Source organism: Paracoccus mangrovi, from assembly GCF_042648425.1.
GTDB lineage: Bacteria > Pseudomonadota > Alphaproteobacteria > Rhodobacterales > Rhodobacteraceae > Paracoccus > Paracoccus mangrovi.
The window spans coordinates 391,995-439,160 of the sequence record NZ_JBHRXJ010000003.1 but is presented as its reverse complement, the minus strand read 5'-3'; the positions used below and the strand labels follow the sequence as shown (position 1 = coordinate 439,160).

The 47,166-nt window shown below is 65.1% G+C and carries 49 protein-coding genes (1 of these 49 cut by a window edge); 20 read left to right on the top strand and 29 right to left on the bottom strand.

Going from position 1 to position 47,166, the window contains the following annotated elements; all coding sequences use genetic code 11:
• Positions 1 to 171 precede the first annotated feature (171 nt).
• The 5 genes from ACFOMH_RS06745 to pyk all read right to left on the bottom strand — a co-directional run bounded on the left by ACFOMH_RS06745 (position 172) and on the right by pyk (position 4,207).
• The gene (locus tag ACFOMH_RS06745; RefSeq protein ID WP_377743443.1) at positions 172 to 1,533 is read right to left on the bottom strand and encodes a cytochrome P450; all 1,362 of its coding nucleotides are present in this window, start codon (positions 1,531 to 1,533) and stop codon (positions 172 to 174) included.
• 188 nt (positions 1,534 to 1,721) lie between these two features.
• Positions 1,722 to 2,081: a 50S ribosomal protein L20 gene (gene rplT / locus ACFOMH_RS06740; RefSeq protein WP_114349996.1), complete on the bottom strand. Its 360-nt coding sequence runs from the start codon at positions 2,079 to 2,081 to the stop codon at positions 1,722 to 1,724.
• Positions 2,082 to 2,093: 12 nt separating this feature from the next.
• Positions 2,094 to 2,294, bottom strand: a complete 201-nt coding sequence (gene rpmI, locus ACFOMH_RS06735) for a 50S ribosomal protein L35 (protein ID WP_024843601.1) — start codon at positions 2,292 to 2,294, stop codon at positions 2,094 to 2,096.
• A gap of 121 nt (positions 2,295 to 2,415) precedes the next feature.
• Positions 2,416 to 2,727: a hypothetical protein gene (locus tag ACFOMH_RS06730; protein ID WP_377743412.1), complete on the bottom strand. Its 312-nt coding sequence runs from the start codon at positions 2,725 to 2,727 to the stop codon at positions 2,416 to 2,418.
• A gap of 34 nt (positions 2,728 to 2,761) precedes the next feature.
• Positions 2,762 to 4,207 (bottom strand): pyruvate kinase, encoded by a 1,446-nt coding sequence (gene pyk, locus ACFOMH_RS06725; RefSeq protein ID WP_374425170.1) that lies wholly within the window; start codon positions 4,205 to 4,207, stop codon positions 2,762 to 2,764.
• Between the two features lie 132 nt (positions 4,208 to 4,339).
• Here pyk and ACFOMH_RS06720 point away from each other — a divergent pair, with 132 nt between their 5' ends.
• Positions 4,340 to 5,080 carry an N-formylglutamate amidohydrolase gene (locus ACFOMH_RS06720; protein WP_377743410.1) on the top strand — a complete coding sequence of 247 codons (741 nt, stop codon included), beginning with the start codon at positions 4,340 to 4,342 and terminating at the stop codon, positions 5,078 to 5,080.
• On the opposite strand, the gene ACFOMH_RS06715 is transcribed toward ACFOMH_RS06720, so the two are convergent.
• Together ACFOMH_RS06715 and ACFOMH_RS06710 are read right to left on the bottom strand one after the other, a co-directional pair.
• Entirely contained in the window at positions 5,077 to 5,406 is a 330-nt protein-coding gene (locus ACFOMH_RS06715) for a hypothetical protein (protein WP_377743408.1), read from the bottom strand. The genes ACFOMH_RS06720 and ACFOMH_RS06715 overlap by 4 nt on opposite strands.
• A gap of 66 nt (positions 5,407 to 5,472) precedes the next feature.
• Entirely contained in the window at positions 5,473 to 7,674 is a 2,202-nt protein-coding gene (locus tag ACFOMH_RS06710; protein ID WP_377743407.1) for a primosomal protein N', read from the bottom strand.
• Positions 7,675 to 7,912: 238 nt separating this feature from the next.
• Between ACFOMH_RS06710 and fsa the strand changes: the two genes are divergently transcribed.
• The 4 genes from fsa to ACFOMH_RS06690 all read left to right on the top strand — a co-directional run bounded on the left by fsa (position 7,913) and on the right by ACFOMH_RS06690 (position 11,111).
• Positions 7,913 to 8,566 (top strand): fructose-6-phosphate aldolase, encoded by a 654-nt coding sequence (fsa, locus tag ACFOMH_RS06705; RefSeq protein ID WP_374425166.1) that lies wholly within the window; start codon positions 7,913 to 7,915, stop codon positions 8,564 to 8,566.
• The gene (locus tag ACFOMH_RS06700; RefSeq protein ID WP_377743405.1) at positions 8,566 to 9,309 is read left to right on the top strand and encodes a DUF484 family protein; all 744 of its coding nucleotides are present in this window, start codon (positions 8,566 to 8,568) and stop codon (positions 9,307 to 9,309) included. The genes fsa and ACFOMH_RS06700 overlap by 1 nt, the downstream gene beginning before the upstream one ends.
• Positions 9,306 to 10,244: a tyrosine recombinase XerC gene (locus ACFOMH_RS06695; protein ID WP_374425164.1), complete on the top strand. Its 939-nt coding sequence runs from the start codon at positions 9,306 to 9,308 to the stop codon at positions 10,242 to 10,244. The genes ACFOMH_RS06700 and ACFOMH_RS06695 overlap by 4 nt, the downstream gene beginning before the upstream one ends.
• A gap of 99 nt (positions 10,245 to 10,343) precedes the next feature.
• Positions 10,344 to 11,111 (top strand): TSUP family transporter, encoded by a 768-nt coding sequence (locus ACFOMH_RS06690; RefSeq protein WP_377743402.1) that lies wholly within the window; start codon positions 10,344 to 10,346, stop codon positions 11,109 to 11,111.
• Positions 11,112 to 11,175: 64 nt separating this feature from the next.
• On the opposite strand, the gene ACFOMH_RS06685 is transcribed toward ACFOMH_RS06690, so the two are convergent.
• A complete protein-coding gene (locus ACFOMH_RS06685) occupies positions 11,176 to 11,994 on the bottom strand; it encodes a calcium-binding protein (RefSeq protein WP_377743399.1) in 819 nt (272 codons plus the stop codon).
• Between the two features lie 171 nt (positions 11,995 to 12,165).
• A complete protein-coding gene (locus ACFOMH_RS06680; RefSeq protein ID WP_377743398.1) occupies positions 12,166 to 13,152 on the bottom strand; it encodes an asparaginase in 987 nt (328 codons plus the stop codon).
• A 151-nt stretch (positions 13,153 to 13,303) separates the two neighbouring features.
• Here ACFOMH_RS06680 and ACFOMH_RS06675 point away from each other — a divergent pair, with 151 nt between their 5' ends.
• Positions 13,304 to 13,831: an invasion associated locus B family protein gene (locus ACFOMH_RS06675; protein ID WP_374425269.1), complete on the top strand. Its 528-nt coding sequence runs from the start codon at positions 13,304 to 13,306 to the stop codon at positions 13,829 to 13,831.
• Positions 13,832 to 13,935: 104 nt separating this feature from the next.
• The gene (rlmN, locus tag ACFOMH_RS06670) at positions 13,936 to 15,117 is read left to right on the top strand and encodes a 23S rRNA (adenine(2503)-C(2))-methyltransferase RlmN (protein WP_377743397.1); all 1,182 of its coding nucleotides are present in this window, start codon (positions 13,936 to 13,938) and stop codon (positions 15,115 to 15,117) included.
• A gap of 18 nt (positions 15,118 to 15,135) precedes the next feature.
• Here rlmN and ACFOMH_RS06665 read toward each other — a convergent pair whose 3' ends face one another.
• A complete protein-coding gene (locus tag ACFOMH_RS06665; RefSeq protein ID WP_377743396.1) occupies positions 15,136 to 16,068 on the bottom strand; it encodes a TerB family tellurite resistance protein in 933 nt (310 codons plus the stop codon).
• A 2-nt stretch (positions 16,069 to 16,070) separates the two neighbouring features.
• A complete protein-coding gene (locus ACFOMH_RS06660) occupies positions 16,071 to 16,496 on the bottom strand; it encodes a hypothetical protein (protein ID WP_377743394.1) in 426 nt (141 codons plus the stop codon).
• A gap of 216 nt (positions 16,497 to 16,712) precedes the next feature.
• Between ACFOMH_RS06660 and gpmI the strand changes: the two genes are divergently transcribed.
• The 4 genes from gpmI to ACFOMH_RS06640 are packed head-to-tail and all read left to right on the top strand — an operon-like array spanning position 16,713 to position 21,395.
• Complete coding sequence (gpmI, locus tag ACFOMH_RS06655; RefSeq protein ID WP_377743392.1) at positions 16,713 to 18,236, top strand: 2,3-bisphosphoglycerate-independent phosphoglycerate mutase; 1,524 nt, start codon at positions 16,713 to 16,715, stop codon at positions 18,234 to 18,236.
• The gene (locus ACFOMH_RS06650) at positions 18,233 to 19,486 is read left to right on the top strand and encodes a murein hydrolase activator EnvC family protein (protein ID WP_374425157.1); all 1,254 of its coding nucleotides are present in this window, start codon (positions 18,233 to 18,235) and stop codon (positions 19,484 to 19,486) included. Before gpmI ends, ACFOMH_RS06650 begins: the two co-directional genes overlap by 4 nt.
• Positions 19,483 to 20,898 (top strand): S41 family peptidase, encoded by a 1,416-nt coding sequence (locus ACFOMH_RS06645; protein WP_374425156.1) that lies wholly within the window; start codon positions 19,483 to 19,485, stop codon positions 20,896 to 20,898. The genes ACFOMH_RS06650 and ACFOMH_RS06645 overlap by 4 nt, the downstream gene beginning before the upstream one ends.
• Complete coding sequence (locus ACFOMH_RS06640) at positions 20,895 to 21,395, top strand: RNA pyrophosphohydrolase (RefSeq protein WP_377743389.1); 501 nt, start codon at positions 20,895 to 20,897, stop codon at positions 21,393 to 21,395. The genes ACFOMH_RS06645 and ACFOMH_RS06640 overlap by 4 nt, the downstream gene beginning before the upstream one ends.
• A gap of 98 nt (positions 21,396 to 21,493) precedes the next feature.
• Here the strand turns inward: ACFOMH_RS06640 and ACFOMH_RS06635 are convergent, their stop codons facing one another.
• The gene (locus ACFOMH_RS06635; protein ID WP_377743388.1) at positions 21,494 to 22,750 is read right to left on the bottom strand and encodes a lytic murein transglycosylase; all 1,257 of its coding nucleotides are present in this window, start codon (positions 22,748 to 22,750) and stop codon (positions 21,494 to 21,496) included.
• A 78-nt stretch (positions 22,751 to 22,828) separates the two neighbouring features.
• Positions 22,829 to 23,149: a hypothetical protein gene (locus ACFOMH_RS06630; RefSeq protein WP_377743387.1), complete on the bottom strand. Its 321-nt coding sequence runs from the start codon at positions 23,147 to 23,149 to the stop codon at positions 22,829 to 22,831.
• 56 nt (positions 23,150 to 23,205) lie between these two features.
• Between ACFOMH_RS06630 and ACFOMH_RS06625 the strand changes: the two genes are divergently transcribed.
• Complete coding sequence (locus ACFOMH_RS06625) at positions 23,206 to 23,676, top strand: YbaK/EbsC family protein (RefSeq protein WP_374425152.1); 471 nt, start codon at positions 23,206 to 23,208, stop codon at positions 23,674 to 23,676.
• 55 nt (positions 23,677 to 23,731) lie between these two features.
• Here the strand turns inward: ACFOMH_RS06625 and ACFOMH_RS06620 are convergent, their stop codons facing one another.
• Together ACFOMH_RS06620 and dapD are read right to left on the bottom strand one after the other, a co-directional pair.
• Positions 23,732 to 23,980, bottom strand: a complete 249-nt coding sequence (locus ACFOMH_RS06620; protein WP_374425151.1) for a GlsB/YeaQ/YmgE family stress response membrane protein — start codon at positions 23,978 to 23,980, stop codon at positions 23,732 to 23,734.
• 88 nt (positions 23,981 to 24,068) lie between these two features.
• Positions 24,069 to 24,893, bottom strand: coding sequence for a 2,3,4,5-tetrahydropyridine-2,6-dicarboxylate N-succinyltransferase (gene dapD, locus ACFOMH_RS06615; protein WP_377743386.1), 825 nt, complete (start codon positions 24,891 to 24,893; stop codon positions 24,069 to 24,071).
• A 92-nt stretch (positions 24,894 to 24,985) separates the two neighbouring features.
• Between dapD and ACFOMH_RS06610 the strand changes: the two genes are divergently transcribed.
• Positions 24,986 to 25,813, top strand: coding sequence for an LOG family protein (locus tag ACFOMH_RS06610; RefSeq protein ID WP_374425268.1), 828 nt, complete (start codon positions 24,986 to 24,988; stop codon positions 25,811 to 25,813).
• Positions 25,814 to 25,870: 57 nt separating this feature from the next.
• Here the strand turns inward: ACFOMH_RS06610 and ACFOMH_RS06605 are convergent, their stop codons facing one another.
• The 4 genes from ACFOMH_RS06605 to ACFOMH_RS06590 form a co-directional block, all read right to left on the bottom strand.
• The gene (locus tag ACFOMH_RS06605) at positions 25,871 to 26,332 is read right to left on the bottom strand and encodes a hypothetical protein (protein WP_377743384.1); all 462 of its coding nucleotides are present in this window, start codon (positions 26,330 to 26,332) and stop codon (positions 25,871 to 25,873) included.
• Between the two features lie 185 nt (positions 26,333 to 26,517).
• On the bottom strand, positions 26,518 to 26,985 hold the full coding sequence (gene rlmH, locus ACFOMH_RS06600) for a 23S rRNA (pseudouridine(1915)-N(3))-methyltransferase RlmH (protein ID WP_374425148.1): 468 nt from the start codon (positions 26,983 to 26,985) through the stop codon (positions 26,518 to 26,520).
• Between the two features lie 3 nt (positions 26,986 to 26,988).
• Complete coding sequence (gene rsfS, locus ACFOMH_RS06595) at positions 26,989 to 27,444, bottom strand: ribosome silencing factor (protein ID WP_374425267.1); 456 nt, start codon at positions 27,442 to 27,444, stop codon at positions 26,989 to 26,991.
• 77 nt (positions 27,445 to 27,521) lie between these two features.
• Positions 27,522 to 28,889 (bottom strand): mechanosensitive ion channel family protein, encoded by a 1,368-nt coding sequence (locus ACFOMH_RS06590; RefSeq protein WP_374425147.1) that lies wholly within the window; start codon positions 28,887 to 28,889, stop codon positions 27,522 to 27,524.
• A 285-nt stretch (positions 28,890 to 29,174) separates the two neighbouring features.
• Between ACFOMH_RS06590 and leuC the strand changes: the two genes are divergently transcribed.
• Positions 29,175 to 30,617: a 3-isopropylmalate dehydratase large subunit gene (gene leuC, locus ACFOMH_RS06585; RefSeq protein WP_374425146.1), complete on the top strand. Its 1,443-nt coding sequence runs from the start codon at positions 29,175 to 29,177 to the stop codon at positions 30,615 to 30,617.
• Positions 30,618 to 30,635: 18 nt separating this feature from the next.
• On the opposite strand, the gene ACFOMH_RS06580 is transcribed toward leuC, so the two are convergent.
• The gene (locus ACFOMH_RS06580; protein WP_377743440.1) at positions 30,636 to 31,217 is read right to left on the bottom strand and encodes a hypothetical protein; all 582 of its coding nucleotides are present in this window, start codon (positions 31,215 to 31,217) and stop codon (positions 30,636 to 30,638) included.
• Between the two features lie 92 nt (positions 31,218 to 31,309).
• Between ACFOMH_RS06580 and leuD the strand changes: the two genes are divergently transcribed.
• The 4 genes from leuD (at position 31,310) to ade (ending at position 35,106) form a co-directional block, all read left to right on the top strand.
• The gene (gene leuD, locus ACFOMH_RS06575) at positions 31,310 to 31,915 is read left to right on the top strand and encodes a 3-isopropylmalate dehydratase small subunit (RefSeq protein WP_377743383.1); all 606 of its coding nucleotides are present in this window, start codon (positions 31,310 to 31,312) and stop codon (positions 31,913 to 31,915) included.
• Positions 31,906 to 32,961 carry an endonuclease/exonuclease/phosphatase family protein gene (locus tag ACFOMH_RS06570; protein ID WP_377743381.1) on the top strand — a complete coding sequence of 352 codons (1,056 nt, stop codon included), beginning with the start codon at positions 31,906 to 31,908 and terminating at the stop codon, positions 32,959 to 32,961. Before leuD ends, ACFOMH_RS06570 begins: the two co-directional genes overlap by 10 nt.
• Positions 32,958 to 33,344 (top strand): ester cyclase, encoded by a 387-nt coding sequence (locus tag ACFOMH_RS06565; RefSeq protein ID WP_377743379.1) that lies wholly within the window; start codon positions 32,958 to 32,960, stop codon positions 33,342 to 33,344. The genes ACFOMH_RS06570 and ACFOMH_RS06565 overlap by 4 nt, the downstream gene beginning before the upstream one ends.
• Positions 33,345 to 33,408: 64 nt before the next feature.
• Positions 33,409 to 35,106, top strand: coding sequence for an adenine deaminase (gene ade / locus ACFOMH_RS06560; RefSeq protein WP_377743378.1), 1,698 nt, complete (start codon positions 33,409 to 33,411; stop codon positions 35,104 to 35,106).
• Here the strand turns inward: ade and ACFOMH_RS06555 are convergent.
• The 8 genes from ACFOMH_RS06555 to ACFOMH_RS06520 all read right to left on the bottom strand — a co-directional run bounded on the left by ACFOMH_RS06555 (position 35,103) and on the right by ACFOMH_RS06520 (position 45,274).
• On the bottom strand, positions 35,103 to 35,918 hold the full coding sequence (locus ACFOMH_RS06555; RefSeq protein ID WP_377743376.1) for a hypothetical protein: 816 nt from the start codon (positions 35,916 to 35,918) through the stop codon (positions 35,103 to 35,105). The genes ade and ACFOMH_RS06555 overlap by 4 nt on opposite strands.
• On the bottom strand, positions 35,915 to 37,225 hold the full coding sequence (locus ACFOMH_RS06550; protein WP_377743374.1) for a hypothetical protein: 1,311 nt from the start codon (positions 37,223 to 37,225) through the stop codon (positions 35,915 to 35,917). Before ACFOMH_RS06550 ends, ACFOMH_RS06555 begins: the two co-directional genes overlap by 4 nt.
• A complete protein-coding gene (locus ACFOMH_RS06545) occupies positions 37,215 to 38,558 on the bottom strand; it encodes a DUF4123 domain-containing protein (protein WP_377743372.1) in 1,344 nt (447 codons plus the stop codon). The genes ACFOMH_RS06550 and ACFOMH_RS06545 overlap by 11 nt, the downstream gene beginning before the upstream one ends.
• A gap of 143 nt (positions 38,559 to 38,701) precedes the next feature.
• Positions 38,702 to 39,634 (bottom strand): BKACE family enzyme, encoded by a 933-nt coding sequence (locus tag ACFOMH_RS06540; protein WP_377743438.1) that lies wholly within the window; start codon positions 39,632 to 39,634, stop codon positions 38,702 to 38,704.
• Positions 39,634 to 40,542, bottom strand: a complete 909-nt coding sequence (locus ACFOMH_RS06535) for a 3-hydroxyacyl-CoA dehydrogenase (protein WP_377743370.1) — start codon at positions 40,540 to 40,542, stop codon at positions 39,634 to 39,636. Before ACFOMH_RS06535 ends, ACFOMH_RS06540 begins: the two co-directional genes overlap by 1 nt.
• A 10-nt stretch (positions 40,543 to 40,552) precedes the next feature.
• Entirely contained in the window at positions 40,553 to 43,072 is a 2,520-nt protein-coding gene (locus ACFOMH_RS06530; RefSeq protein ID WP_377743368.1) for a branched-chain amino acid ABC transporter ATP-binding protein/permease, read from the bottom strand.
• 4 nt (positions 43,073 to 43,076) lie between these two features.
• Positions 43,077 to 43,955: a branched-chain amino acid ABC transporter permease gene (locus ACFOMH_RS06525; protein ID WP_377743367.1), complete on the bottom strand. Its 879-nt coding sequence runs from the start codon at positions 43,953 to 43,955 to the stop codon at positions 43,077 to 43,079.
• A 65-nt stretch (positions 43,956 to 44,020) separates the two neighbouring features.
• The gene (locus ACFOMH_RS06520; protein ID WP_374425134.1) at positions 44,021 to 45,274 is read right to left on the bottom strand and encodes an ABC transporter substrate-binding protein; all 1,254 of its coding nucleotides are present in this window, start codon (positions 45,272 to 45,274) and stop codon (positions 44,021 to 44,023) included.
• Positions 45,275 to 45,443: 169 nt separating this feature from the next.
• Between ACFOMH_RS06520 and ACFOMH_RS06515 the strand changes: the two genes are divergently transcribed.
• Both ACFOMH_RS06515 and ACFOMH_RS06510 read left to right on the top strand, forming a co-directional pair.
• Complete coding sequence (locus tag ACFOMH_RS06515; protein WP_374425133.1) at positions 45,444 to 46,133, top strand: GntR family transcriptional regulator; 690 nt, start codon at positions 45,444 to 45,446, stop codon at positions 46,131 to 46,133.
• A 21-nt stretch (positions 46,134 to 46,154) separates the two neighbouring features.
• The gene (locus tag ACFOMH_RS06510) at positions 46,155 to 46,922 is read left to right on the top strand and encodes an SDR family oxidoreductase (RefSeq protein ID WP_377743365.1); all 768 of its coding nucleotides are present in this window, start codon (positions 46,155 to 46,157) and stop codon (positions 46,920 to 46,922) included.
• Positions 46,923 to 46,957: 35 nt separating this feature from the next.
• On the opposite strand, the gene ACFOMH_RS06505 is transcribed toward ACFOMH_RS06510, so the two are convergent.
• Positions 46,958 to 47,166: the 3' portion of a NapC/NirT family cytochrome c gene (locus ACFOMH_RS06505; protein ID WP_377743363.1), read on the bottom strand. Its footprint extends 484 nt past the window's final position; the window shows 209 of its 693 coding nt (coding positions 485-693); its start codon lies beyond the right edge, outside the window — the gene reads right to left on this strand; its stop codon occupies positions 46,958 to 46,960.

The window sequence follows — 47,166 nt, the reverse complement described above, 5'->3', positions numbered from 1 at the left end:
TGAAACGCGCCCCTCGCAGCCGTCAACGCCATGATTTATATGCGAAATATCACGATTACGACAGCGAAATCAGCGACTTACTTGGAGAATGTGGGTTGATGATGGTTGACATGTCACGCGCTCCCGTTGACTGGCCCGAGTGTGTAACCGTTCCGTGACGGCCGCAACCAGCTAGTGCGCGGCAACCCGCAGCCAGACCCCGCCATGTGGCCGTAATGTCAGGATAAGCCGTGGATCGGGCCGCTGTCCGCTCAGCGAAAAGCGGAAACGGTCCAGCAACGTGGCCAGAACGATCACCGCCTCTTGCAGGGCAAAGCTGGCCCCGATGCAGATGCGCGGCCCGGCCCCAAAGGGCAGAAAGGCAAAGCGGTCGCGCGGGGGCGCATCGGGGGCGAACCGGCCGGGGTCAAAGCGGTCGGGATCGTCCCACAGCATGTGATGGCGGTGCAGCGCATAGATCGGCAGCATGATCGTATCGCCGGGCCGCACCTCGCGCCCGCCCAGCACATCCGACGCAAGGGCGGTGCGCGACAGAAAGGCAGCCGGGGGATACAGGCGCAGCGTCTCGTCGACGATCTGGCGGATATAGGGCAGCTGCGGCAGGTCGGCGGCAGTTGCGGGCCGGCCGCCACCCAGCACGGCACGGGCCTCAGCAGCAGCGCGGCACTGCACATCTGGGTCAAAGGCCAGCAAATACAGCGCCCAGGCCAGCGTCAGCGCCGTCGTCTCATGCCCCGCGACGATAAAGGCCAGAAGGTTGTCGCGCAGTTCGCCATCGCGCATCCGGCGACCCGTCTCGGGGTCGGCGCCCGCCCGCAAAAGGTCCAGAAGATCCGGCACCGGGCGCGGCCCCGAACGCGCGCGGGCGCGGATGGCGGCATCGGCGACCCGCTTCATGCGCCGCATCTCGCCACCGGTGCTGAACAGCCGGCCGGGGCGCGGGATCCAGCCGGGCAGGCCCAGAATATCCATGATCGACATGCGCGCCGCGCCGGCCATATAGGCGTCGATGGCGGAATGAACCGCATCGCGGTCGAACCCCTCGCCCCCCGACAGGGTGACATCGGCGATCACCTCGAAGGTGGCGCTGACGGTTTCCTCGAACAGATCGACCGGGCCATCGGTGGCGGCGGCCAGCCTACGGGCGCTGGCCTCGGCGGCGGCGGTCATCACCGGACCCAGCGCCTCGACATGGCGTTGAGCAAAGGCGGGCGCGGCGGCCAGACGCTGCCAGCGCCAATGCGCGCCCTCGGCGATGAACAGCGACTGGCCGATCGCCGGCTCAAGCAACAGCCGCGTGACAAGCGACTTGGGATAATCCTCGACCCGGTCCTTGAGCACCCGGCGCAGGGCATCGGGGTCCATGACCATATGCCAGCGCTTGCCCGTCCGCCCCGACACCATGGGCTGGCGCGTCGCCAGATCGGGGATCAGCTCCAAAAGGTTGCGGCGCGCGATCATGGCGCTGGCGATCACGCCGATGGGCCGCCGGTTCAGGCGGACACGGGCGGGATAGCCGCTGACATCGGTCATCATCGCCTCCGGTTCCGGGCCGTTCCGGGATGGGACGGCCGGCACGGCATTGTCGGCGCCGGGACCCCGGTCGTCAATGACGGGCCTCCGGCGCCCCGCACCCGGACGCGCACCCGGACGCGCATCCTGAAACGCAAAAACCCGCGCAGATCGCGCGGGTTTCATTAATTTCGCGATGTCGCCTGAAATCAGGCGGCGGCTTTCGCCTGTGCGACCACGGCGGCAAAGGCCTCGGGCTCGTTGACGGCCAGATCGGCCAGAACCTTGCGGTCCACCTCGATCCCGGCTTTCGCCAGCGCGGCGATAAAGCGCGAATAGGTCATCTCCGCATCGACCAGACGCACGGCGGCGTTGATCCGCTGGATCCACAGGGCGCGGAAGTTGCGCTTGCGCGTCTTGCGGTCGCGGGTGGCGTATTGGTTCGCCTTGTCCACGGCCTGGGTCGCGGTGCGGAAGTTGCGCGAACGGTTGCCGTAATAGCCTTTTGCCGCGTCAAGAACCTTCTTGTGGCGGGCGTGGGTGACTTTACCCGATTTGACTCGTGCCATGTCCGGTTCTCCTTAGCGGTTATAGGGCATGTATTTCTTGACGATTTTCGCGTCCGCATCGGACAGGATCATGGTCCCGGTCACATCGCGGATGAATTTCGTCGAGCGCTTGATCATGCCGTGGCGCTTGCCAGCCGGGCCAGCTTTCACTTTGCCCGAGGCCGTCATCGAGAACCGCTTTTTCGCGGCCGATTTGGTCTTCATCTTCGGCATTTTACTCTCCTTGCGGTCAGAGTGAACGCACGACTCGGCAATGCCATATCGGCCGGCCGCGCGGGTGGAAGCGTGCCCTATACGGGGGCACGCGCGGATTGGCAAGCCCTATCGAGCGGCTCTATTGGCCCGGCTGGGCCGTGGGCGCCGGATCGGATGCGGGTTCGGCTGCGCTTTCGGTCGGGGCGGGCGCGGTCACCGGATCGGTACCCAGCCCGATATCGCCATTGACCAGCCGCGCACCGGATTCGCGGATCGCCTCGATCCCGAAAGGACGGTCATCCAGCCAGGCGCCCCCGATCAGACAGATTATCCCAAGCACCAGCGCAATCGCCGCGCCGCGCGGCGGTTCGGTCCGGGCCAGCGCGAAAACCGCGGCCAGAACCGAAAGCAGGCAAAGCGCCACGCCGGCCAGAAGAAGGATATCGGACATGTGGATCACCCTATCAGTATGTATCCACGCGGCTTTATTCCGGGTCGGTACGATAGATCAAGCGTTCGTCGCAAGGTGCGATGCGCAGGATATTGGTGGTGCCGGGCACGTTGAAGGGCACACCGGCCATGACCACGATCTGGTTCGTCTCATCGGCAAAGCCGAAATCGCGCGCGGCCTTGGCGGCATTGACCACCGCCTGCTTGAAGCGTTCCAGCGCCGGGGTCAGCACGCAATGCGCCCCCCAGGTCAGGCACAGACGACGCAGCGTTCGGGTTTCCGAGGACATGGCGATGATCGGCACGCGCGGCCGTTCGCGGGCCACCAGACTGACCGTGGTCCCCGACGAGGTAAAGGCGCAGATCGTGGCGATATCGGTGGTTTCGGCAATCTCGCGGGCAGCGGCGACGATGCCATCGGCCACGGTCTGGCGGCGCGCGCTGCGCGAGCTTTCGATGATCTCGCGATAGGTGGGATCGGATTCGACCGAACGCGCCACCGCGTCCATGGTGCTGACCGCCTCGATCGGGTACTGGCCGGCGGCGCTTTCGGCCGAGAGCATGATCGCGTCCGAGCCTTCATAGATGGCGGTGGCGACATCGCTGACCTCGGCGCGGGTCGGCATCGGGCTTTCGATCATGGATTCCAGCATCTGCGTGGCGACAATCACCGGCTTTGCCGCCGCGCGGCAGGCGCGGACCAGACGTTTCTGGATCGGCGGCACCGAATGCACCGGCAATTCCACCCCAAGATCGCCCCGCGCCACCATGATCCCGTCCGAGACCTTGAGGATTTCCGGGAATGCCCGCACTGCGGCCGGCTTTTCGATCTTGGACAGCACCGCGGCCCGGCCATTGGCCAGCTCGCGCGCCTCGATCACATCCTCGGGACGCTGGACAAAGCTCAGCGCAAGCCAGTCCACGCCCAGCTGACAGGCGAATTCCAGGTCGTCGCGGTCCTTGTCCGACAGCGCCGCCAGCGGCAGCACGACATCGGGCACGTTCACGCCCTTGCGGTTCGAAATCTCGCCGCCCACGGTCACCGTGCAATCGGCGAAATCGGGGCCGCAGCTTTCCACCCGCAGGCGGATCTTGCCGTCATTGACCAGAAGCTCGGCCCCCGGCTCAAGCGCGGCAAAGATTTCCTTATGCGGCAGCTGCACCCGGGTCGCATCGCCCGGCGCACTGTCCAGATCGAACCGGAAGGCCTGTCCGATCTGCAGGTCATGCGGGCCGTTGGCAAAGGCGCCGACGCGCAGCTTCGGCCCCTGAAGGTCGGCCAGCACGGCGATGGGGCGGCCCGACTCGGCCTCGATGCGGCGGATGATGTCATAGCGCGCGCGCTGTTCATCATGGGTGCCGTGGCTCATGTTCAGGCGGAACACGTCTGCGCCGGCCTCGAACAGGGCGCGAATGGTGGAAAAATCGCTCGAGGACGGCCCCAGCGTTGCCACGATCTTGACCTTGCGATGCCGTCTCATTCTTTCATTCCTCCTGCCTGCGTCGCTTGTTTGCGCTACCGCTGACCACTCTATGGCGCAAAGCTTGCGTCACGGCAACTGGCGCATCGCCTCAACTGTGCCTAATGCTACCGGGGGCAACACGGCGAAATCATGACGGACCCAGCATTTCACATCGAAGGCGCGGCGCGCGGGTCGCGCTGGCTTCTGACCTGCGACCATGCCACCAACCGGGTGCCCGACTGGGTGAATGGCGGCGATCTGGGCATCGCGCCCGAGGACATGGCCCGCCACATCGCCTATGACGTGGGCGCGGCGGGACTGACCCGGGCATTGGCGGAACGGCTGGACGCGCCGGCGATCCTGTCAGATTTTTCGCGCCTCGTCATCGATCCCAACCGGGGCGAGGACGACCCCACATTATTGATGCGCATCTATGACGGCACGGTGATCCCGGCCAATCGCGATGCCGGCCCCGATGCGCGCGCCCGGCGGCTGGACCGGCTTTACCGCCCCTATCACGACGCCTATGCGGCGCTGGCGGCGGCCCGCCCCGACCGCGCGATCTGTGCCATCCACAGCTTTACCCCCCAATTGCGCGGCCGCGCCCGGCGACCATGGTCGGTGGGCGTGCTTTATTCGCATCGCGACGAAAGGCTGGGGCCGGCGCTGATCCGCGAATGCCGCGACCGGGGCTGGGTGACCGGCGACAATGAACCCTATTCCGGCCATCTGGAGGGCGATTCCATCGACCGCCACGCGCTGGCCCATGGCCGCCCGAATGTGTTGATCGAGATCAGGAACGACCTGATCGCCGACCCGGCCGGTCAGACGGAATGGGCCGACCGGCTGGCCGGGGTGCTCGAGGGATTTCTGGAACGCTGGGGGGTTTAGTACTGGAAGGTTCGCGGTGCGTCGCTGGCTTCCGTTTCCATGTCCATACAGCCCTTCAAGATACTGTACGAGCCCCCTGAAACCTGGGCGACATCATCGCAATAGCTGCGTGACCGGGCCGGAAGACCGCCCCAATCGGGCTTTAATATATTGTAAGCCTCTTGCTCCATATCCATGCAGCCATTCAAAATGGCCGCCGAGCCGCCGCTGACCCCGGCAACCTCCTGACAGTATTTTTCAACGTCATATCGCGGCATGCCTTGGGCAAGCGCAGGCAAAACAAGGCATGGCAGAAACAGGCCCGCACAGACGGTCGACTTGAGCAACTGACACCCCCTCTCCGCACCAAAACACACGCGATGGTAGAATTTTTATCGGTCAGAATGCAACCGTCACAAGAAACTCATCGGATCGATATCCACCGCCAGCCGCAAATTCGCCGGCGCCTTGGGCGCGCGGGCCAGCCATTGCGAGATTGCCGCCTGCACCGGCGCCTGACGCGGTGCATGGATCAGCATGCGGACGCGGTAACGCGCGCGGATGCGGGCGATGGGCGCGGGCGCGGGGCCGAAAACCTCGGCGCCGATGGTGCGCAGGGGTTCGGCGCGACGGGCCAGTTCGCGGGCGTAATCCTCGACCACGGGCTGGTCGGGATGGGACAGGATGATCCCCGCCAGCCGGCCGAATGGCGGCATTCCGGCGGCCTGTCGGCCCGCCGCCTCGGCGTCCCAGAATTCCTCGTCCTGCCCCGACAGGATGGCGCGGATCACCGGGTGATCGGGCTGATAGGTCTGTAAAAGCGCCAGCCCCCGCGCCTCGCCGCCCTCGCGCCCGGCGCGGCCGGCGACCTGACGCATCAATTGAAACGAGCGTTCGGCCGCGCGCATATCGGCGCCTTGCAGGCCCAGATCGGCGTCGATCACCCCGACCAGCGTCAGGCGGGGGAAATTGTGCCCCTTGGCCACCAGCTGGGTGCCGATGATGATGTCGGTCTGACCCGCGCCGATTTCGGCGATCGCATCTTTCAACGCGCGCGCGGAATGAAACAGGTCGGAACTCAGCACGCTGGCGCGCATGTTCGGGAACCGCTCGGCCACCTCTTCGGCCAGCCGCTCGACGCCGGGGCCGACGGCGGTCATCTTGCCCTCGGTCCCGCAGCTGGGACAGGCGACCGGGATCGGTTTCGTCGCGCCGCATTGGTGACAGACAAGGCGGTTCTGAAAGCGGTGCTCGACCATGCGGGCATCGCAATCGTCACAGCCGATCTGTTGCCCGCAGGCGCGACAGGCGGTGACCGGCGCATAGCCGCGCCGGTTCAGAAACAAGAGCGACTGTTCGCCGCGTTCCTTGCGGGCGCGGATTTCGGCGGCAAGACGCGGGCTGATCCAGCGGCCCTTTTCGGTCTCCTCATGGCGCAGATCGATGGTGCCCATTTCCGGCAGCTCGGCACTGCCGTAACGCGCGCGCAGATCCAGCCGCCGATATTTCCCCAGCCCCGCGTTCACCCAGCTTTCGACCGACGGTGTGGCCGAGGCCAGAACCACCTGCGCCCCCCCGATGCTGGCCCGCAGCACGGCCATGTCGCGGGCGCTGTAATAGACGCCATCCTCTTGTTTATAGGATGAATCGTGCTCTTCATCGACGACGATAAGCCCCAGATCGGCAAAGGGCAGGAACAGCGCCGAGCGCGCCCCCACGACCAGCCCGACATGATGCTGCGCGGCCATGGTCCACAGCCGGCGGCGTTCGCCCCGCGTGACGCCGGAATGCCACTCGCCGGGGCGGGCGCCGAACCGCGCCTCGACCCGGTCCAGAAATTCGGCCGAAAGCGCGATTTCCGGCAAAAGCACCAGCGCCTGACGGTTCTGGCGCAGACATTCGGCGACGGCCTCAAGGTAAACCTCGGTCTTGCCCGACCCGGTAACACCCCGCAACAGCGTGGTGCCATAGGCGCGGGTCCGCATCGCGTCGCCCAGATCCGCCGCCGCCGCCGCCTGATCAGGGGCCAGCGGCTTGCCCGGCAGATCGGGATCGAGCCGGGGATAGGGCGTGTCGCGCGGCGCGAGCGTTTCGGCCAGCGTGCCGGCCTTGACCAGCCCCTGGACCACGCCCGCGCTGACCCCGGCCAGCTGCGCCAGTTCCGCGGGCGCGAACCCCGCCCCGCCATGATCGGCGATCACCCGCATGACGGCGGCCCGCGCATCGGTCATGCGTTCCGGTTCCGGGCCTGCGCGATGGATGATGCGCCGCGCCGAGGGCGGCTGATCCAGATCCGGCGCCCGCGTCGCCATGCGCAGCATCATGGGCAGCGGCGTCAGCGTATATTCCCCCATCCGGGTCAGGAACTCGATCATCTCGGGGGTCAGCGGCGGCGCATCGATCAGCCGCGCCACCGGGCGCAACCGCGCCAGATCGAAATCGCCCGCACCCTCTCCCCAGACCGCGCCCATCACCCGGCGCGGCCCAAGCGGCACCACCACAAGCTGGCCCAGCCGCACCCCCCCTTCGGGCGCCAGATAATCCAGAATGCCCACGACCTCCTGGGTCAGCACCGCAATGCGGGCGCCATGGGGGAAAAACAGCGGCCGGTCCATGCGTCAGGCGGCGCCCCCGGCGGGCGTCACGGGCGCGCGCCGGACGGCGGCAGGATCGGGGGGCAAGGCATTCTGTGGCATGGCGGCGGGATAGTGACACGGCCCCGCGCCCGACCGCAAGCGGCCCGGCCCACTTCGCCCGGCCCACCTCGCCCGGTCGCACCTCGCCCGGCTGCACTTCACGCGCGGGCCGGAATGCGTTAGACCTGCGGCAAAACCGCAAACAAGGATCACGCGCATGAAATTCTTTGTCGATACCGCCGATGTCGCCGCCATCCGCGAGCTGAACGATCTGGGCATGGTGGACGGCGTCACCACCAACCCGTCGCTGATCCTGAAATCGGGCCGCGACATCATCGAAGTGACCAAGGAAATCTGCGACATCGTCGACGGCCCGGTCAGCGCCGAAGTCGTCGCCAGCGACGCCGAGGGCATGATCCGCGAGGGCCGCCACCTCGTCACCATCGCCCCCAATATCACCGTCAAGGTGCCGCTGACCTGGGACGGGCTCAAGGCCTGCAAGGTGCTCTCGTCGGACGGGCACATGGTCAACGTGACGCTCTGCTTCTCGCCTGCACAGGCGATTCTGGCGGCCAAGGCCGGCGCGACCTTCATCAGCCCCTTTATCGGCCGGGTCGACGACATCAACCTTGACGGGATGGAGCTGATCGCCCAAATCCGTGAAATCTATGACAATTACGATTTCGGCACCCAGATCCTGGCCGCCTCGATCCGCTCGGTGAACCACATCACCGACGCCGCGCGCATCGGTGCCGACGTGATCACCGCCCCCCCGGCCGTGATCAAGGGCATGGTCAAGCATGTGCTGACCGATCGCGGTCTGGAACAGTTCGAGGCCGACTGGGCCAAGACCGGCCAAAAGATCGTCTGATGAGCCCCGAGGCCCCCGAAAACAGCGAAGCCGCATCCGAAGCCGCGCCCGCCGCGCTTTCGGATGCGGAACGTGCCCGCCTTCTGGCCCGCCCCGAGCTGATTCTGGGGGATCGCGACCTCATGCGCGCGCTGATCGGCGCGCGCGATTCCGAGGCGGGCGAGAATGTCATCGACATCCGCGGCCGCGCCATGCAGGCGCTGGAATCGCGTCTTGCCCGGCTGGAATCGGCGCATGAATCGGTGATCTCGGCCGCCTATGACAATCAGACCGGCATGGCGACCGTGCATCGCGCCGTGCTGTCGCTGTTGGAACCCACCGATTTCGAAGGGTTTCTTGAAAATCTGGACAGCGCGGTCGCGCCGATCCTGCGGGTCGAAACGCTGCGGCTGGTGATGGAATCGGGCGAACGCATCCCCGAACCCGAAGAGAACGGCCCGCTGGTCATCCTGCCCGCCGGCAGCATCGCGCGCCTGATCGCGGCCGGGCGGCAAACGCCGCGCGCCGACGATATCGTGCTGCGCCGTGCCCAGCGCGAGACCCTGCCCATCCACGGCCTGACCCGCGCCCCGATCCAGTCCGAGGCGCTTTTGCCCATCGACCTCGGCCCCGGCCGGCTGCCGGCGGCGCTGGTCATGGGTTCGGCCGATATCGGCCGCTTCAACCCGGCACAGGCCACCGATCTCTTGCGCTTTTTCGGGCAAAGCTTCCGGCTGGTGCTGCTGTCCTGGCTGCGCAAATGACCGACGGGGCCACGCAGCTCGCGCTGGCCCCGGTGATGGCGGATGCCCTGGCGCGCTGGCTCGACAGCGAACGCGCCACCCGCGACCGTTCGGACCACACCATCCGCGCCTATCAGGGCGATCTTCTGGCCTTTCTGGCCTTTCTGGGCGAATATCTGGGCAGTCCCGCCCTGCCCGGAACGCTGGCCGGGCTGACGCAATCGGAAATGCGGGCCTTTGCCGCCTCGGAACGCGCGCGCGGGTTTTCGGCGCGCTCGCTGGCGCGGCGGCTTTCGGCGACACGCAGCTTCATCCGCTGGATGGCGGATCGCAACGGCTTCGACGCCTCCAAGGCGCTAGCCTCGCGTGGACCGAAATACACCCGATCACTGCCGCGCCCGCTGGCCCCCGCCCAGGCGCAAGAGCTGCTCGAACTGGCCGCCGAAACCCACCCCCAGCCCTGGATCGCCGCCCGCGACACGGCGGTGCTGACCCTGCTTTACGGCTGCGGGCTGCGCATCTCCGAGGCGCTCGGCCTGAACGGCGCCGACTGGCCCCTGCGCGAGGCGCTGACCATTCGCGGCAAGGGCGGCAAGGAACGTCAGGTCCCGGTCCTGCCCGTCGCCCGCGACGCGATCGAAACCTATCTGAACCGCAGCCCGTGGCCGCTGGAACGGGACGGCCCGCTGTTTCGCGGCGCCCGCGGCGGCCGGCTCAGCCAGCCGGTGGTCTCGGCGGCGATGCGGCTCTTGCGACAGGGGCTGGGCCTGCCGCCGACCGCCACCCCGCATGCGCTGCGCCATTCCTTCGCCACCCATCTGCTGGCGGCGGGCGGCGATCTGCGCACGATTCAGGAATTGCTGGGCCATGCCAGCCTGTCGACGACCCAGGTCTATACCGGCGTCGACGACGCCCATCTGCTGGCCATCTATCGCGCCGCCCACCCCCGCGCCTGACGGCCGCACAGGCGATTTCTTCTTCATCCAAATATCCATCCACAACGGCGCCGCCCGCGCCCCCTTTACATTCCTCGCACCACCCTGCATCAGCGCGAGATGCTCGATCTTTCGCTTGATCTCGTGCTGATGCTGATCGCGGCGGCCTTCGCGGCCGGCTTCGTCGATTCCATCGCCGGGGGTGGCGGGCTGATCACCGTCCCGGCGCTGATGCTGGCGGGCCTGCCGCCGGCACAGGCGCTGGCCACGAACAAGGTCCAGGGCGTCTTTGGCGCAGGTGCGGCGGCGCTCTCCTATGCCCGGCGCGGGCTTGTCGATCTCAGGGCCCAGACCGTTCCGGCGCTCATCGCATTTGGGGCGGCGATCTGCGGGGCGCTGATGGTGTCATGGATCCCGACCCAGGTGCTGCGCTATGGCCTGCCGGTGCTGCTGATCGGGATCGCGCTCTTCTTTGCGCTGAAGCCGGGGCTGAACGACATGGACCGGATCCGCCGCGTCTCGCCGGCGGTCTTTGCCGCGACGGTGGTGCCGCTGGTCGGGTTCTATGACGGGCTGCTGGGGCCGGGGGCCGGCGCCTTTTACATGCTCGGTTTCGTCATGCTGGCCGGTTATGGCATTCTCAAGGCGACGGCGCATACGAAACTGTTGAATTTCGCCTCGAATCTCGGCGGCCTGCTGGCATTCGCGCTGGTGGGACAGCCGCTTTGGCTTTTGGGCGCGGCCATGGCGGTGGCACAGATCGCGGGGGCGATGCTGGGCGCGCGGCTGGCGATGCGGATCGGGGCGCGGATCATCAAGCCGCTGCTCGTCGTCACCTCGACGGCATTGGCGCTGCGGCTGATCTGGCAGTTGCTGGCCAGCACCTGATCCAACAACTGATCCAGCCAAAGGGCGGCGCCGGAACGGTCCCGCCCCCTGACAGGGATCGCAATCAGATAAAGGCGAACATCGAGCTGTCCAGCGAAGCCAGCGCCACACCTTCAAGCACCAGCGAATTGCCCTGGCCCAGATCAAAGACCGTGTTGCCGTCAACCTCGTTGGCCGCCGCGATCAGCTGCGCATAGCTGTCCACGCCGTCGATATCGACCTGAATCAGCTCGGCCGGATTACCCGAACCACAGCCACAGCCGCCATTGCCGGTTTCAAAGTCGATGATCGTGTCCTGGCCGCCGTTAAAGACAAAGACGTCGCGCCCATAGCCGCCCGACAGCACGTCGCAACCGGCACCGCCATCCACCAGATCGTCGCCGAAACACCCGTTCAGCGTGTCGTTGCCGGCACCGCCCGACACATCGTCATTGCCGAAACCGGCATGGATGAAATCGTTGCCCGCCTCGCCCCGCAGGGTGTCGTTGCCGAAACAGCCATGGATGGAATCGTTGCCGGTCCCGCCCCAGATCAGGTCATTGCCCAGCCCGCCATGCATGAAATCGTCACCGGCCTGACCGAACATCTCGTCATTGCCGAAACCGCCGAACATCGCGTCGTCGCCGGTACCGCCCCACATCTTGTCATTGCCGGCCTCGCCATAAAGGAAATCGTTGCCAGCACCGCCGCGCAGCGTGTCATTGCCCGCCCCGCCCAAAAGACCGTCATCGCAATTGCTGCCTTCGAGCCGGTCGGGACCGTCATCACCGAGAATGCGGTTGATATATGGCAGGCGGGCCTGCTGGGTCGCGAACTCGGCCGCGACATCGGCCAACGTGCCCGAATAGACCGACCAGTAATATTCGTAAGAGAGCGTCGCCATGGGATACCTCATAAAATAAAGCACTATATGCCCAATATGTCTGGGCACGCCGCATATCGCACATCCCTAGGGACAAGGCGATGCATGCCGCCTCAACCGGCGAAAATTTATTAACCAAGACTGGGGCATCATCCGGGTTTTCAGGTGAAAACCGGCCTCTATCCGCCTAGATCATCTGGGAAAGCCACTGGCCCGGCGCAGCTCGCCGGTGGCAAGACCGCGCCAGTTCCGCAACGGTCCGCTCAGATATTTCTGCACGACCGGATCTTTTTCATCGAATATGTCCAGATGAACCATGAGCGCGGCGATGGCCGCCTCGGACCCCCGGGTCGCCCCATCCGCCACCTTGAGCGCGACCCCAAGACCGCGTTCGGGCAGGATCGCCACGAACACCGCCTCGGCACCGGTCTTCAATGCGGCGCGGCCGCGCGCGGCGCGCATCATCTCGGTGCAGGCGCGGCCTTCGCCGGCGACCAGTTCGGGATGCGCGATCATCGCCTCGACCAAGCGCCGCCGCGCCTGCCCGCGCCGATCTGCGCCGGGCTGGGCGAAACCGGCCATCGCACGGGCGAGCCCGGCGACCGTGACGGCGAAATTCGGCGCCGAGCAGCCGTCGATCCCCCAGCCCGCGACGGTCTCGCCGGTCTCGGCCTCAAAGGCATCGCGCACGGCGCGCTGAACCGGATGATCCAGTTCGACATATTCCGCCCCGCCGCCAAGATGCCGGTTCAGCGTCAAAAAACCCGCATGCTTGCCCGAGCAATTGTTGTGGATCTGACAAGGCGCGGTCTCGGAGCAGGTCAGACGCCGGCGCTCGGCGGGATCATTGGGCAGATGCGCGCCACAGCGCAGATCGCTCTCGGCCAGCCCCAGCCTGTCCAGCCATGCCGACACCCGCCGCGTGTGGATTTCGGCGCCATTATGGCTGGCACAGGCCAGCGCAAGCTCTTCGCTGGAAAGTCCCGCCGCATCGGCCGCGCCGCTGTCGACCAGAGGCAGGGCCTGGATCATCTTGCACGACGATCGCGGAAAGATCACCGCGCCGGGATCGCCCCAGGCCTCGACGATCCCCTTGCCATCACAGATCACCGCATGGCCCAGATGCGCGCTTTCGCGCAGGCCGCCGCGCCACAATTCGATCAGTTCCGCCGCCGCCATGGCCGATATTCCTCTGACAATCGCGCGATTTTCTGCTTTCAGGGCTTTTTCGTGCGCGCATTTTCGCATTATCTTGCCGGCAGATGGTTGAAAAAACCACCGTCATCGGCAACAAGCCGGAGTAAACCGGACCATGGCAGGAGACCAGAGCATGTTGAAATTCGCGCCGCGCGCCGCAGCGGCAGCCGCTGCAATCGCGATCGCCGCGTCTTCGCCGGTCCTGGCCCAGGACTCGACGAACGTCATCGGGACCGAGGGTGACTGGACCGCATTTTCCGCCAACAGCCCCAAGGAATGCTGGGCGGTGTCGGCTCCGAAATCGACCCAGAACCAGGACAGCAGCGGCAATCCCAAGGATGTGACGCGCGGCGATATCCGCCTTTATGTCGCCTATCGCCCCGGCCAGTCGGGCGAGGTGTCGTTCTCGGGCGGGTACCCCTTTGCCCCGGATTCGGCGGTCGAGGTGAATATCGGCGGCACCACCTTCAAGCTGTTCACCGAAGGCGAAAGCGCCTGGGCCGGATCGCCCTCGGAAGACAGCAAGCTGATTTCGGCGCTGCGCGGCGGGTCGTCGGCGGTCATCACCGGGCGTTCGGCACGCGGGACCGTCACCAAGGACACGTTCAGCCTGTCGGGCATCACCGCGATGACCAATCAGGCACAGGGCGCCTGCAAATAAGCCGCATCTTTGCGAAATGACGGATGCAGGGGCCTCGGCCCCTGTTTTCTTTTGCGCCGTTCTGGCCTATATATCCGCTTTGCCCCTCCGCCCCGGATAGCCCCATGACCGCCCAGAACGCCGCCCCGATCACGCAGGATCTGCTGACCATTCCGCGCAAGCTGCCCGATGCCGCGCGCGTCAATATCGTCGGTCTCACCCGCGACCAGCTGCATCGGGCCCTGATCGACGCCGGCACCCCCGAGCGGCAGGCAAAGATGCGCGTCGGCCAGATCTGGCAATGGGTCTATCACTGGGGCGTGCGCGATTTCGCGCAGATGACCAATCTGGCCAAGGATTACCGCGCCTTTCTGGCCGAGCGGTTCGAGATCGCCCTGCCCGAGATCGTGACCCGCCAGATCAGCGCCGACGGCACCCGCAAATACCTGTTGAAGATCGCCGGCGGGCATGAGGTCGAAACCGTCTATATCCCCGAAGAAAACCGCGGCACGCTCTGCATTTCCTCGCAGGTGGGCTGCACGCTGACCTGTTCCTTCTGCCATACCGGCACGCAGAAACTGGTGCGCAACCTGACGGCGGGGGAAATCGTCGGTCAGGTCATGCTCGCCCGCGACGATCTGGGCGAATGGCCGGTCCCCGGCGCGCCCAAGGACGAAACCCGCCTTGTGTCGAACGTCGTGCTGATGGGCATGGGTGAGCCGCTTTACAATTTCGACAATGTCCGCGACGCCATGAAGGTGGTGATGGACGGCGAGGGACTTAGCCTGTCGCGCCGCCGCATCACCCTGTCGACCAGCGGCATCGTCCCCGAAATCGCCAAGACCGCCGAGGAAATCGGCTGCCTGCTGGCCGTCAGCTTCCACGCCACCCAGGACGAGACCCGCGACCGTCTGGTGCCGGTGAACAAGAAATGGAATATCCAGACGCTGCTGAATGCGCTGCGCGACTATCCGCGCCTGTCGAATTCCGAACGCATCACCTTTGAATATGTGATGCTGGACGGGGTGAACGACAGCGACGCCGACGCGCGGCGTCTGGTCAAGCTGATCCAGGGCATCCCGGCCAAAATCAACCTGATCCCCTTCAACGAATGGCCCGGCACACCCTATAAACGCTCAAGCTGGGAACGGATCGAGGCCTTTGCCGACATCGTCCACAAGGCGGGCTATGCCAGCCCCATCCGCACCCCGCGCGGCGAAGATATCATGGCCGCCTGCGGCCAGCTGAAATCCGCGACCGAGCGTGGCCGCAAATCCGCCGCCCAGATCGCGGCTGAGACGCAATAAATCGGCTGACTTATCTGCCTAATCCCGTTTCCGGTCGAACAGCCCGCCCAGAGCGCCGCGAATACCACCTAATGCTGATTTTGCACCACTGGCTATAGCCGCACTTCCGCTTTGTGCGACGCCGGCCGCTTGTGCAGCGTATTTTCCCGCACTTCGACCAAGCTGTGCGGTGGTGGACAGATGTGCCGCCAATTCGCGTTCGACCAACTCTATAGCAAGTTCCTCGCGCTCATCGAAATCGCCATCGGCATGGGCAATTTCCTCAAGAAACTGCCTGATTGCCTTTTGCATTGCTGCCGGGTTGCAGTCGGGATTATCCATTTGCTGCTCAGCCAGCGCACGCACCATTTCCTTCAGCGTAGCACCACGAATCTGCTGTTCGACCAACGGCAGCGCGCGACGGGCATAATCGGGGGAAATGCCCCAAACCTCATCGAAATAGCCGATGATCGCGGCGCGTTCAGCATCATCCACCGGCCCGCCGAATTCTGCAACCTTCAGCGCCAGCCCCGACATGATGTCGAATATCGTTGCGCCCAACAGGTCAATCGGTGTGTTGATGAACTTGGGAATCGTCTCAACTCGCGAGGATGAATATCCGGAAAGCAGCCGCATCGCGCCATAATAGGCCCCGCCCGAGGCTATCGCAGCGGCGACAATCCAGACGGGAGGTGTAGCAACTATAGCAGTACCGAAACCAATCTTGGCCAGAAGGCCGCTGATCCCCCCAGATGCGAAGAAAGTGCTATAGACAGCAGACGATGATGCAGCTGCTGCACCTGCGTTCGCCGCACCGCCTACTTCCCATAATGACTGCAACAGGTTCTTGGCGCGCATGCTGGCATAGGCATTTTCGCCGATCCCCAATCTGATTTTGAATTTTGTGGTGTCCGCAACGACCAGTTCGGCATCGCTCAGATCCTCGATCAGCTTTTCCGTCGTATCGTTCATGGTCAGACCGCCACCAGGACGCGGAACGAATCAACAAGCGCGCCCACGCGCACATTAAAGTCTGGGCTCGTCATATCCCTCAGTGCACCTATACCGATGCCAATGGCTAACAGCAGAGGTGTCAGGACTGCCATTAGATACCTGTTTCCGATACCTGGAATCGAGTCGATCAGGCCTGCCAACACCAAGGCGACAACTGCCCCGGCGGCCATACCCGGAAAGGTCCGGATCAAGTCCAGCGCAAACGCCAGAATCCGGCGACCGATCGCGACGACCTTTCCGCCAACGCGGACGGTGATGCGTGCTAAATCGCACAGGATCGCCTTCAGATCGGCCGAGAGATTAGTACGCTCGATCAACTCAATCAGTTTACGCTCAGACGGGCTGGCGTTTACCTCACGCAGCAGCGCATCGAAAGAACCAGACATGGAAACTCCTCATCACCCCGGAAACAACTCCGCCAGATGCTACAAAAATTTACCCGGCGGGCAATATTGCGCTTGCGTCATTCGGAAACTTTTATGTTGTGCAGTCGCAAGGTCCCGACTGCAGCCGCCGCGCTCGCGCGACCGGCAGCTTGCACTGAACTTGCCCCTCGCCCCGCACAGTCGTAGAAGCAAGGCGACCCGTGAATGAGGCCGTCCATGACCCGTCCGAAACCTGTCGTCCTTTGCATCCTCGATGGCTGGGGCATTTCCGACCGCCCCGAACAAAGCGCCCCCGATCAGGCGAACACCCCGAATTTCGACCGGCTGATGCGCGACTGCCCACATGCGACGCTGGTGACATTCGGCCCCGATGTCGGCCTGCCCAGCGGCCAGATGGGCAATTCCGAGGTCGGCCACACCAATATCGGCGCCGGCCGCGTCGTCGCCATGGATCTGGGCCAGATCGACCTCGCGATCGAGGATGGCAGCTTTTACCAGAATAGTGGCCTGGGCGATTTCATCCGCAAGCTGAAGGCGACCGGCGGCACGGCGCATCTGATGGGCGTGGTCTCGGATGGCGGCGTGCATGGCCATATCCAGCACGTCATCGCCGCCGCCCGCGCCATCGCCGACAAGGGCGTGCCAGTCATCCTGCATGCGATCACCGACGGCCGTGATGTGCCGCCGAAATCTGCCGAAGGCTTCATCACCGAACTAAGCGGCAACCTGCCCGAGACGGCGCGGATCGGCACGGTGATCGGGCGCTATTACGCCATGGACCGCGACAACCGCTGGGAACGCGTCAGCCGCGCCTATGACGCAATGGTGCTTGGCCAGGGCCTTTCGGCCCACAGCGCCGCCGATGCGGTGGTCGAGGCCTATGCCCGGGACGAGACCGACGAATTCATCCAGCCCACCATCATCGACGGCTATGCCGGGGCAAGGGATGGCGATGGCTTTTTCTGCCTGAATTTCCGGGCCGACCGCGCCCGCGAAATTCTGGCTGGCATCGGCCAGCCGGATTTCAACGCCTTCGACACCCATCGCCGCCCGGAATGGGCCGCACTTCTGGGCATGGTCGATTATTCCGACCGCCATAACACCTATATGACCGCCGCCTATCCCAAGCGGCAGGTGGTCAATACGCTAGGCGCCTGGGTCGCGGCCAAGGGGCTGCGCCAGTTCCGCCTCGCCGAGACGGAAAAATACCCCCACGTCACCTTTTTCCTCAATGGCGGCAAGGAAGCCCCCGAGCCGGGCGAGGACCGTTTCATGCCCTCGAGCCCCAAGGTCGCGACCTATGACCTTGCCCCGGAAATGGCCGCCGCCGAGGTCAGCGCCAAGCTGGTCGAGGCCATCGAGGGCGGCTATGACCTTGTGGTCGTGAACTTTGCCAACCCGGACATGGTCGGCCATACCGGCAGCCTGCCCGCCGCGATCCGCGCCTGCGAGGCGGTGGACAAGGGTCTGGGCATGATGCTGGCGGCGCTGGAAAAGACCGGGGGCGCGGCGGTCGTCATCGCCGATCACGGCAATTGCGAAACCATGATCGACCCCCTCAGCGGCGGCCCGCACACCGCCCACACCACCAACCCGGTCCCGGTCATCGTCTTTGGCGGTCCGGCCGGCGCGATGCTGCGCAAAGGCCGGCTGGCCGATGTGGCGCCCACGGTGCTCGAGCTGATGGAACTGGACCTGCCCCCGGAAATGACCGGAAAATCCCTGATCGGACACGCATGAAACTCAGACTGCTGGTCCCGCTTCTGGGGCTTTTCGGCATTGGCATGATGGCCACCGCGCAGCCGCAGGCCGCGACACGAAATGAATCGCAGCTTAATCAGGCCGCGGATGAGGCGGCCGAGGCCGCCGACATGCTGCGCGCCGCCATCGGCCAGCTGGATCAGGCGCTGACCGAGGACGATCAGGTCGTCGCCCTGACCGGGATGATCCGCGCCTATGAACAGGGGCTCTCGGCGCTGCGCGACGGGCTGCGCCGCGCCGGCATCCGCGAACAGGAAATCCGCGCCGATTTCGATGCCCGCCGTGAAAGGCTGGGCCGGGTGCTGGGGGTGATGACCTCGATGCAGCGGTCGCCGGAGACGATGCTGCTTTTGCATCCGGCGGGGCCGGAGGCCTCGGCGCGGGCGGGGATGATCCTTGGCGCGGTCGCCCCCGGGCTTGAGGCCGAAGCCCGCGACATGAGCGCCAAGCTCGAAGAAATCCGCGCCGTCCGCGCGATCCAGCTGAGCGCCGCCAACACGCTGGCGCAGGGCCTGGGTCAGGTGCAGGAGGCGCGGCGGCTTCTGGCCTCGGCGGTGACCGACCGTTCCAGCCTGCCGGTCCGCTTTGGCCAGGACCCGCAGGAGCTGACGGCGCTGGTGCAATCGGCCGATACGCTGGACGCCTTTGCATCCGGCATCACCGGCATGGAACAGGATGTCGGCGCGCCGATGGCCGATTTCGACGGCGCACAGGGCAGCCTGCCCCTGCCGGTGCTGGGCACGGTTCTGCGCCGCTATGACGAACCCGATGCCTCGGGGGTGCGACGGCCCGGGCTGATCCTTGCGACCGGGCCGGCCGCGCTGGTCACCACGCCATGGCCCGCGACGATCCGCTATCGCGGGCCGCTTCTGGATTACGGCAATGTGATGATCCTTGAACCCGCGCGCGGCTATCTGATGATATTCGCCGGGCTGTCGCAGGTCTTTGGCGAAACCGGCGATGTGCTGGCGGCGGGGGAACCGGTCGGCCTGATGGGGGGGGCGGAACCGCCCGCACAGGAATTCGGGGCCGAATTCGTCGCCAATGCGGCGGCCGGAGGCGGTGCTGGACAGACGGAAACACTGTATGTTGAACTGCGCCGGGGTAAGGAAACACTGGACCCGGCGGAATGGTTCGTGATGAATCCGATTATCGGCGAGTCCGCTCGCGACGCAACAGGCCAACAAGCAGCAGGCCGCAACTCAACCGGTCAGGACGGAACGGAATGAAACATTATCTTCTGGCAGGGGCGGTCGGCACGCTTGCGGGCATCGCCGTCACCACGCAATTCGCCGGCCCGATCGTGGCGCAGGAATCCGGCAAGAACGCCTCGGTCTATGAACAGCTCGACCTGTTCGGCAATGTGTTCGAACGCGTGCGCAGCGATTACGTCGAACAGGTGGACGACAAAAAGCTGATCGAGGCCGCGATCAACGGCATGCTCACCTCGCTTGATCCGCACAGCTCGTTCCTGTCGGCCAAGGATTACGAGGATATGCAGACCCAGACCCGCGGCAGCTTTGGCGGCCTTGGCATTGAGGTCGGGCAAGAGGACGGGCTGGTCAAGGTCATCTCGCCCATCGACGACACCCCGGCCGCAGAGGCGGGCGTGCAGGCGGGCGATTTCATCACCCATGTGAACGGCGAATCGCTGATGGGGCTGGGGCTGGACGAGGCGGTCGAAAAGATGCGCGGCCCGGTCGGTTCGGAAATCAAGGTCACCATCCTGCGCGAGGGCGAGAAAGAGCCCTTTGACCTGACCATCGTGCGCGACACCATCAAGCTGACCGTGGTCAAGACCCGCATCGAGGGCCATGCCGTCGTGCTGCGCGTCACCACCTTCAACGACGAGACCATGGACACGCTGAAATCCGAGATGGCCAAGGCCATCAAGGATGCCGGCGGCATCGACAAGGTCACCGGCTTCGTGCTGGATCTGCGCAACAATCCGGGCGGCTTGCTCAACCAGGCCATCGAGGTGTCGGACGCCTTCCTCGATCGCGGCGAGATCGTCTCGACCCGTGGCCGCAAGCCCGAGGAAAGCGAACGCTGGAATGCCAAGACCGGCGATCTTGCCCAGGGCAAGCCGATGGTCGTGCTGATCAATGGCGGCTCGGCCAGCGCATCCGAGATCGTGACCGGCGCGCTGCAAGATCATCGCCGCGCCATCGTCGTCGGCACCAAGTCCTTTGGCAAGGGTTCGGTCCAGACGGTGATGCAGGTGACGCCCGACAGCGCCATCCGTCTGACCACGGCGCGCTATTACACGCCCTCGGGCCGCTCGATCCAGTCGCTGGGCATTCAGCCCGACATCATCGTCGAACAGCCGCCGGTCAAACCCGCCGACGAAGAGAATGCCGACAAGCCCCGGACCGAGTCGAAATTCCTGAGCTCGGAGGCCGATCTGCGCGGCGCGCTGAACAACGATTCGATCAGCGACGAAGAGCGCAAGCAGATCGAGACCGAGGCCAAGGAGGTCGAGGCTACCGCCAAGCTGCGCGAAGAGGATTATCAGCTGGCCTATGCCGTCGACATCCTCAAGGGGCTGGTGGCGATGGATTACAACGCCCGCGAAGTGTCCGATGCCGCCAAGCCCGCCAATACCGGCGAAGCCTCGGGGCAAGGGGCCAAGACCGAATGAGCAAGGACGAGCTGGGTCCCGCCGGTCTGCCCTATCGGCCGGGCGCGGGGGTGGTGCTGATCAACCGGCGGGGGCTTGTCTTTGCCGGTCAGCGCATCGACCGCCCCGCCGCCGATCCCGCCGCCTGGCAGATGCCGCAGGGCGGGATCGACAAGGGCGAAACCCCGCGTGAGGCCGCGCTGCGCGAGCTGGTCGAGGAAACCGGCGTCTCCGCCGATCTGGTCGAGGTTCTGGCCGAGACGCCGGGCTGGGTGACCTATGAGCTGCCGCCCGAATTGCTGGGCAAGGTCTGGAAAGGCAAATATGGCGGCCAGCGGCAGAAATGGTTCGCCATGCGCTTTCTGGGCGAGGACGGGGCGGTCGATATCGCGACCGAGCATCCCGAATTCGACCGCTGGCAATGGATGCGGGCCGCCGATCTCATCGAGGGGATCGTGCCCTTCAAGCGCGAGATCTATGCCCGCGTGCTGGCGGATTTTCGCGACCATCTGGCCTGACGGACGGCGGTCCGTGCCGGTGGCGCGGGTGGCATGGATATTTGGATGAAGAAGAAATCAAAGGGGGGCGCCCGGATCGGGACCGCCCCCCTTTCGTTTCAGCCGCGTAGCAGGGCCAGCAGCCGCGTATCCGCATAGCCGTCGGGGGTGACGCCGCGGCTGCGCTGATAGGCCTTGATCGCGTCCGAGGTCTTGGACCCGATCTTGCCATCGACGCCGCCGGTGTCGAAGCCGCGCGCCATCAGCTGGCGCTGGATTTCGGATTTCTCGCCGCTGGAAAGCGGGCGGTCGCCGCGCGGCCAGCTGCCGCGAATGCCGGGGCGGCCGGCAATGGCGTCGCCCAGATAGGCGACCCCCAGCGCATAGCTGTCGGAGGCGTTGTATTTCAGGATGGCGCGGAAATTCTCGGTGATCAGGAAGGCGGGACCGCGCGCCCCCGCAGGCAACAGGATCGAACCCGAGGGCACCGCCGTGCCGTTCATCGTGCGCACCCCCATCGCCGACCATTGGCTGGCCGAGCGGCTGACCGATTTGCCGGTCTGGTTATAGTCGAAGCCGGGGGGCAGCACGACCTCGGTCCCCCAGGGCTGACCGGGGCGCCAGCCCATCTGGCGCAGATAGGAGGCCGTCGAGGCCAGCGCGTCGGTCGGGTCGTTCGACCAGATGTCACGCCGGCCGTCGCCGTTGAAATCGACCGCATGGCCCAGAAAGGACGAGGGCATGAATTGCGTGTGGCCCATGGCGCCGGCCCAGCTGCCGACCAGATGACCGTTATCCACGTCGCCCGCTTGCAGGATGCGCAGCGCGGCGACCAGTTCGCCGGCAAAGAATTCGCCGCGCCGGCCGTCATAGGCGAGCGTCGCCAGCGCGGGGACGATCTGGGTGCTGCCGCGATTGGCGCCGTAATTCGATTCCATGCCCCAGACCGCCAGCACCACCTCGCGCGGGACGCCATAGCGCGCCTCGATGGCCGACAGCGTTCCGGCATGGCGCGCGGCCATTTCGCGGCCCGTCGAGGTCCGTGCGCCGCCCACGGCGCCGTCCAGATATTCCCAGATCTGTTTCGAAAATTCGCTTTGCCGACCGTCCAGCGCCACGATGCCGGGCTGATAATGCGCGCCCGCCATGGCGCCGTCGAATGTGCCGGGCGACACCCCGGCGGCCAGCGCGCGCGGCCGGAAGGCCATGACCCAATTGCGGAACCCCGCCTCGCTGCCCTGTCCGTTCGCGGTGGGCAGGCCGGCGAAATTGCCCCCCGCGACCGCCCCCGGCGTCTGGCTGAGCGAAACGCCGCAGCCGGAAAGCGTACCGATCAGAAGGGCGGTCAATGCGATGCGGGAAATGCGTCTGGTCATGGGGTGCCTGTCCGTTTTGCTGTCTGCTCTGGTTTTGGGCCAGTCTAGATCAGCCCGCGCCGGGTGGATAGGGGCGGATCAATCGTCCTCATCGTCGAAAAGCGGCTCGATCTGCGCGACGATCACCGCGTTTTCGGTCAGGGCGCGATCCATCAGGGCGCGTTCCTCGGCCGGGATGTCGTGCCCCTCGGCCAGGCGCTCGTCGATGGTGCCATGGCCGGTCACCTCGATCGGGGCCAGATCGGCCTGTTTCAGGATGGCGACGGTTTCGCGGACGGCCTCTTCTTCATCCTTGCCCGAGGCATAGCAGACCAGCGCCGCGCCGGTCGCATCCTTGGGCAGACCGTCGCCCTCGACCCGGCCGACCTGAACCAGAAGCGTGTAAACCTGTTGCGCCATGGCTTTTCCTTTGCAGCATTTTGTCGTCATATCGCCCGAAACGCGAGGAGGTGACAATGAGCAAGAGTCTGCGCCGGGTCGAGGCCGCGTTGCACGAAGCCGGGCTGAGCGTCGAGATCCGCGAAACCGATGACAGCGCCCGCACCGCCGAAGGCGCCGCCGCCGCCGTCGGCTGCGAGGTCGATCAGATCGCCAAGTCGATCATCTTTCGCGGCGAGGAAAGCGGCCATGTCGTGCTGTTCCTGACTGCCGGGGGCAATCGCGTCGATCCGGCGCGCGCCACCGAAATCGCGGGGCAGCCGCTGGGCAAGGCCGATGCCGATCTGATCCGCGCCGAGACCGGCTTTGCCATCGGTGGCGTGGCGCCGGTCGGGCATCTGCGCCGGATTCAGGCTTTCGTCGATCCCCGGCTTCTGGAATTCGATCTGGTCTGGGCGGCCGCCGGAACGCCGCGCCATGTCTTTGCCATCGCGCCAGCCGACCTGATCCGCGTGACCGGCGCCGAAAAGGCGGCGTTCACCGCGTGACGGGCATGAAAAAGGGGCGGGAAACCCGCCCCGGCCTTGCCGGCATGTCGCCGGATCAGGTCACCGCCCGGTAAAGCCAGATCAGCACCACCGCGCCGAACAGCCCCGCCGCGCCCTGTGCCACCCAGCTGCCGGCCTGGGCGTTCAGCCCGACCAGACCCAGAAGCGCGTTGCCGACGATGGCGCCGACAATGCCCAGGATCACGTTGAGAATGATCCCCGTATCGGCCTTCATGATGCTGCTGGCGATCCAGCCTGCAAGACCGCCGACGATGATCGCGGCCAGCCATCCCAAACCCTGCATGAGAAACTCCGTTGTCAGAACCTTTACAGGAATGGCAACGCGCAGGCCCGGCCAAGGTTCACGCCGGACCCGCGAATTTTCGCACGGATCAGTCGCGCAGCAATTCGTTGATCGAGGTTTTCGACCGGGTTTGCGCATCCACGCGCTTGACGATCACCGCGCAATAAAGGTTCACCCCGTTCTTGGACGGCAGCGAGCCGGCGACCACGACCGAACCGGCCGGAACCTCGCCATACATCACCTCGCCGGTTTCACGGTCGACGATCTTGGTCGATTTGCCGATGAACACGCCCATGCCCAGGACCGACCCCTCGCGGACGATACAGCCCTCGACCACCTCGGAGCGGGCGCCGATGAAACAGTTGTCCTCGATGATGGTCGGGCCTGCCTGCATCGGTTCCAGCACGCCGCCGATGCCGACGCCGCCCGACAGATGCACATTCTTGCCGATCTGGGCGCAGCTGCCGACCGTGGCCCAGGTATCGACCATCGTGCCCTCGTCGACATAGGCGCCAAGGTTCACGAAGCTGGGCATCAGCACGACGCCCTTGGCGATATAGGCCGATTTGCGCACGATACAGTTCGGCACGGCCCGAAACCCGGCATCGCGCCAGCGGTTTTCGCCCCAGCCGGCGAACTTGCTGTCCACCTTGTCCCACCAGCCGCCATTCTGCGGGCCGCCGGGCTGCATTTCCATATCCTTGAGCCGGAAACCAAGCAGCACGGCCTTTTTGGCCCATTGGTTCACATGCCAGTCCTGCCCGCGCTTTTCGGCGACGCGCAGCACGCCCTTGTCCAGCGCCTCAAGCGTGGCTTCGACGGCCTCGCGCGCCTCGCCCTTGGTGGCGGGGGTGATCTGGTCGCGCGCCTCCCAGGCGGATTCGATGGCGACTTCCAGGGCGTCATTCGACATGTGCAGACCTCTCTCGGGTGGAAACTGTTGCCCAAGGGCTATAAGCCGAGGGGTGCGGTCGTGCAATGAGCGGCTACCAGTCCGAGGTTTCGATGAAAGACGATGATGAGCGCAGCCACCCGTTCCGGGACAGCCAACAGGACGTGGCCACGGCACGCACCATTCCCGACACCCCACAGACGCGCGCGCCGGCCTATCGGCTGGCCTTTGCCGACAACGAATTCCTGTTGCGCGAAGAATTGCGGCCCGTCCGCCTGCAACTGGAACTGTTGAAGCCGCAGATGATCATGGATGCGCGCGGCATCCGTTCAACCATCGTGATGTTCGGCGGCGCCCGCATTCCCGCGCCCGATCACCGCGATCAGGCCCGCACCCCGCAACTGGCCGAGCTGTCGCATTATTACGAAGAGGCGCGGCGTTTTGCCTTTCTGATGACCGAACGCAGCCTGAAAAGCTATGGCACCGAAAACGTCATCTGCACCGGCGGCGGGCCGGGCGTGATGGAGGCCGGCAATCTGGGCGCGCATGAGGCGGGCGGCACCTCGATCGGGCTGTCCATCGTGCTGCCGCACGAACAGGCCCCGAACGCCTATGTGACGCCGGACCTGTGTTTCAATTTTCACTATTTCGCCATCCGCAAGATGCATTTCCTGATGCGGGCCCGGGCGGTGACGGTGTTCCCCGGCGGCTTTGGCACCATGGACGAGCTGTTCGAGACCCTGACCCTGATCCAGACCGGGCGGATGAAGCGCATCCCCTTTATCCTGTTCGGCACGCAGTTCTGGCACAAGGTCATCGACTGGCAGGCGCTGGCGGATGCGGGCACCATCAGCCCCGAGGATCTGGACCTGATCAGCTTTGTCGAAACCGCCGACGAAGCCGTCGCGATCATCGACAACTGGGAAGAACCCTGCCCCTGATCGGGGGCGCGGATCGCACCCCCGGCAACCTTGCCGCGCGCTCATCGCGGCAAGGGGTTATTTGGGCCACCAGGCGACGAAATCGCTGGTCCCGACGCTTTGCGGCTTGGCCTGCGCGCGGTCGGGCATATCCAGATCGACCGTGGCATGGCCGCTTTGCAAGGCACCCTGACGATAGATCGCATAGGCGACTTCGGGGCGCAGCTCGGGTTCGGGCGTGTCCTCGACGGCGCGGATGATGATCGTGCCGCGTTCCAGCGCGCGCTGAAAGGACTGATCCTCGCGATAGATGGCTTGCAGGAAGCGGATGACCTTGGCGCGGAACACGGCCCGATCCTGGGGCGAGTCGGCCTCGATCACGGTGCGGTTCTGGTTGCTGCGCTGTCTCTGGGCGGCAACCGCCTGGGCATCGCGCGCACGGTCAAGATCGCCACGACCACGCTGCGCGGCATCATGGGTCGCCTCGGCCTGTTCGACGGGCCGGACCTCGACTTCGGGTTGGGCGGCAACCTGGGCCACCGCTTCGGTTCCGCGGGCGGGCGCAGTCGCGACAGGACTGGCCCGGCTTTGGATCTGATTCACGACTGGTATCATAATGCACCCCAAACGGACGGATTCGCACTTTCATGCTAACAAAATGCACGAAGTTTTCATCAGCCAAGCGCAATGGGTTTAGTTAAAAACTTAACTGTTCCAGTCGTTTGTCATTCGCGGTGATAGGGGCTTCCCGACAGGATGGTGGTGGCGCGATAAATCTGTTCGGCCAGCATGACCCGGGCCAGCATATGGGGCCAGACCATGCGCCCGAAGCTGATCGCCAGATCGGCGCGATCCCGCAGGCTGGGATCGATGCCATCCGCGCCGCCGATGACAAAGGCCACATCCCGGGCCTGATCGCGCCAGGCGGCGATCCTGTTGGCAAATTCGGGCGAGGTCAGCATCTGCCCGCGTTCATCCAGCACCACCAGCGCGGCGCCGTCGGGAATGGCGCGCGCCAGAAGCGGCGCTTCGGCGCCCATGCCGCCGCTGCGCTTGTCCTCGACCTCGGTCAGGGTGACGGGGGGCAAGCCAAGCGACCGCCCGGCCTTGGCGTGGCGGTCGAGATAATCGGCAATGAGCTTCGCCTCGGGGCCCTGCCGCAGCCGCCCGACCGCGGCAATGACCATCCGCATGGCTCAGTTCTGTGTCTTGCGGGCCTCTTCGGCCGCATGGTCGGCGCGCAGCCGGTCAAGCGTGACGGAGCGCAGCGAATCGGCCGGCATCCACATCTTTTCCAGCTGATAGAATTCGCGCACCTCGGGGCGAAAGACATGGACGATGACGTCATCTGTATCGATCAGCACCCAATCGCCGGTATCCTTGCCCTCGACACGCGCCGACTGGCCGGTCTGCTGCTTCAGGCGCTCGACCAGCTTTTCGGCGATCGAGGCCACCTGACGCGCATTCCGCCCCGAGGCGATGACCATATGGTCCGCCATCGCGGAACGGCCGCGCAGGTCGATGGTCACGACATCTTCGGCCTTGTCGTCGTCAAGAGATGCAAGAACGCGGTCCAGGACCTGATCACTGGTCAGCCCGGACTCGGCGGTGGTCGCTGCCGGCGTAGAGGCCGGCGTGACGGTATTGGACAGGGGTTTATCCTCCGGTCAGCGCGCCGATCGCCCCCGGCGCAGGGGATGGTTCAAAGATAGCATCTTTTCGGCCCATCTCAATGACCACTGGTATCATCGGCGCCTTCCGGCACGAGTTTCGCGGCGTTCCGATGCGATTGCACCGGCAGGGTTTCGTTCAGGATCCGCACCTCGCGCTGCGGGAAGGGGATCGAGATATCGTGATCCTTGAACGCGTCCCACAGGGCCAGAAACACCTGTCCGCGCACATTGGTCAGCCCGCCGGTCGCATCCCCGATCCAGAATCGCAGCACATAATCCACGGAACTGTCGCCGAAACCGGTGATCCAGCAAACTGGCCTGCGGCCCGCGATGACGCGCGGCACGCCCATCGCGGCATTGATCGCCACCTCGCTGACCTTGTGGGGATCGTCCTCATAGGATGCGCCGAATTTCAGATCCAGCCGCACGAACTGATTGGTATGGGACCAGTTGACCACCTGCCCGGTCACCAGATCCTCGTTCGGGATCAGGTATTCCTTGCCGTCGCGGGTGACGACGCTGACATAGCGCGCGCCCAGTTCCTCGATCCAGCCAAAGGTATCGCCAAGGCTGATCACGTCCCCCGGCTTGATCGACCGGTCCAGAAGGATGATCACCCCCGAGACCAGATTGGACACCACCTTTTGCAGGCCAAAGCCAAGCCCCACACCGACCGCGCCCGAAAACACCGCAAGCCCGGTCAGATCGAACCCCACCGCCTTGAGTCCGACAATGATGGCCAGGCTGAACAGCACCACCTGCAACAGCTTGGCCGTCAGCACCCGCATCGTGGGCGAGATGTCCTCGTTCCGGGCCAGCCGGGCGGAAATCAGCTGCGACAAAAGCCGCGCCCCCGCGATCATCAGCCCGGTCACCGCCAGCGCCTTGATCACGGTCAGCGCCGAAAGCCGGAAATCGCCAAAGCTGATCGACGCGCCGTCCAGCAGATTGGCGACCGACCCGGTCAGCTGCGTCAGCTCAAGCGTGACCCAGATCCAGGCGGCCCAAGTCACGATCCGGCGCAGAAAGCGGTTGGCGATGATCCGCGCCATGAAAAAGATCACCGCCCAGGCCGTGGCGATGGTCGCCGCCAGCGCGATCACCTGACTGCGCGAGGGCCAGGTGATTTCGCGCATCACCAGCACCACCACCCAGGACAGCACCACGAAAACCAGAAGCGCCAGCCGCCGGTTGACCAGCAGGCCCAGCCGCAGCCGCCATTTCGGCCAGTTCTCGCGCCGCCGCAGCCAGTCGGTCAACAGCCGCGACAGCCACCGCGACAAAAGCCAGGACAGCCCCGCCAACACCACCACCGCCACCAGCTGATAGCGCCGCGACGGCAAAAGCAGCAATTGAAAGAAGGTCACGATGCTGCCCCACAGCCCCTGTGCGGCATCGACCATCTGCGGATTCAACTGCTCCATCCTGCCCCCTTTCGCTGTGGTATTTGAACCCGGCGAACCCCATCCTGACAAGGACCAGAAAGATTGCACCGGCCCCGAAAGCGGCGTAAAAGGCGCTTTATGCGAGGATTCGTCTATTTCGATATTCATGATCGCGCCCGCCTGCCGGGCCGGTTCTACGGCGAAAGCCTGTCCGTCACCGCCCGACTGTGACGGCGCGGGCGCATGCGCGCCCTGCCGCGTCCCGCACCTGCCGGGGCGGCCAAGCCTATCCAATCCCAGCTACTCTTTCGGAAAGAGACAGCCATGACCGGCACCAATAACGCGGGCGCGCCCCGCACCCTTTACGACAAGATCTTCGACGCGCATGTGGTCGACCGTCAGGAAGACGGCACCTGCCTTCTGTATATCGACCGGCATCTGGTCCATGAAGTGACCAGCCCGCAGGCCTTTGAGGGGCTGCGCATGACCGGCCGCAAGGTCCGCCGCCCGGACCAGACCATCGCCGTGCCGGACCATAACGTGCCCACCACCGCCGACCGCGTGAACGGCATCGAAAACCCCGAAGGCCGCATTCAGGTCGCGGAACTGGACAAGAACGCCCGCGAATTCGGCCTGAACTATTACCCGATGTCGGATATCCGTCAGGGGATCGTCCATATCGTCGGCCCCGAACAGGGCTGGACCCTGCCCGGCATGACGGTCGTCTGCGGCGACAGCCACACCGCGACCCATGGCGCATTCGGCGCGCTGGCCCATGGCATCGGCACCTCCGAGGTCGAGCATGTTCTGGCCACGCAGACGCTGATCCAGAAAAAATCCAAGAACATGAAGGTGGAAATCACCGGCAAGCTGCGCCCGGGCGTCACCGCCAAGGACATCACGCTGGCCGTGATCGGCAAGACCGGCACCGCCGGCGGCACCGGCTATGTGATCGAATATTGCGGCGAGGCGATCCGCGACCTGTCCATGGAAGGCCGCATGACCGTCTGTAACATGGCCATCGAGGGCGGCGCCCGCGCCGGCCTGATCGCGCCGGACGAAAAGACCTTTGCCTATTGCATGGGCCGCCCGCACGCGCCGAAAGGCGCCGCATGGGAAGCCGCGCTGATGTGGTGGAAAACGCTCTTTTCGGACGAGGGCGCGCATTGGGACAAGGTCATCACCATCCGCGGCGAGGATATCGCCCCGGTCGTGACCTGGGGCACCAGCCCCGAAGACGTGCTGCCGATCACCGGCCACGTCCCCGCCCCCGAGGATTTCGAGGGCGGCAAGGTCGAGGCCGCGCGCCGCAGCCTTGATTATATGGGGCTGAAGCCCGGCACGCCGCTCAACGAGATCAAGATCGACGCGGTCTTTATCGGGTCCTGCACCAACGGCCGGATCGAGGATCTGCGCGCCGCCGCCGGCATCCTGAAAGGCCGCAAGCTGGCCACGGGCGTGCGCGGCATGGTCGTCCCCGGCTCGGGCCTTGTGCGCATGCAGGCCGAGGAAGAGGGTCTGGACAAGATCTTTACCGATGCCGGTTTCGAATGGCGTCTGGCCGGTTGCTCGATGTGCCTGGGCATGAACCCCGACCAGCTGGCGCCGGGGGAACGCTGCGCCGCCACCTCGAACCGCAATTTCGAGGGGCGCATGGGCTATAAGGGCCGCACGCATCTGATGTCGCCGGTGATGGCGGCGGCGGCGGCGGTGCGCGGGCATCTGACCGATGTGCGCGAGCTGATGGCCGAAGCCGAAACCGCCTGATCGCGGCGGGCGGGGCGCTTAGCGACCCCGCCTCAGCAGCCAGACGGCATTGATCGCAATCAGAACCAGCCCGGCATTTTCGAACCAGAAGTTGAACTTGATGTTCGCGAAATCGGTGCTGATCAGCCTGTCGACATGATGAAAGCCCACCGCCCGCACCAGAACGAACCCGCAAAGCACGGCCAGCCCCAGCAGGGCAAGGCCATTGCGGCGCATCTGGCCGCGCAGGGTTTTCGCAGCCCAGAGCAATGCGATCACCACGCCCAGCACCAGCCCGGCGATAAAGGCAAGCTGCACAAGATAGCGCTGGTCGTACCAGCCCTGCGCATGCGCCAGACAGCGCCCGGTCGCGGTCAGCGCGGTTTGCAGGTCCAGCTGCTTGTTCAGCCCCAGAAACGCCATCAGCCCGGCAATCGCCAGCCACAGGCCGCGCGCGGCCCCGACTGGCCGGCGCCGCAACACCATGACCGCCAGCGCGAAACAGACCAGATAGGATATGACCGTCAACCAGCCGGTCATCTCCGGGTCGCCGATCCGCGGCGTCCAGTCGCGGGCAATGCAAAGGCGCAGGGCGGTGAAACTGGAAAACCCGAAAAACATCTGCAAGACCCGTGTTACCTTGGCGCGCCGCGCCGGTCGGGTCTCGGTTAACGGGCGCATAGGCCCCAAGTCAATTCTGCGAGGAACACGAAATGGACAAGTTCACCACCCTGACCGGCATCGCGGCGCCCATGCCGCTGGTCAATATCGACACCGACATGATCATCCCCAAACAGTTCCTGAAAACGATCCACCGCTCGGGTCTGGGCAAGAACCTGTTCGACGAGATGCGCTTTAACGCCGACGGAACCGAGGTCGCGGATTTCATCCTCAACCAGCCGGCTTACCGCGAAACGCAGATCATCGTCGCCGGCGACAATTTCGGCTGCGGCAGCTCGCGCGAACACGCGCCCTGGGCGCTGCTGGATTTCGGCATCCGCTGCGTGATCTCGACCAGCTTTGCCGACATCTTTTACAACAACTGTTTCAAGAACGGCATCCTGCCCATCGTCATGCCGCAAGAGGTGGTCGACGTGCTGATGGAGGACGCCCGCAAAGGCGCCAATGCCCGCATGACCGTCGATCTGGAAAACCTGACCGTGACCACCTCGGACGGGCAGAGCTTTGGCTTTGAACTGGATCCGTTCCGCCGTCATTGCCTGTTGAACGGGCTGGACGATATCGGACTGACCATGGAAAAATCCTCGGCCATCGACACGTTCGAGACCCAGATGGCCCAGAGCCGCCCTTGGGTATAAGGGCGCTGGCCGGGGCGGCGCTGATCGCCGCCCTTGGCACATATGCACAGGCGGACCCCTTGCGGATCGCCACCTACAGCCCCGACCTGTCGCGCGACGGGCCGGGGCTTTTGTTGCGCGACCTTGGCCGGACCGGCAAAAAGGCCGATCCCCAGATCGCCGCCGTGGTGCGGGTGATCGCCGAAACGCGGCCCGATATCCTGTTGCTGACCGATTTCGACTGGGATTACGAAGGCCGCGCGTTGGCCGCATTCACCGCGCTCTTGGCCGAGGCGGGGCTGGATTATCCGCACCGCTTTGCCGCCCGCCCCAATGCCGGGATGGCGACCGATCTGGACCTGAATGCGGATGGCCGCCAGAACACCGCCGATGACGCGCAAGGCTTTGGCGAGTTTCCCGGTCAGGGCGGGATGGCGATCCTGTCCCGCCACCCGATCGGCCCGGTCACCGAATACACCGATGCCCTGTGGCGCGACCTGCCCAGTCACCTGATGCCGCCTTTGCCCGAGGATGTGACCGCCGCGCGGCGCCTGTCCTCGGCCGCGCATTGGGATGCCACGATCACCGTAGCAAACCGGCCGCTGCACCTTTTGGCCATGGCGGCTACGCCGCCGGTTTTCGACGGGGCCGAGGATCTGAACGGCCGCCGCAATCATGACGAATTGGCGTTCTGGCTGAACCGCCTGCCCGATCAGGCATTCGTGCTGGCCGGCAATCTGAACATCGACGCGCAGGACAGCGAGGGTCGCCCCGAGGCGCTGACCCGGCTCATGGCCCATGTCACCGACCCCATGCCGCGCAGCGCCGGCGGCGCGGCGGCCAAAGGCGGCGTCAATGACGGGCAAAAGGGCGATCCGGCGCTGGATACCGGCGACTGGCCCGATGACAAGCCGCCGGGCAATCTGCGCGTCGATTACGTCCTGCCGCAAAAGGGGCTCAAGGTTCTGGACAGCGGCGTTTTCTGGCCTGCGGACGGGCCTTTGGCACAGACCGCGCTGGCGGCATCGGCGCATCGGCTGGTCTGGCTGGATCTGGAGTGGCCATGACGACGACAGAGCTTGCAGACCTTTACCGCGCCTATCTGGCCTGTCTGAACGCCCGCGACTGGGGCGCGCTGGACCGCCATGTTCATCCCGAGGTCACGCATAATGCCCGCCCGCTGGGGCTGGCGGGTTATCGCCGGATGCTGGAACAGGATGTGGCGGCCATTCCCGACCTGCATTTCGATCTGCGCCTGCTGATCTGTGAGCCGCCCCATGTCGCGGCGATGCTGCATTTCGACTGCACCCCCCGGGGCGAATTGTTCGGCATGGCCGTCAATGGCCGCCGCGTCCGGTTTGGCGAGAACGTGTTTTACGAATATCGCGACGGGCTGATCCTGAACGTGCATTCGGTGATCGACAAGGCGGCACTGGCGGCGCAGCTTTAGGCGGGTATCGGCGGGCCGCGCATTCCTTTATGCCTTGCCCGAATGCAAGGATTGGGGGACGGCCATGGACGATCTGGAACGGCGTATCGCACAGGCGCGCGGGGACATGCCGGCCGATCTTGTCCTGCGCGGCGGTCAGGTGTTCGATCTAATCACCGGCGAAATGCTGACGGGCGACGTGGCGATCTGTGGCGACCGCATCGCCGGGATCGGCGCCTATGACGGCGCGCGGGTCATCGACGTGGCCGGGCTGGTGCTGGTGCCCGGTTTCATCGACACCCATCTGCATGTCGAAAGCAGTCTGGTCACGCCGCATGAATTTGACCGCTGCGTGACCCCGCGCGGCGTCACCACCGCCATCTGCGACCCCCATGAGATCGCCAATGTCATCGGGCTGGACGGCATCCGCTGGTTCCAGACGGCGTCCGAACAGCTGTTGATGGATCTGCGGGTGCAGCTGTCATCCTGTGTCCCCTCGACCGAGATGGAGACGGCCGGCGCCCGGATCGGGGCCGACGATCTGCGCGCCGTCATGGGCCATCCCTCGGCGATCGGACTGGCCGAATTCATGAACTATCCCGGTGTCATCCATCGCGACCCCGGCGCCATGGCCAAGCTGCGGCTGTTCGCGGGCGGCCATATCGACGGCCATTGCCCACAGCTTTCGGGCCGCGACCTCAACGCCTATATCGCCGCCGGCATCCGCACCGAGCATGAGGCGACGACCGCCGCCGAGGCCCGCGAAAAGCTGCAAAAGGGCATGCGGGTGCTGATCCGCGAAGGTTCGGTCAGCAAGGATCTGCATGCGCTGCAACCGCTGCTGACGGTGGCGACCAGCCCCTATATGTGCCTGTGCACCGATGACCGGAACCCGCTGGATATCGGCGAGCACGGGCATCTGGATTACATGATCCGTACCCTGATCGCATTGGGCACGCCGCCGCTGGCCGCATATCGCGCCGCCTCGCTTTCGGCGGCCGAGGCGTTCGGGCTAAAGGATCGCGGGCTGATCGCGCCGGGGCTGCGCGCCGATATCGTCGCGCTGGACAGCCTTGCCGGTTGTCACGCGCAGCTGGTGCTGGCCGGGGGCCGCGTCGTCGATGCGGCGGCTTTCGCCGTGCGGCCGACGCTGACGCCCATCGGGCGCGGTTCGGTGCGCGCGCCGCGCGTGGCCGCCACCGATTTCCGCTGTTCCGGCAACCGCAGCGAAACCGATGTGATCGGCATTCTTGAAGGCAAGATCATCACCCGCCACCTGCGCGAAGAGATCACCCCCGAAAATGGCGACAAGCGTCCCGATCCGGTCCGCGACCTGATGCGCATCGCCGTGATCGAACGGCATGGCAAGAACGGCAATATCGCCACCGGCTTTGTCCACGGCTTTGGCATCACGCGCGGCGCCATCGCCGGCACCGTCTGTCACGATCACCACAATATCGCCGTGGTCGGGGCCGATTACGACGATATGGCGCTGGCCGCGAACCGCCTGTCGGACATTGAGGGCGGCTTCGTCGTGGCCCAGGGCGACCGCATCCTTGCCGAACTGCCCCTGCCCGTCGCCGGGCTGATGAGCCTTGAACCATTCGAGACCGTGCGCGACCGGCTGGAAACCCTGCGCGCGGCGGCGAAAAGCCTTGGCGTCACGCTGGAAGAGCCGTTTTTGCAGCTGGCCTTTCTGGCGCTGCCGGTGATCCCGGCGCTAAAGATCACGGATCGCGGCATGGTCGATGTCGAACGCTTCGAGATCATCGCCGCCGGCTAGCCGCGACAGGAATAATCCTGTCCCTTGGCGGCGGCGCGGCCCTTGGGCGTCGTCTCGAAGGGGATCGGCTGGCCGTTTTCATCCATATGGATGCGGGGCGCCTTGCTGCGCGGCAGGCCGATATACAGCCGCGCCCGGTCCATCACCGCCAGTCCGGGATTCCCGCAGACGTCGCTGGTGGCGCGGGCATCGTCCTTGTATTTGACAAAGATGCGTTCGGCGCCGGGGATCTTTTGCCGAAAGATCTCGTTCAACAGGTTCAGCGCCGCACTTGGCCCCTTGGCCAGCGCAACCGCCTGATCCAGCCGTTCCAGACTGCCGGGTTCCTGATAGCGGGCCAGATAAAGGGCATAGGCCTGATCGGACTGTTCATCCAGCACCTGTTGGGGGCTGGGTGGCACGGGATAGCGGGCCAGCAATTGCCGACGGTAATCCAGATTGAAATGTCGCAGCGCATTGTAATAGCCGCCGGGCAAAGGCTTGTCGGTCGCGGCCAGCCGTTCCAGCGCACGGGCGAAGGCCTGCCTGACCTCATCCGGGGCGCGTTCGTCCTTTTTCAGGATATCGCCGGTCAGGACGACATCCATGAAATCCTGAACATAGGCCGTATCCCAGTCCCAGCTTGAATTGGGGCCGATGCCCCGGCTGTAATAGCCGATTACCGCCGAATGACAGGCATTGTCATAGTCGCTGCCAAAGGGATCGTTATTGGGCCAAAGCATCGCCGGGATCGTGGCGGGATCGGCCGCCAGGACATATTCCACGACTTCCTCGGGGCAGCTTTTGTTCAAAAGATCAATATAGTCGATCATGTCCTGCCCTTGTATTTCATCGCGCCGCTGCGGCACCGGTCCCATTGTCCCTTGCGCAGAAAGGTCGCCTCGGTGAATTCGGGCCAATATCCCATCAGGTTCAGCGGATCGCGCGCCATGATGACAACCCGGCTGCGTTCGACGCTAACATCTTTCCCTTCCGGGGCGATAGCGGGTTCGGTATTGGTCGCGGGTTCGGCGCTGACGGGTTGCCCGCATGAGGCGCGCAAATGCCCGGGAAGTTCGGCGCAATGGGGATCGTTGGGGTGATAGAGGCCAAAGGCATGGCCGGCCTCATGCGCAAGGACGGCATAGCTGTCCTCGATCCCCCAGCTGCCGACCGTCGTATCGGAATAGTCCTTATAGGCAAAGGCCGGGCCGCGCCCGACCTCGGGCACCGATCCATTCGCCTCGGGCAGATGGGTCGCGTGGACGAAATAGACCAGCGGCAGAACCCGGTCGTCATCAATACCCGGATAGGCCTCGACAAAGGGGGCGATATCCTTGGCCAGAATGAATTCCTCACCGGCGTCATTGGCGCCGCCGGCGAATATCACATCGCCATCCACCTCGCCAAAGCCGTCGATATAGCGCGTTTGACCGATGTCCTTCAGGTTGAAGGCATAATCCCCGACCAGCGACGCAAGATCGCCCGAGGCCCCCAGATCGATCCTGCCGATATCGATGACCTTGAACCGGATCAGCGCCTGTTTGTACACACGGTTCAGAAAGCTCTGCAATGCGCCGGCATTATAGGAAACCGGGCGCGTAAAGGGGGCATCGATCCAGCCGGCAACCGCGCGCACCTCGATCAGCTTGTAGCACACGACATGCACCCAACCCAGTTCGGCGCCGTTGCACATGACCTTGATCGTGGTTTCGCCCTCGGCCAGGCCGCGCAGGCGAAAGGCGGCATTGTTGGCGGCGATTTTCTGATCCAGCAATTCGACGATGCCCGCCGGATCCGGTTCAAAGCTACAGTTCAACAGGCAGCCATTGCCGGAATGCCCCTCGAACGCGATCTCAAGCTCGGTCGTCTCGCCCAGCCCGACCGAGGCCCAGGCCGCCCCATCCTGGGTATAGGGATCGGATGGCGCCGCCTTGGCCTTGGCCGGCGGCAGCCAATATTCCTCGGACCCGCGATTGTTCACCAGATTGGTGCGCGCATCGAACCCCCGCACCCGGTCGGGCGTGCGCGCGCCGTCAAAGGTCGCCACCTCTGGGCAACAGGTCGCCGTGGACGAGACCTTGCCCGAAGGGGCCGCGCCGCGCGGCTCGGTCCGGGCGGTTGCGGATTCAGTTTCCATCGCAGCGCTCCGTGATCTGTTGCCATGCCCTGCGGCACAGCCCGTGCCAGTCGCGTTCCCCCGGCGCCTCGCCAAACAGGAACGGGTCGTCATAAAAGCGATAGCCCAGAAACAGCGTGATCAGGGCGACGGTTTCGATCAGCTCGGCCGGCGCGCGGCGGTGCAGCGCGTCGGCGCGGGCGCGCTCGGCCAGAATGCGGGCCTTGTGCTCGGCGGCCAGCGGCAGGTGGCGGGTCAAAAGCCCGGCGATCACCCCCTCGGTCGGTTGGGGTGGCTCGCCATGCAGGGCCGGCTCGGCCAAAAGCGCCGCGCGCGCGGCCATCAGCGCCGGCAGATGCGATCCGTCATAGGCGGCGCGAAACGCCGGGCGCAGGGGTTTGTGACGGGCCTCGCCATCCGACAGCAGCACGGTCTCGATGCCCGGATAGCGCCCCGATTGCACGAACCAGCCGCCCAGATGCACCATCATATGCGCCAGATAGGCGAATTCATCCTTGAGCGTGAAACCATAGCCCCGGCCAAGCGCCACCACATGCGCGCCGATCCCCGCCCGGCGATGCGGATCGGGGTCGCCCAGTTCGGGATAGGATTCGCCCAGCCAGCGGCCGATCTCGCCCTCAAGCGCGACAAAGGCCAGCGCCGCCAGCGCCGCCTCGTCCCGCGCCTCAAGGCAAAGCGGCTCGCGCGCGCGGCCCCCGGGCAGGCGACCAACCGGGACAAAACACGCCATCTGGCCCGGCCGGCTTTCCGCATACCATGCCAGCGGCAGGCCGGACCGCGTATGGCAAAGCCGCGCCACCCGATCCGGCCGGTTCATCGCCGCATCCAGCAGCACGGCCGCCGTCGGCGGATCCCAAAAGCGCAGCAATAGCGAGGGCGGCTCATCGGGGTCGCGCCGCACCTTGATCAGCCCGCGCAGATGCGCGCGCAGCTCGTCCAGCGGTGCGGCGGTGCGCAAAAGAACCGCGCTGCCCGGCCCCTCTGGCGTGGAAAACAGATCGGACAGGAAACGGTCGCGGGCACGGCCCGAACGACCAAGATCGATCAGCCACGGCCCGACCTCATCCTGCGCAGTGCCGGTTCCCAAAAGCGCGGTCGCGTTCAGCACCGGGTCCAGCATGTCCAGATCGTTCGTGCCGCGCAGCCGGCGCCGCTTTTCCCCGTCGATCAGCGCAAAGATCCCCTGCCCTTCGGGCAAGGGATCGAATTCCGGTGCCAGCCCGGCGGGAAAGACCGGGCGGTCCCAGAATGACAGACCCGAAAGATCGCGACCTTGAAAGGCAATCAGGCGCCGCGTCAACGCGGGCTGGCCGGTCGCGGCGGAATCCTGCATCTGAATCAACAATCTGACATTATATTATTCAAATCGCATCCTGCCTAACATCTCAGGGGATGACAGGCAACGACAAGGGCCGCCTTCGCCGGTGGCCATGCGCCGCCGGAAAGGGGATGCGGGAAACATCTGGCCGGGACGGGCTAGAACTCGACCTTGTCGGCCCCTTTCAGCGCCAGGATCTCGCGCGCCTCGTCGGGCGAGGCGATATCAAGGCCCAGCCCCTCGATGATCTGGCGGGCGCGGGTCACCTGTTCGGCATTGGATTTCGCCAGCTGTCCGGGACCGTTCCATAGCGAATCCTCCAGCCCCACGCGGACATGGCCGCCCATCGCCGCCGACATCGCGGCGATCGCCATCTGGTTCTTGCCAGCGCCCAGCACGGACCAGCGGTAATTGTCGCCAAACAGGCGGTCGGCGGTGCGCTTCATATGCATCACATCCTCGGGATGCGCGCCGATGCCGCCCATCAGGCCGAACACCGTCTGGATGAACAGCGGCCCCTTGACGATGCCGGCATCGAAGAAATGCTTGAGGTTATAGAGATGCGCCGTGTCATAGCATTCGAATTCGAACCGGGTGCCATTCGCGCCCAGCGTGGTCAGGATATGTTCGATATCGCCGAAGGTGTTGCGAAACACGATGTCGCGGTTTGACAGGTAATCGCGTTCCCATTGATGTTTCAGGCTGTTTTCAAAGCGGTTGAGCATGGGGAAAAGACCGAAATTCATCGTCCCCATGTTCAGCGAGGCGACCTCGGGTTTCCATGTCGCGGCGGGGCGGACGCGTTCCTGAATGGTCATGGTCGGCGCGCCGCCGGTGGTGATGTTGACCACGCAGTCGCTGCGCTGCTTGATGACGCGCAGAAAGGGTTCGAACGCCTCGGGGGTCTGGTCGGGGCGGCCGTCCCGCGGGTCGCGGGCATGCAGATGGACGATGGCCGCGCCCGCCTCGGCGGCGCCGATGGCGGCCTCGGCGATTTCCGAGGCGGTGACCGGAAGGTATTCCGACATCGAGGGCGTATGAATGGCGCCGGTCACGGCACAGGTGATGATCGTCTTGCGGGGCTTGGCCATCATGTAGTCCTTTCGCTGCGGGCGCGCAGATGCGCGTCCAATGCTGACAATTCGCGGTCGCGCCAGTCCTGACGGGCGCGGATATCGGTGTCGGGGAATGCCTCGGCCACGATCTGGCCGGCGGCCTCGGTAAAGGCCTCGCCGCGCGCGGCGCTGTCGGTCAGCCGCGCCAGCATCGGGCCATAGCGGCGGATATAATCGGGCACCCCCCCCGGCGCGTTCAAAAGGATCGTTTCCAACGGCCCCATGAAAGCCCAACGGCGGCCAAGCCCGTGGCGGATGGTGTCATCCAGCCCCTCGACGCTGACCACGCCATCGGCGACCAGCCGCAGCGATTCCGCCAGCAGCACCGCCTGTAGGCGATTCAGCACAAAGCCGTCGATTTCGCGGCTCAGCCGGGCGGGCACCTGTCCGACCCGCCGGAACAGGGCCTCGGCCCGGTCCATGACCCCGGGCGCGGTGGCGGGCGATGGGCAAAGCTCGACAATGGGCACAAGATGCGGCGGGTTCACCGGATGCGCGACAAGACAGCGCGCCGCCCCCGCCAGCCCCTCGGACCAGACCGAGGGCATCAAGGCCGAACTGGACGAGGCAAGGATCGCATCAGGCCCCGCCAGCCGGTCCAGATCGGCGAAAAGCGCGCGCTTGATCTCGGCGTTCTCGGGACCGTTTTCCTGGACCCAGTCGGCGCCCTGCAAGGCCTCGGCGAGTGTCGGAAAGGCGCCGATCCGTCCGGCAATAGCCGGATCGCCCCCGGCATCGGCGATCATGGTTGCGATATCGCCGGGCAGCCGGTCCAGCACGGCGGGATCGGCGTCCCAGACCCGCACCGGCAGGCCCGCACGGGCAAAGACAAAGGCCCATGATCGGCCGATCAGCCCCGCGCCAACGATTGCGATTGTGGTCATGAATATCCCCTTAGAGCCACAGCACCTGACGGCGCAGATCCAGATCGGTGGCCAGCGCCCGCGACGGCCCGTCATGAAAGACGCGGCCCATTTCCAAGGCCACGGTACGATCCGACAGCGCCAGCGCAAGGTCCAGATTGTGATCGACGATCACGATGGACAGATGTTCGCGCAGCCTGTCAAAGCTGTGAAAAAGCTGCTCGACCACCGCCGGCGCCAGCCCCTCGAAAGGCTCGTCCAGCAGCAGGACACGGGTGTCGCCCGACAATGCGCGGGCCACGGCGGCCATCTGCTGTTCGCCGCCGGACAGACGATCCGCCTCGGTCTCCATCCGCTCGCCTAGGCGGGGGAAGAATTCAAGGATCTGCTCATCGGTCCAATGGCTGCCGGCGCCGGTGCGGCGCTTCATGCGGCCCAGTTCAAGGTTTTCGCGCACGGTCATGCCGGCGAAAAGCCCCCGCCCCTGCGGCACATAGCCGATGCCCGAACGCGCGATGGTCGCGGGGTCCAGCCCCGCCAGTTCCTGCCCGTCAAGCCGGATCGAACCGGCGCTGACCGGCGCGATCCCGATCACCGATTTCAGCAGCGTCGATTTCCCCGCGCCGTTGCGGCCCAGAAGCGCAAGGATTTCGCCCTTGCGGATGTCAAAGCCGACGTCATGCAGGATATGGCTTTTGCCGTAATGGACGTTCACGCCGCTGAGCACGCAGATCGGATCGCCCACCTCGCCGTGATGCGCGGATGCCGCGACCTCGGCGGTGCCCGAGCCGATATAGATCTCGCGCACGGCGTCCGAGTTGCGGGCATCGTCCACGGTCCCGTCCAGCAGCACCTTGCCCTCGTTCATCACGGTGACATGGTCGGCAAGGCTGAACACGCGGTCGATATCGTGTTCGACCAGCAGCACCGGAATATCGGCCGAGACCTGCTTGATCAGATTGCCGACCCGTTCGCGTTCGGCGACCGAAAGTCCGGCCAGCGGCTCATCGGCCAAAAGAACGCACGGATGATTGGCCAGCGCAAGACCCAGATCCAGCAGCCGCTGCCCGCCATAGGACAGCGAGCCGGCCTTGGCATTCTCCATCCCGGCCAGACCGACCCAGACGATGATTTCCCGCGCCTTGTCGTTGATGCGCGCGATGCCGGTCGCGGCGGTCCAGGGATTCATCCGCGCCGGGTCGCCCGCCTGAATGGCAAGACGCACGTTTTCCTGCACGGTCAGGTCGGGAAACAGGCTGGTGATCTGGAAGGACCGGCCCATGCCCAGCTCGGCGATGCGGTTGGCAGAAAGGCCCGCCACCTCATGCCCGGACAGCGTGACCTGCCCGCTGTCGGGGGTCAATATGCCGCTCAGCAGGTTGAAGGCGGTGGTCTTGCCGGCGCCATTGGGTCCGATCAGCGCATGCAGGCTGCGGTCCCGCACATCGATGCTGACCCCGTCGACGGCCCGGAAAGCGCCAAAGCTTTTCACCATATCCTGCGCCTTCAGGACCGAGCCGGCGGCATCGCCCCGGGCGCGCAGCATCGCCGGCAGGGGCAATGTCTCGACCCGGCGGTCGGACATGGCGGCGGCGGTGTCGGGGCCGGGGAACAGCCGCGTCGCGATCTGGCGGCCGATGCCGACCAGCCCGTCGCGGGCGAACAGCACAAAGCCCATGAAGACAAGCCCGAACCACAACAGCCAGTTTTCCGTATAGATCGACAGATATTCGCGAAACAGGATATAGAACACCGCCCCCAGCGCCGGCCCCAGAAAGCCGCGCATACCGCCGATCACCGTCATCGCCAGCAATTCGCCGGAAAAGACGATGGACATCGGCTCGGCCGAGGTCAGGCGGTTCTTGTAAAGCAAAAGCACGCCCGCCAGCGCGGTGATGCTGGCCGACAGCACGAAAGCCGCCAGCTTGTAGCGTTGCGTGTCATAGCCAAGCGCGGTGGCGCGGGTCTCATTCTCGCGGATGGCCTCAAGCACATGGCCAAGGGGCGAATTCACGAACCGCCACATCAGCCCGGCGGCCAGCAGCGCGATCAGCGCCACCAGCAGATAGAAATTCATATTGTCGTTCAGATCGACACCCAACAGCACCGGACGCTCGACCCCGCCAAGACCGTTTTCGCCCCCGGTGACCGAGGTCCAGCGAAAGGCGATGGTGAAGCCCAGCGCCGACAGCGCCAGCGTCATCAGCGAGAAATAGACCCCGCGCCGGCGCAACATCAGCCAGCCAAAACCGGCGGCGATGGCGGCGCTTAGCCCGACCGCAACCACCAGCGGCAGGATCAGCGCATCCCCCGGCAGCGCCAGCGCCACCAGCGCCGCGATATAGGCGCCAAGCCCGAACCAGGCGCCGTGACCAAAGGACACAAGGCCCGTATAGCCGGCCAGAAGGTTCAACCCCATACAGGCCAGGGCAAAGATGACGACCTCGGTCGCCGAGGTGGTGGTCAGCCCGGCCAGCCCCATCAGCCATGGCAGGATGGCGGCGGCGACAAGGGCGATCAGCAGCGGATGAACCCGCGAATTGGTTTTCATGGCATCACTCAAAGCGCAGGATCCGCTCGCCCATCAAGCCGCGCGGGCGCAGCATCAGGACCAGGAACATCAAGAGATAGATCGCGGCCAGCGACCATGACGGCAGGCCGATGGCGATCACCAGCCCCTTGACCAGCCCGACCAGCAGCGCGGCCAGCACCACCCCCCAGAAGCTGCCAAGCCCGCCGATGACCACGACGACGAAAGCGGCGGTCAGCACCTCGGCGCCCATGGCGGGATGGACCGGGACAATGGGCGCCATCAGCACGCCCGCAAGACCCGCAAGACCGATGGCGATGCCGGCGACAGCCGACAGATAGGGGCGCAGCGAAATCCCCATCGCCGCCAGAATGTCGGGGTTCTGGATGCCGGCGCGGACGATGCGGCCAAACGCGGTGCGGTTCAAAAGCAGCCACAGCCCCGCCACCGCCGCAATGGCCACGACAATCAGGAAAATGCGATAGCGCGAATAGATGAAATCGCCCAGAAGCACCTGCCCGCGCAGCAGCTCCGGAATGTTATAGGCCAGTGGCGCCGAGCCAAAGATCCAGCGCAGCGACTGTTCGATCACCATCGCCAGCCCAAAGGTCAGCAGCAGCGAATACAGCGGATCGGCGCGGTAAAACCGGGTGAACAGCAGGCGTTCGGTCACCATGCCAAGGCCCGCCACCAAAAGCGGCACCACGATCACCGCGCCAAAGAACCCGGTATAGGGCGAGACGACAATCGCCAGATAGGCGCCGATGGCAAAGAACGCCCCATGCGCAAGATTGACGATCCCGCCCAGCGAAAAGATCAGCGACAGCCCGATCGCGATCAGCAGGTAATAGAACCCGTCCAATACGCCGTTCAAAAGCTGCGACAGGAAAAGAAAGGTGTTCATCCCATGCCCTCAGGTTGCGCCGGGGGCACGAAACCCGCGCCCCCGCTTGGTTCGTGCCCGGCGGATCAGGACGCGAAACTGCATGTTCCGCCCACCGCATCGGCGATCAGCCGTTCAAGCGGCTGGTCGGGCGCGGGCAGCGGGCCGGTGGTGGTAAAGATGTCCCATTCGTTTTTCGCCTCGGCCGGCGGCAGGGCGGTGATGGCATAGATTTCCTGCAAGAGCTGATGGCTTTCCGGGTGGAAATAGCCCTCGCGGGTTTTCATCATGTCGAATTTCGCGTCCGGGCCTTCGAAATATTCGATGATCGCCGCCGCATCGGTGCCCTTGGTGTCGCGCATCGCCTGCGCGAGGATATGGATGGCCATGTAATCGCCCCAGGCCTGATTTTCCGGCGGCTTGCCGTATTGATCGACAAAGGCCTTGGTAAAGGCCTGCGAGCGCTCGGTCGGGATCAGGTGGTTCCAGACCGAAGGCCAGGTGCCCTTGAAGTTCTCGACCCCGGCGGCCCAGGCCATGGCGGTGTCAAAGCCGAACCCGCCCAGCGGGAAATCCAGCCCGAATTCGCCATATTGCTTGAAAAAGCTGGTGATCTGGGTGCCGGCCAGGTTCAGCGCCACCAGATCGGGCGCCGCCTCGCGGATCTTGAGCATGAAGGACGAGAAATCGGTGGCATCGGTCGGGATCAGATCCTCGCCGGCAAGCGTGCCGTTATTGCGTTCCAGAAACGACTTCGCCCCCGCCGAAAGATCGTGGCCAAAGGCATAATCCGCCGTCAGAAGATACCATTTCTTGCCATCGACCAGCCCGCTTTGCAGCAGATGCTCGCCCTCGGCGTTCACATACATGATGTTCTGGGTTTCGACATGGAACATGTGGCGTTTGCAATCCGAACCGCGCAGGGCATCGGAATTGGCGCCGGTATTGATGAACAGGGTCTTCGCCCGCTCGACCGTCTGCGCGATGGTCAGCGCCGAGGCGGACGAAATCTCGCCCACGATGGCCGCCACCTTGTCGCGCTCGATCATGCGCTCGGCCTTGGTCGAGGCGGTTTGCGGATTGACCGAATCCTCCTTGAGGATCTGCAACTGACGGCCGTTGACGCCACCGGCGGCGTTGATTTCCGCCACCGCCATGTCGACGGCCATCACGGCATATTCGCCCAGAGGCCCAAGAAAACCGGTGCGCGGCGTCAGATGGCCCAGCACGATCGGCCCGTCCTGCGCGCGCAGGATGGACGGCGCCGCCAGCGTCCCCACCGCAAGCGCACTGCCGGTCCGCAAGAAGCTGCGACGGTCGAAATTACGGATATGGCTCATCGAACATTCCTCCCCATTGTTCGCTGGCTGACCGCTTTGCGTCCCCTCCGGTCGCTGCGATCTGAGATCACAGTTTATGCGACGGATCACTTTGTCAACAAATTACTCGCATTCCTGTTGCAAACTGAGATCACAGTTGGCAGCATACCCGGAACCCGGAGAACCCCTGATGAAGCAAGACGCCCCCCTGATCACACAGCCGGAACGGCCGGATTCGCTGGGCCGACAGGTCTATGACATCCTGTCCGAGATGCTTTTGTCCGGGCGTCTGCAACCCGATGACCGCATGTCCATGCGCGAGCTGGCCGATCGCATGGGCGTGTCGGTGATGCCGGTGCGCGAAGCGGTCAGCCGCCTTGTCGCCGCCGGTGCGCTTGAGGTTCGGCCGAATCGCGCCATCGCGGTGCCGCTGTTGACCCGCGCCGGGTTTCAGGACCTGACCGAAATTCGCATCCATAACGAAACCCATGCCACGCGACTGGCCGCTGAACGCATGTCGGTTCAGGGGATCGATCAGCTGCGCCAGCACGACCGCGCCTTTCGCGACGCGCTGGCCAGCCCGGATGGCCGCGATGCCGTGCGCGCCAACAAGGCGCTGCATTTTCATGTCTATGACGCCGCCGGCTCGCCCATGCTGCGCGAGCTGATCGCGACCATGTGGCTGAAGGCCGGGCCGATCATCAATCTTGACCTCGGCGAGGCATCGCGCCGGTCGCGCAGCGCCGCCTCGGTCCGCAATCACGCCGATCTGGTCGAGGCCATCGCCCGGCGCGATCCCGATGGCGCGGCACAGGCATTGGCCGAGGATATCCGTTCGGCCGCGGCCTTCATCCTGTCGCGGGACGCTTTGCGCGACTGATCATCACAAAGGAAGGGTAAGATGGATCTGGATCTGCGCGGACACCGCGTCATCGTGACCGCCGGCGCCGCCGGCATCGGCCGCGCCATCGTCGAGGCGTTTCTGGCCGAGGGCGCGCGCGTCGCCACCTGCGATATCGACGCCGAGGGCCTGGCCACCCTGCCCGATCAGGTGCTGCGCCAAAGCGTGGATGTCGGGGATGCCGGGGCCTTGCGCGATTTCATCCGCCAGTCGGTGGCCGATCTGGGCGGGCTCGACTGTCTGGTCAACAATGCCGGCATCGCCGGGCCGACCGCGCGGGTCGAGGATATCGACCTTGCGGCATGGGATCAGTGTCTGAACATCTGTCTGACCAGCCAGTTCACCGCCTGTGCCGAGGCCGTGCCCCATCTGCGCGAAAGCGGGAATGCCGCGATCATCAACCTGTCATCGGCGGCGGGGCGGCTGGGGTTTCGGTTGCGCACGCCCTATGCGGCGGCGAAATGGGGGGTCATCGGGTTGACCAAATCGCTGTCGATCGAGCTTGGCCCCGACGATATCCGCGTCAATGCCGTGCTGCCCGGACTGGTCAGCGGCGACCGTCAGCGCCGCGTGCTTGAGGCCAAGGCCCAGTCGCAAGGCCGCCCCATCGCCGAAATCGAGGCGCAGGCCTTCGCCGGCACCTCGATCAAGCAATATGTCACGCCGGGACAGATCGCCGACCAGATCCTGTATCTGGCCAGCCCGCGCGCGCGCACGATTTCGGGACAGGCCATTTCGGTCTGTGGCGATATGCAGATGCTGGCCTGAACGCGGCCAGCATCGATCCGCAAGCCATTGCGGGATCAGCCCTGCGTCGCGCGCTGATCCAGATAGCCCTGAACCTCTTCGGCGCCGCCGGCGGCGGGCGTGGGCGTCCCCTGCATTTCGGGCGGCACGACCCAACCGGGATCGACGCCGGTCATGTCGGGCAATTCATGCGCGATGCCCTTGTGACAATCGATACAGGTCGCCTCGCCGGTCAACAGAAAGCGGGTATGCATTTCGGCCGCCC

Coding starts and splice junctions, on each gene's coding strand:
- ACFOMH_RS06510 (WP_377743365.1), top strand. CDS start 46,155: ATGGATCTGGATCTGCGCGGACACCGCGTCATCGTGACCGCCGGCGCC.
- ACFOMH_RS06520 (WP_374425134.1), bottom strand. CDS start 45,274: ATGAGCCATATCCGTAATTTCGACCGTCGCAGCTTCTTGCGGACCGGC.
- ACFOMH_RS06650 (WP_374425157.1), top strand. CDS start 18,233: ATGAAACTCAGACTGCTGGTCCCGCTTCTGGGGCTTTTCGGCATTGGC.
- rlmN (WP_377743397.1), top strand. CDS start 13,936: ATGACCGCCCAGAACGCCGCCCCGATCACGCAGGATCTGCTGACCATT.
- ACFOMH_RS06535 (WP_377743370.1), bottom strand. CDS start 40,542: ATGACCACAATCGCAATCGTTGGCGCGGGGCTGATCGGCCGATCATGG.
- ACFOMH_RS06545 (WP_377743372.1), bottom strand. CDS start 38,558: ATGCAGGATTCCGCCGCGACCGGCCAGCCCGCGTTGACGCGGCGCCTG.
- rplT (WP_114349996.1), bottom strand. CDS start 2,081: ATGGCACGAGTCAAATCGGGTAAAGTCACCCACGCCCGCCACAAGAAG.
- ACFOMH_RS06745 (WP_377743443.1), bottom strand. CDS start 1,533: ATGACCGATGTCAGCGGCTATCCCGCCCGTGTCCGCCTGAACCGGCGG.
- ACFOMH_RS06515 (WP_374425133.1), top strand. CDS start 45,444: ATGAAGCAAGACGCCCCCCTGATCACACAGCCGGAACGGCCGGATTCG.
- ACFOMH_RS06555 (WP_377743376.1), bottom strand. CDS start 35,918: ATGATCGACTATATTGATCTTTTGAACAAAAGCTGCCCCGAGGAAGTC.
- rpmI (WP_024843601.1), bottom strand. CDS start 2,294: ATGCCGAAGATGAAGACCAAATCGGCCGCGAAAAAGCGGTTCTCGATG.
- ACFOMH_RS06645 (WP_374425156.1), top strand. CDS start 19,483: ATGAAACATTATCTTCTGGCAGGGGCGGTCGGCACGCTTGCGGGCATC.
- ade (WP_377743378.1), top strand. CDS start 33,409: ATGGACGATCTGGAACGGCGTATCGCACAGGCGCGCGGGGACATGCCG.
- ACFOMH_RS06620 (WP_374425151.1), bottom strand. CDS start 23,980: ATGCAGGGTTTGGGATGGCTGGCCGCGATCATCGTCGGCGGTCTTGCA.
- ACFOMH_RS06700 (WP_377743405.1), top strand. CDS start 8,566: ATGAGCCCCGAGGCCCCCGAAAACAGCGAAGCCGCATCCGAAGCCGCG.
- ACFOMH_RS06640 (WP_377743389.1), top strand. CDS start 20,895: ATGAGCAAGGACGAGCTGGGTCCCGCCGGTCTGCCCTATCGGCCGGGC.
- fsa (WP_374425166.1), top strand. CDS start 7,913: ATGAAATTCTTTGTCGATACCGCCGATGTCGCCGCCATCCGCGAGCTG.
- ACFOMH_RS06680 (WP_377743398.1), bottom strand. CDS start 13,152: ATGGCGGCGGCGGAACTGATCGAATTGTGGCGCGGCGGCCTGCGCGAA.
- ACFOMH_RS06665 (WP_377743396.1), bottom strand. CDS start 16,068: ATGAACGATACGACGGAAAAGCTGATCGAGGATCTGAGCGATGCCGAA.
- ACFOMH_RS06565 (WP_377743379.1), top strand. CDS start 32,958: ATGACGACGACAGAGCTTGCAGACCTTTACCGCGCCTATCTGGCCTGT.
- gpmI (WP_377743392.1), top strand. CDS start 16,713: ATGACCCGTCCGAAACCTGTCGTCCTTTGCATCCTCGATGGCTGGGGC.
- rlmH (WP_374425148.1), bottom strand. CDS start 26,985: ATGCGGATGGTCATTGCCGCGGTCGGGCGGCTGCGGCAGGGCCCCGAG.
- leuD (WP_377743383.1), top strand. CDS start 31,310: ATGGACAAGTTCACCACCCTGACCGGCATCGCGGCGCCCATGCCGCTG.
- ACFOMH_RS06525 (WP_377743367.1), bottom strand. CDS start 43,955: ATGAACACCTTTCTTTTCCTGTCGCAGCTTTTGAACGGCGTATTGGAC.
- ACFOMH_RS06695 (WP_374425164.1), top strand. CDS start 9,306: ATGACCGACGGGGCCACGCAGCTCGCGCTGGCCCCGGTGATGGCGGAT.
- ACFOMH_RS06720 (WP_377743410.1), top strand. CDS start 4,340: ATGACGGACCCAGCATTTCACATCGAAGGCGCGGCGCGCGGGTCGCGC.
- leuC (WP_374425146.1), top strand. CDS start 29,175: ATGACCGGCACCAATAACGCGGGCGCGCCCCGCACCCTTTACGACAAG.
- ACFOMH_RS06580 (WP_377743440.1), bottom strand. CDS start 31,217: ATGTTTTTCGGGTTTTCCAGTTTCACCGCCCTGCGCCTTTGCATTGCC.
- ACFOMH_RS06610 (WP_374425268.1), top strand. CDS start 24,986: ATGAAAGACGATGATGAGCGCAGCCACCCGTTCCGGGACAGCCAACAG.
- ACFOMH_RS06550 (WP_377743374.1), bottom strand. CDS start 37,225: ATGGAAACTGAATCCGCAACCGCCCGGACCGAGCCGCGCGGCGCGGCC.
- ACFOMH_RS06690 (WP_377743402.1), top strand. CDS start 10,344: ATGCTCGATCTTTCGCTTGATCTCGTGCTGATGCTGATCGCGGCGGCC.
- ACFOMH_RS06630 (WP_377743387.1), bottom strand. CDS start 23,149: ATGGCGCAACAGGTTTACACGCTTCTGGTTCAGGTCGGCCGGGTCGAG.
- ACFOMH_RS06675 (WP_374425269.1), top strand. CDS start 13,304: ATGTTGAAATTCGCGCCGCGCGCCGCAGCGGCAGCCGCTGCAATCGCG.
- ACFOMH_RS06625 (WP_374425152.1), top strand. CDS start 23,206: ATGAGCAAGAGTCTGCGCCGGGTCGAGGCCGCGTTGCACGAAGCCGGG.
- ACFOMH_RS06540 (WP_377743438.1), bottom strand. CDS start 39,634: ATGGCCAAGCCCCGCAAGACGATCATCACCTGTGCCGTGACCGGCGCC.
- ACFOMH_RS06710 (WP_377743407.1), bottom strand. CDS start 7,674: ATGGACCGGCCGCTGTTTTTCCCCCATGGCGCCCGCATTGCGGTGCTG.
- ACFOMH_RS06530 (WP_377743368.1), bottom strand. CDS start 43,072: ATGAAAACCAATTCGCGGGTTCATCCGCTGCTGATCGCCCTTGTCGCC.
- dapD (WP_377743386.1), bottom strand. CDS start 24,893: ATGTCGAATGACGCCCTGGAAGTCGCCATCGAATCCGCCTGGGAGGCG.
- ACFOMH_RS06635 (WP_377743388.1), bottom strand. CDS start 22,750: ATGACCAGACGCATTTCCCGCATCGCATTGACCGCCCTTCTGATCGGT.
- ACFOMH_RS06660 (WP_377743394.1), bottom strand. CDS start 16,496: ATGTCTGGTTCTTTCGATGCGCTGCTGCGTGAGGTAAACGCCAGCCCG.
- pyk (WP_374425170.1), bottom strand. CDS start 4,207: ATGAGACGGCATCGCAAGGTCAAGATCGTGGCAACGCTGGGGCCGTCC.
- ACFOMH_RS06685 (WP_377743399.1), bottom strand. CDS start 11,994: ATGGCGACGCTCTCTTACGAATATTACTGGTCGGTCTATTCGGGCACG.
- ACFOMH_RS06730 (WP_377743412.1), bottom strand. CDS start 2,727: ATGTCCGATATCCTTCTTCTGGCCGGCGTGGCGCTTTGCCTGCTTTCG.
- ACFOMH_RS06590 (WP_374425147.1), bottom strand. CDS start 28,889: ATGGAGCAGTTGAATCCGCAGATGGTCGATGCCGCACAGGGGCTGTGG.